The 57671-nt window shown below is 42.8% G+C and carries 44 protein-coding genes (1 of these 44 running past the window's edge); 7 read left to right on the top strand and 37 right to left on the bottom strand.

Translation table 11 applies throughout. The features are described 5' to 3' along the window. Window positions 1–207 precede the first annotated feature (207 nt). On the bottom strand, window positions 208–684 hold the full coding sequence (locus MHN02_RS15130) for a c-type cytochrome (RefSeq protein WP_239247139.1): 477 nt from the start codon (window positions 682–684) through the stop codon (window positions 208–210). A gap of 203 nt (window positions 685–887) precedes the next feature. Between MHN02_RS15130 and MHN02_RS15135 the strand changes: the two genes are divergently transcribed. Both MHN02_RS15135 and MHN02_RS15140 read left to right on the top strand, forming a co-directional pair. Continuing rightward, window positions 888–1310 carry a universal stress protein gene (locus MHN02_RS15135; protein WP_014949582.1) on the top strand — a complete coding sequence of 141 codons (423 nt, stop codon included), beginning with the start codon at window positions 888–890 and terminating at the stop codon, window positions 1308–1310. Window positions 1311–1435: 125 nt separating this feature from the next. Then, window positions 1436–1792 (top strand): diacylglycerol kinase, encoded by a 357-nt coding sequence (locus MHN02_RS15140; protein WP_014976618.1) that lies wholly within the window; start codon window positions 1436–1438, stop codon window positions 1790–1792. A 38-nt stretch (window positions 1793–1830) separates the two neighbouring features. Here MHN02_RS15140 and MHN02_RS15145 read toward each other — a convergent pair whose 3' ends face one another. The 3 genes from MHN02_RS15145 to MHN02_RS15155 all read right to left on the bottom strand — a co-directional run bounded on the left by MHN02_RS15145 (window position 1831) and on the right by MHN02_RS15155 (window position 6636). Further along, window positions 1831–2181, bottom strand: a complete 351-nt coding sequence (locus MHN02_RS15145) for a hypothetical protein (protein WP_014949580.1) — start codon at window positions 2179–2181, stop codon at window positions 1831–1833. Between the two features lie 204 nt (window positions 2182–2385). Continuing rightward, window positions 2386–3582 carry a tyrosine-type recombinase/integrase gene (locus MHN02_RS15150; RefSeq protein ID WP_239247142.1) on the bottom strand — a complete coding sequence of 399 codons (1197 nt, stop codon included), beginning with the start codon at window positions 3580–3582 and terminating at the stop codon, window positions 2386–2388. Between the two features lie 1749 nt (window positions 3583–5331). Continuing rightward, the gene (locus MHN02_RS15155) at window positions 5332–6636 is read right to left on the bottom strand and encodes a DUF2254 domain-containing protein (protein ID WP_239247145.1); all 1305 of its coding nucleotides are present in this window, start codon (window positions 6634–6636) and stop codon (window positions 5332–5334) included. Between the two features lie 160 nt (window positions 6637–6796). Between MHN02_RS15155 and MHN02_RS15160 the strand changes: the two genes are divergently transcribed. Both MHN02_RS15160 and MHN02_RS15165 read left to right on the top strand, forming a co-directional pair. Beyond that, window positions 6797–7486 carry a response regulator transcription factor gene (locus MHN02_RS15160; RefSeq protein ID WP_239247148.1) on the top strand — a complete coding sequence of 230 codons (690 nt, stop codon included), beginning with the start codon at window positions 6797–6799 and terminating at the stop codon, window positions 7484–7486. After that, window positions 7483–8856, top strand: coding sequence for a sensor histidine kinase (locus MHN02_RS15165; RefSeq protein WP_239247151.1), 1374 nt, complete (start codon window positions 7483–7485; stop codon window positions 8854–8856). The genes MHN02_RS15160 and MHN02_RS15165 overlap by 4 nt, the downstream gene beginning before the upstream one ends. A gap of 19 nt (window positions 8857–8875) precedes the next feature. Here MHN02_RS15165 and MHN02_RS15170 read toward each other — a convergent pair whose 3' ends face one another. From MHN02_RS15170 to MHN02_RS15225, 12 genes are all read right to left on the bottom strand, one after another. Further along, a complete protein-coding gene (locus MHN02_RS15170) occupies window positions 8876–9997 on the bottom strand; it encodes a heparan-alpha-glucosaminide N-acetyltransferase domain-containing protein (RefSeq protein ID WP_239247154.1) in 1122 nt (373 codons plus the stop codon). 44 nt (window positions 9998–10041) lie between these two features. After that, window positions 10042–11583 carry a PepSY-associated TM helix domain-containing protein gene (locus MHN02_RS15175; protein WP_239247156.1) on the bottom strand — a complete coding sequence of 514 codons (1542 nt, stop codon included), beginning with the start codon at window positions 11581–11583 and terminating at the stop codon, window positions 10042–10044. Window positions 11584–11829: 246 nt separating this feature from the next. Beyond that, window positions 11830–12165 (bottom strand): hypothetical protein, encoded by a 336-nt coding sequence (locus MHN02_RS15180; protein WP_239247159.1) that lies wholly within the window; start codon window positions 12163–12165, stop codon window positions 11830–11832. 38 nt (window positions 12166–12203) lie between these two features. Beyond that, window positions 12204–13049, bottom strand: coding sequence for a sugar phosphate isomerase/epimerase family protein (locus tag MHN02_RS15185; protein WP_239247162.1), 846 nt, complete (start codon window positions 13047–13049; stop codon window positions 12204–12206). After that, the gene (locus MHN02_RS15190; RefSeq protein ID WP_239247165.1) at window positions 13046–14299 is read right to left on the bottom strand and encodes a DUF6005 family protein; all 1254 of its coding nucleotides are present in this window, start codon (window positions 14297–14299) and stop codon (window positions 13046–13048) included. The genes MHN02_RS15185 and MHN02_RS15190 overlap by 4 nt, the downstream gene beginning before the upstream one ends. A gap of 74 nt (window positions 14300–14373) precedes the next feature. Continuing rightward, window positions 14374–15678, bottom strand: a complete 1305-nt coding sequence (locus MHN02_RS15195) for an AMP-binding protein (RefSeq protein ID WP_239247168.1) — start codon at window positions 15676–15678, stop codon at window positions 14374–14376. Then, entirely contained in the window at window positions 15671–17485 is a 1815-nt protein-coding gene (locus MHN02_RS15200; RefSeq protein WP_239247171.1) for an IucA/IucC family protein, read from the bottom strand. Before MHN02_RS15200 ends, MHN02_RS15195 begins: the two co-directional genes overlap by 8 nt. Further along, window positions 17475–19367 (bottom strand): IucA/IucC family protein, encoded by a 1893-nt coding sequence (locus MHN02_RS15205; protein ID WP_239247174.1) that lies wholly within the window; start codon window positions 19365–19367, stop codon window positions 17475–17477. Before MHN02_RS15205 ends, MHN02_RS15200 begins: the two co-directional genes overlap by 11 nt. Window positions 19368–19447: 80 nt before the next feature. Continuing rightward, window positions 19448–20824, bottom strand: a complete 1377-nt coding sequence (locus MHN02_RS15210) for an MATE family efflux transporter (protein ID WP_239247177.1) — start codon at window positions 20822–20824, stop codon at window positions 19448–19450. Between the two features lie 163 nt (window positions 20825–20987). Continuing rightward, entirely contained in the window at window positions 20988–21140 is a 153-nt protein-coding gene (locus MHN02_RS15215; protein WP_014949565.1) for a DUF2256 domain-containing protein, read from the bottom strand. Beyond that, window positions 21127–22665 carry a cryptochrome/photolyase family protein gene (locus MHN02_RS15220; RefSeq protein WP_239247180.1) on the bottom strand — a complete coding sequence of 513 codons (1539 nt, stop codon included), beginning with the start codon at window positions 22663–22665 and terminating at the stop codon, window positions 21127–21129. Before MHN02_RS15220 ends, MHN02_RS15215 begins: the two co-directional genes overlap by 14 nt. A 3-nt stretch (window positions 22666–22668) precedes the next feature. Further along, entirely contained in the window at window positions 22669–24093 is a 1425-nt protein-coding gene (locus MHN02_RS15225) for a deoxyribodipyrimidine photo-lyase (protein ID WP_039227696.1), read from the bottom strand. Window positions 24094–24204: 111 nt separating this feature from the next. Between MHN02_RS15225 and MHN02_RS15230 the strand changes: the two genes are divergently transcribed. Together MHN02_RS15230 and MHN02_RS15235 are read left to right on the top strand one after the other, a co-directional pair. After that, window positions 24205–25512 (top strand): DASH family cryptochrome, encoded by a 1308-nt coding sequence (locus tag MHN02_RS15230; RefSeq protein WP_239247183.1) that lies wholly within the window; start codon window positions 24205–24207, stop codon window positions 25510–25512. 39 nt (window positions 25513–25551) lie between these two features. Next, window positions 25552–27156 (top strand): FAD-binding domain-containing protein, encoded by a 1605-nt coding sequence (locus tag MHN02_RS15235; protein ID WP_239247186.1) that lies wholly within the window; start codon window positions 25552–25554, stop codon window positions 27154–27156. A 5-nt stretch (window positions 27157–27161) separates the two neighbouring features. Here MHN02_RS15235 and MHN02_RS15240 read toward each other — a convergent pair whose 3' ends face one another. Beyond that, window positions 27162–27449 (bottom strand): hypothetical protein, encoded by a 288-nt coding sequence (locus MHN02_RS15240; RefSeq protein WP_014976601.1) that lies wholly within the window; start codon window positions 27447–27449, stop codon window positions 27162–27164. 208 nt (window positions 27450–27657) lie between these two features. On the opposite strand from MHN02_RS15240, the gene fabA reads away from it, so the two are divergent. Further along, entirely contained in the window at window positions 27658–28176 is a 519-nt protein-coding gene (fabA, locus tag MHN02_RS15245; RefSeq protein ID WP_014949559.1) for a bifunctional 3-hydroxydecanoyl-ACP dehydratase/trans-2-decenoyl-ACP isomerase, read from the top strand. A gap of 101 nt (window positions 28177–28277) precedes the next feature. Here the strand turns inward: fabA and rmf are convergent, their stop codons facing one another. From rmf to MHN02_RS15345, 20 genes are all read right to left on the bottom strand, one after another. After that, the gene (gene rmf / locus MHN02_RS15250) at window positions 28278–28454 is read right to left on the bottom strand and encodes a ribosome modulation factor (RefSeq protein WP_014949558.1); all 177 of its coding nucleotides are present in this window, start codon (window positions 28452–28454) and stop codon (window positions 28278–28280) included. Between the two features lie 302 nt (window positions 28455–28756). After that, window positions 28757–30514 (bottom strand): DUF3466 family protein, encoded by a 1758-nt coding sequence (locus MHN02_RS15255; protein ID WP_014949557.1) that lies wholly within the window; start codon window positions 30512–30514, stop codon window positions 28757–28759. Window positions 30515–30526: 12 nt separating this feature from the next. Next, window positions 30527–32467: an ABC transporter ATP-binding protein gene (locus MHN02_RS15260; RefSeq protein ID WP_014949556.1), complete on the bottom strand. Its 1941-nt coding sequence runs from the start codon at window positions 32465–32467 to the stop codon at window positions 30527–30529. After that, window positions 32464–32697, bottom strand: coding sequence for a glutaredoxin family protein (locus tag MHN02_RS15265; RefSeq protein WP_061485908.1), 234 nt, complete (start codon window positions 32695–32697; stop codon window positions 32464–32466). Before MHN02_RS15265 ends, MHN02_RS15260 begins: the two co-directional genes overlap by 4 nt. After that, window positions 32694–34790, bottom strand: a complete 2097-nt coding sequence (gene rlmKL / locus MHN02_RS15270; protein WP_239247189.1) for a bifunctional 23S rRNA (guanine(2069)-N(7))-methyltransferase RlmK/23S rRNA (guanine(2445)-N(2))-methyltransferase RlmL — start codon at window positions 34788–34790, stop codon at window positions 32694–32696. The genes MHN02_RS15265 and rlmKL overlap by 4 nt, the downstream gene beginning before the upstream one ends. A gap of 67 nt (window positions 34791–34857) precedes the next feature. Next, a complete protein-coding gene (pyrD, locus tag MHN02_RS15275; protein ID WP_014949553.1) occupies window positions 34858–35865 on the bottom strand; it encodes a quinone-dependent dihydroorotate dehydrogenase in 1008 nt (335 codons plus the stop codon). 166 nt (window positions 35866–36031) lie between these two features. Continuing rightward, on the bottom strand, window positions 36032–40870 hold the full coding sequence (locus MHN02_RS15280; RefSeq protein WP_239247192.1) for an NAD-glutamate dehydrogenase: 4839 nt from the start codon (window positions 40868–40870) through the stop codon (window positions 36032–36034). Window positions 40871–41066: 196 nt separating this feature from the next. Continuing rightward, window positions 41067–43385, bottom strand: a complete 2319-nt coding sequence (locus tag MHN02_RS15285) for an MMPL family transporter (RefSeq protein WP_239247195.1) — start codon at window positions 43383–43385, stop codon at window positions 41067–41069. 15 nt (window positions 43386–43400) lie between these two features. After that, window positions 43401–44447 (bottom strand): YCF48-related protein, encoded by a 1047-nt coding sequence (locus tag MHN02_RS15290; RefSeq protein WP_014976597.1) that lies wholly within the window; start codon window positions 44445–44447, stop codon window positions 43401–43403. Window positions 44448–44526: 79 nt separating this feature from the next. After that, complete coding sequence (locus MHN02_RS15295) at window positions 44527–45894, bottom strand: DUF1329 domain-containing protein (RefSeq protein ID WP_014949549.1); 1368 nt, start codon at window positions 45892–45894, stop codon at window positions 44527–44529. Window positions 45895–45905: 11 nt separating this feature from the next. After that, complete coding sequence (locus MHN02_RS15300) at window positions 45906–47966, bottom strand: DUF1302 domain-containing protein (RefSeq protein WP_239247197.1); 2061 nt, start codon at window positions 47964–47966, stop codon at window positions 45906–45908. A 333-nt stretch (window positions 47967–48299) separates the two neighbouring features. Next, on the bottom strand, window positions 48300–48542 hold the full coding sequence (locus MHN02_RS21700) for a DUF2835 family protein (protein ID WP_014949547.1): 243 nt from the start codon (window positions 48540–48542) through the stop codon (window positions 48300–48302). After that, the gene (gene pepN, locus MHN02_RS15310; protein ID WP_239247199.1) at window positions 48529–51138 is read right to left on the bottom strand and encodes an aminopeptidase N; all 2610 of its coding nucleotides are present in this window, start codon (window positions 51136–51138) and stop codon (window positions 48529–48531) included. Before pepN ends, MHN02_RS21700 begins: the two co-directional genes overlap by 14 nt. A 47-nt stretch (window positions 51139–51185) precedes the next feature. After that, window positions 51186–52661, bottom strand: a complete 1476-nt coding sequence (gene nhaC, locus MHN02_RS15315; RefSeq protein ID WP_039227711.1) for a Na+/H+ antiporter NhaC — start codon at window positions 52659–52661, stop codon at window positions 51186–51188. 72 nt (window positions 52662–52733) lie between these two features. Next, window positions 52734–54068 (bottom strand): sodium-dependent transporter, encoded by a 1335-nt coding sequence (locus MHN02_RS15320; RefSeq protein WP_014949544.1) that lies wholly within the window; start codon window positions 54066–54068, stop codon window positions 52734–52736. 82 nt (window positions 54069–54150) lie between these two features. Then, on the bottom strand, window positions 54151–56193 hold the full coding sequence (gene prc, locus MHN02_RS15325; RefSeq protein WP_014949543.1) for a carboxy terminal-processing peptidase: 2043 nt from the start codon (window positions 56191–56193) through the stop codon (window positions 54151–54153). Between the two features lie 3 nt (window positions 56194–56196). Continuing rightward, entirely contained in the window at window positions 56197–56865 is a 669-nt protein-coding gene (gene proQ, locus MHN02_RS15330) for an RNA chaperone ProQ (RefSeq protein WP_014949542.1), read from the bottom strand. A gap of 16 nt (window positions 56866–56881) precedes the next feature. Then, the gene (locus tag MHN02_RS15335) at window positions 56882–57172 is read right to left on the bottom strand and encodes a hypothetical protein (protein ID WP_014949541.1); all 291 of its coding nucleotides are present in this window, start codon (window positions 57170–57172) and stop codon (window positions 56882–56884) included. A gap of 2 nt (window positions 57173–57174) precedes the next feature. Then, a complete protein-coding gene (locus MHN02_RS15340; RefSeq protein ID WP_014949540.1) occupies window positions 57175–57630 on the bottom strand; it encodes a GAF domain-containing protein in 456 nt (151 codons plus the stop codon). A gap of 12 nt (window positions 57631–57642) precedes the next feature. Continuing rightward, window positions 57643–57671: the 3' portion of an SIMPL domain-containing protein gene (locus MHN02_RS15345; protein WP_014979336.1), read on the bottom strand. The gene runs 703 nt beyond the window's last position; 29 of the gene's 732 nt are visible here — the last part of the coding sequence; its start codon lies off the right edge, out of view; the stop codon is at window positions 57643–57645.

Consider the following 57671-nt stretch of genomic DNA (forward strand, 5'->3'; position numbering starts at 1 on the left):
ATAAAGTTCTTTGACTTCAAACGACGTGAGTATTTGAATGCGTTTTGTTTGTTCAGCAGCGATGGCATATAGTCCTGATTATTTTTTCATAATCATAACCGACTCAATGTTTTAATTCCTAATGCCGATTTCGAGGGAATGGGCGCAAAACCCCAAATACCGATTGTGGAGTCACGCTTAACGATTTTTAATGCCTAAAACTGCGAGTTAATCTTTAGATTGCTCACTTGGAATACGCAGTTGATAGAGGCGGTAATCACTAGTCCTGTAGGGTGTTACTTTATATTTAGGCTGAAGATACGCCACTAAATCTATTAGTTCGGAAACGGTTAGCTCGTCGTTTACTACTCGCATTAATGACACACCGTCTTCGCTGGTGAAACTGGCAGGCTGTCGAGGAGTAAGTTTATGTGATGGGTTAATAATACTTGTCACCAACTCTGCATAAGTTTTAATTCTTCCACTGCTGCCTCCCAACGGAATAGGCTTCACGACTAGGTATTGCGCATTGTCGGACTCTTTTTCTCCTGCAATTCTGTGACAGTCTTGGCACTGATACTTTTTAAATACCAAATAGCCTTTTTCCATATTGCCTTCGGGCAAGCTAAAGCCGCGAGGTGACTGCGCGCCCTGGTCACAGGCGAAAAGGAGAAGCGTTGCTATAACAACTATTGCCGTTTTCATACTCATTTCCCTCTTTCTTTTACGGTAAAGATGCGTAACGTTCGCTAGAACTAATGTGTATACACTGATTATGAATGAGGCTGCAGACTAATCATTGACCTAGCTCAAAGAATAATTATTTGTATAGCACTACTATTTAATGGAATTAGTTAACGGTATGGTAGAAAAGCACTGCTACCTAACAAAAATTGAGGACAGCCACAATGCAAGGTTACGAGACAATTTTAGTACCTATAGATATTTATTCTGACTACGAATTAGTGGTGGAGAAAGCCATTGCAATAGCGGGCAATAGTCACAAAATTCACCTCCTGTATGTTGCTTATCCACAAACCAATGTAGAGCCTTACGGACTATTTTTAGAACGGGATTTTTCAGAGGAAGTAAGAGAGCAGGCATTAAGGCAATTAAAAGACGTTGCCGCAAAACATGATATACCTTACAGCCACATCAATGTAGAGATAGGTTCTCCTGCTGATGAGATTCACCATATGGCCGAAAAGATTAATGCAGATCTCATTGTTGTCGGCACCCATGGCCAGAGCGGTCTTCGTTTGTTACTTGGGTCAACGGCCAATGCAGTACTACATGGTGTTAAAACAGACGTGCTAGCTGTGAAAGTATAAATTAATGCGGCGATTAGCGTCGAAAATGCTTTAAATATTCATGATAAATACCTTCGCCGTCATGTAGATGTAACGAAGGTCAGTTACGTTTTGTAAGGCTGTAACTAATCTTAAAATTACTTATCATGATAACGAAACGGACAGGTATTTTACGCGTACTCTATGCCACTTACTATTCACTTAAGGGGCTTCGAGCAGCCTTTTTAAGTGAAGCTGCGGTCAGACAAGAAATTTTCGCAATATTGATAATGACACCTGTAGCGTTTTTCATCGACGTTACGCATGTAGAACGTATATTGCTGGTGATATCTTTACTGATTGTGCTTATCACTGAGCTACTCAACACCGCTATTGAGAAACTCTGTGATCATGTCAGCACAGACATCCATTTATTAATAGGGCGAGCTAAAGATATCGGCTCTGCAGCAGTGTTCATTAGCCTAATGATGGCTGGCTTTACGTGGATTAGCATTCTTTGGTAGTGCAATTTGCGATTTTTAGGCGGAAAGAAAGCCCTAATTTATAGGGCTTTGATTTTCTGGTCACAACATTCTGATACTAAGGTTCTAATTGTGCTATCTAAGTTTTTAATGTGCGAATAATGCAATGAAGTTTCACCACCGTTATTGATATCTTTTATCGTAAAAACAACATCATCGCCTCGTGAAGTTACGCAGATTCTCACGTAATCATCAGATTGAGCTAATGGCACGTGGAGATATAACGGCTCATTATTTGAGTTTAAATAATCTAGTGCTGCTTCTTGTGACTTGAAAGGGTCTTGCTTCTCGGGTTGGACATTCCATGACGACGAGGGAACCACCATTTCCGCGAGTAATTTTCCATGCTTTGTATCAATACCGCTACTCATATATCACTCCTTTTACTTGAATGTTTGCCAACTTAGAAAACCTATTCATTAATATAGGTTTAAGGCAAATTTACCTTTTGATACGCGAGTTATACAGTTTCAGATTGGTAAAAGAATGAAGAGAGTAGGTGAGTTAGACATTGTTACTGATGTCGTTGGTTACGCGTAACTGTGCATTGATTAAGTTACTGTATTTAATGAGCTTTATCTTTTTCGTTTTGCCGACAATTTTGCCATTCCACCACGCTTTACGTTAGCCTGTTTTGTATAATGCCCAGGCATTTCCGGTGATTGCCAACCTCCAGCCAGTTGAAGCTCGGGTAAAGATGCGCCATCTTCGGCTAGAGAAACTGCACCACCAACACGACCACTATGAGGGGTAATGTTTTCGCTAATACCTGCGCGTTGAGCAATACCTTGCCAAATCCTGTAGACACTCGAATAGTTAAGTACATTTGCCTTATGGCTGGGAATGTTCTCATCAAATGGCAAAAGTGCTGTTTTATGGTTTGTTAGTCGTCTAAACAAAACGCCTTTGTGCAGGCCGCGTAAATCTGAAGAAAGGCGGATTGCTTTAGTTTTTGGGTCAAGATTAGCTTCGTTAATATACTCTTGAACCATAGATATAGTGCTGGAAGAAACATAGCGATATTGACCCTGACCAGACTGGTCGCTTTTCGAAGAAACAACCAACAGGGTGTTATTACGCGCAGATATATCCTCGATGCAAACTCGAACTAATTCATCAGCGCGAAGCAATGCATCAAACATCAGGTTAATGATTGCAAGGTCGCGGAGTTCTAATAAAGAATCAGGAATAATTGCATTGTTTATTTGTTCAAGCATATCTATGGTAAGCGGAACCGCTTGTTTGTGAGACAAGCGAAACTTTCTATTCTCTATAAGCGATAAACGGATAAAGTCTCTTAGATACGCAGATCTAATAATGGGGTTTGGCAATTTAGCCACGCCCAAAAATTTACTAAGGGCAGATAACCGACGCTTAATGGTTCTATAGGCTAGGGGAGAACGACACAACGCTTCAACATATTGTTTAATGCAGATCTCATTGTGTTCGAAGTGGTTCTTAAAGCCACTTAATCCAGCTTGCTTACAAAAAATTGCGAACTCATTGTAGTCACTAATGTATGCCCGTTGTGTGTTGTATGGAAGCTTGGTAAAAATATCTTGATAATAGCTTTCAACGTTTTTATCAGAAGATGAACATTGACTTGTTGTTAGGTCGTCAGAACCTGACGTGTGCTGCTTATCACGAGAGTACTCGATACCAAAAGCTGGAACCGTCGCGCTACTTGAGTCTTGTGGCTGTGAGCTGCTATCACTGTTGCTGTTAACTAATTGAGTTGTGAGCAAGTATGAGCTATTAGTTTTTGAGGGCATTGAGCAACCTGGTCAAGACATTATTGTGACTATTATGCTAGATTTAACAGAGCTTGATAAGCTATTGATATATAACAATATTCACGCATGATAACTGTAATTATCATGCGTGAAGTTACGCACTAATCCATTCATCACTCCACAAACCGCTTTACTATTGTAATCTCAAGTACAGTGCTACTCTATCACATTACTGTATATATAAACAGTTTGGGTGTTTCAATGCCGTCAATTGTTGGCCTATCTCGTAATTATTCCAAACCATATCGCGAGATAAGGCTTGTGGCCTGCTGAGAGAGTACGTTTTTTGTGTAATTCAAATCGTGCGCTACGTGAAATCTGCAAGGTCATACCCCGAATGCGCGCTCAGATTTCACGTAGCGACGCCTAAAAAACAAGCTGAAAAGTGATGAAAAAACACCCTAAGAGCTTATTTATTAAAGAAGTACTTCACATGATTTACTTCCAACATGTTTGCTGGCTAATCGCACATTTTTCAAAACCAAACGAGTTAAAAATAAACGTTACAAAAGCGGAATAGGCGATAACCTAGAAGTTATTACCTTTGCTTTTTATACGCTTTTCATAGAGCGCCTATCTAATGTCGACTACAGTACGACGATAATAAGACGTGGATACGGTACGTTGCCGAATAAACGACGTCTACGCAGATATGAATTCAATAAACATCGCGTCGATAATTATTAATTCTACGTGCTATCCACGCCACCCAACTTTAAAACAACGAACGGTCTCCATACACGATGTTTAATTTAATAAGAAGTATAAATTGATGGTATTTAAAATTAAGAGCAATCAATAAATGAGTTTTAAGGGCCGTAATTATTACATGTAACGCTAAATGTTAGAAAAACCTTAACTATAGCTAGTCGTCTTATCTTAGAAATAATTAGGATCCTTTATTTAATTCATCAGCGTTAAGCCTTTGGTTATTTGAGCTAGTAATTAATATTACAAGCTGTGCATTCATTATTTAAAGTAAAGAAGACTAAAGCCTGATAAATGTTTTTAGGAACATGATTAAGTCTATTATTTATCTGTGCTAGTTGTCATTAAACCTTACGAATACCTAAATATTACGAGAAGGATAGCGTAAAGCACCTTGCAAAGCTCCATCTGGCTCATTCACCATCAATTTTGATATTCTATTTAACATAATATACATTATGCGTAATTAGGTGTATGGACGATTAGGGCGAAGATGTCACTCTATTCGGATGTTTTGTTGGCTGTGATTACTTACAGACTTTTATGCGTGGCAGCTATTTTTGTGCCTCGGCGTTACCGCACTTGCTTCAATTGTGTCAGTGGTTTTTATTGAAAGTTGCTATGAACTTTGGATTTAGACATGGAATTTATAAATCGTGCGCTACGTGAAATCTGTAGCGCTACACCTCGCAAAATGTATTTTTATTCACGTAGCGTCACGTTAGTTTTTTGATTAATTATGGGTATAACTAACAAACAGAAAGACGCAGTCTTTGTATTTTTCTACTAGACTTTAATTTATTAAATGTGGATTTTTAGCTATTTAAAATGTTGCTGTGTTTATCTGAGTTGTAGTTAATTAGATTTAATCTGAATAACTACAAAAAGAAACTCGATCGATCATTTACGTAGATTACATGGTTTGTGGTATACAGAGATTATATAGACTGGCTAACTGTTTACTTTAAGCATTTTTAGCAGCATTCTTAGCAGTGTTTCTGGCAGTAATAACTTACACGTTTAGTTATCATTATAAACGCGCTCAATTCGCTTAATATCGTCTTCGTAATCCAATGCCAACTTTGCACGTTCGTAACTTTGCTTCGCTAACTTAGACGCCGCCTCAACAAAATCTCTTTCTATGCTTGTATCTCCATCTTTAAAGCACGCTTTAATTGTTTTTAGTGACTTTTGTATTCGGATAGCAACTTCAATATTAGCAGCACCATCACGGGCAATGCTGGTGTAAGCATCGTCAAATAGATCATTCACATTTAACGCAGGCAATGAAATGCGGTCATATTTAAACTCCTCATGCTGAGCGCTATCGTTTTGTGAGTTTTCGGTTTCAGTTTCGGATTTGGGCTTGTGCCACAACAACATAAGGCGTGTAATGCTGCTAATGGTATTTATTGCAGTACCATGGTCATTAACCGATGGGGATAATGCACGAGATGCAATTTCGGCTAGTACGATAAAGCCAAAGCGAGGATCAGCCTCAAAGGACCTGGCTTCACCTATAGTAAATGCGTCAACAATTTCATCTGATACTACCTTTTTATTCGAATAAGCTATGGCACGCTCTGGTGAGACAAACTCACCGGGTAACATGGCAACATTGATAAAACCGTCGTTTTTATTAGCCCAGTGTTGCAGTTTGGCAATGTCTATAAGCTGAATATAGCCCACTTGTTTAGTATAAATGGCATGCGTCCCCTGCTCTTTTATTTGCTCTTGTGGTACTGCGCCTAAGCACGGCATATCTATTCTATTTTTAATTGCGCGTGTCGTGGCGTGCTCCACTTTTAATAACGTTGACCCCACTCGCCCTAATCGTGCAACGCTGTCTACCCACCGGATAAAAGTTAAAATAACTATCGAAAAAGCCAGACAGGTTAGACAAAATAAAATGAAAAGCCCGGCTTCATCGAAAAAAGCTTGAGTCATTGCAGTAAGCGCTACAGCACTATAGATAAATGCGCCTATGAAAACTGACAGTGCATTTTGTGATACATCATCGGATATTATAAGGCTTAGAGAACGCGGCGTTGACGACTGACTGGCCGAAGCATAAGCATTAACCATGGTACCTGCAGAAAACGTGGCGATCACCATCATGCTAGATGCCATTATTGAAAGCAGTGTTTCAACTGATTCGGGTTTTATTTCAGGAATATGCTCAGCCAATGAAGTCCCGTCTGCTACTTTCGCGACGAATACAGCAAAGATTGAGAGCAAACAAAAGCCAAGAGGTTTTACCCAAAGCTTTTCTTTAACACTGTATAAAAGGAATCGCAGTCTATCTACGGTAATCGGTGCTTCCACATTCTTCTCTTTTTATTAACTTTATTTCACTTAATACGGCAGTTAGGTGTTTTCTGATTTGTCCCAACTCAATTAGCAGGCTCCGCCTTAGCACAAAACCTCATTGATAATGATAATCAATATCATTAAAATTGGTTAAAACAGTTTTAGGGTTATCAATATGGACGCTACAAAAATTCTTATCATTGAAGATGATATTACTCTTAATAAACAAATCGCTGCCTTGCTAAAAGACCGAGGCTTCGAAGTACATCAATGCCACGACGGCAATCAAGGTCTGGTGACTGCACTTCGTGAAAGGTTCGACCTTATTCTTTTAGATGTATTGCTTCCTAACCTAAATGGTTTTTCGCTGTTAAGCCAACTTCGCAAACGGAAACAAACTCCTGTCATCATGGTTACTGCATGTGGTGCCGAACAAGAGCGTATAAAAGGCTATAGTAACGGTGCAGATGACTACATGCCAAAGCCGTTTAGTTTTGTGGAAATGATGCTTCGTATTGAAGCATTATTGCGTCGCTCTCTAAATGTAAAATCAAATGAAGTAACGAGAAACTCGATCGTCGTTGACGAAATAACACTTGACCGAAGAAACCTGAAGGCCAATTTTGCTGGTAAAGCACTAGATTTAACGTCGACTCAGTTTAAGCTTCTGTGGGTTCTGCTTGAAAATCAGAATGAGGTTTTAAGCAAACCATTACTTTATCAAACTGTTCTGGAAAGAAGTTTCAGCCGGTACGACCGAAGCTTAGATATGCACATGTCCCGAGTGCGAAAGAAACTTATCGAAGCTGGAATGTCCCCTACTCGTCTAGCAACCCAGCACGGCAAAGGCTACTTATTCTCATGAAAAAAGTGTTATTGAGAAAGCTATTGGTCACTATAGCTTTAGGGACGGTTATTCTTATTTGGGTTATTGATTGGTTGTCAGCACATACAGAAACAACAATGAGTCACCTATCAGTAGAGCATCAGCGTGAACTCGTTGAATATGGCAAAGAGGCTGATTTAATTTACCGAAAAGAAGGTGAATTGGGTTTATCGAACTGGCTTCATGAATTTCAAGATAAAGAAAAAACATGGGCAGCAGTAGTAAAGTCAAACATTCAACCTATTGCGGGAAGCGTCATTCCTCAAAAGTACATTGATGAATTTAGAATAGGCCGCAGCGTGGAATGGAAAATTCACCTCTACTTTGAATATAACCCTATCATGGAGGTTCCTTTCTTAGATGAGAAATCACATCTATTAATCCAATTACCCCAGCGAATGAGACCGGGTGTTTATCTCACCTTTGTGGATATTTTGCTCAAGGTCGCACTGCCTTTTGTCGTTCTGTGTGTAGTGAGTTTAGTGCTTTACAGGCACGTAATGGTGCCATTAAGAAAGTTAGAGCATGCCACGAAAGCTTTCAGTCAAGGGCAGTTTGATGTGCGCGTTAGTAAATCATTTAGCAATAGAAGCGATGAGCTCTTCAACTTATCCGTAACATTTGACGGCATGGCCACACGAATTGGAAAATTAATTTACAACCAGAGAGAACTTTTATCCGATCTGTCTCATGAATTAAGAACCCCGCTAACGCGTATGGATATGGCCATCGATACTATTGAAAATGGTATCAATGACAGTGATACGTTAACTCGGCTTCGCTACGAATCCAACAATATGCGGGCATTAGTCGAAGATACATTGACACTTGCTTGGCTTAACAATGAATCGCCTGTACTTAACACCGAGACTTTTGACCTTGCTGAATTGATTCAGGTTATTTGCGACGATGCAGCTTTCGAGTATTCCGAAACAAGACTAAATGTCGAATTACCTAACAACGCGGTAATTGATAAGAGTAGTCAACAAGCCCTCGGCCAAGCGATAGAGAACATTATCCGGAATGCGCTTAAATATACGCCAGAGAATAGCGGTGTTGTTGTAACGCTAAAGCAAAATGAAGATGTCTATATGCTTTCCGTCCTGGACTTTGGAGATGGTGTTCCAGAAAGCATGCTTAGCGATATTTTCAAGCCTTTTTTTAGAGTAGATAAGTCTCATGGCCTTCATGTTGTTGGGCAAAAACGGGGAGGGTTTGGTTTAGGACTGGCGCTAGCGCAGCGGCAAATAACCGCTGTTGGAGGAAAAATTAAAGCGTTTAATCACTTGATAGCTGACTCAGCAGGCGTTGGAGGTTTACAAATTGATATAACGCTACCGAAAAGGTAGCGTTATACAAACGTTATATTCAAGGCTTCAAAGGAACGGCAGAAACATGAGGCTTTGACGCTTTACTACTCTTAGACTTATATTCATGCCAAGGTAATACTAGATAGTGACAGGCCGTTAAAACAACTATCATGGCTACCAAAGTATATGTCATTGTAAGTTGTTGCAGCCCAACGAGCATTAGCCCCCATCCAATTAATATCCATTGTAAAACATATAGTGCGGTGACGTTTTTACCCCAGAAAGCGAATAGTGTAACCACATAGTTTTGCTTAAAGCGTTCAACGAGTATGTGAGTGGTGTAAATAAAAAGCATCACGATACCTGTCATTAAAAGAACAATGCCAGGACCGCTTCTTAGGTTTGTTACAATGTGATATTCAGGGTTAGTGAGCGTGAGCCCTGTACCGAGGATTACACAAACTACGCCTAATTTAAGGCACCAAATAAAGTTTAACGTGCCTTTATTTTGTTGCTTTAAGAAGCGACCAAATGCCATACCAGCAATTGGGTATGCCGCCCAAGGAAAAATAGGAAACATAACTCCCGCTTCTTCGTTTCCTACAAAAAGCTTCAAAAATTCATTGAGTATAGGTAATGACGTGTACTTATCCCAGACGCTGTGTGATAAAAACGCAATGGCAATAGCCGTGCCGATCCAAATAGAGATTTTATTGGTTGCATGTTTCAATCCTGTACAAAGGAGAAGCGCTATACCTGCGAATTGAAAGACATCACCAATTAAAAATTCACTCAGCGGAGTGTGTGGAGCAACATCTTGGTACGTGACGAGCCCAATTTTAATCGAAAGCCACATGGGAATGGTTCCGCGAACAAAATTTAGTGCGTAACCTAATACAAACAGAGATATTGCTCGTTTGATATCCGCTTTCAGTGTCGATGATGGAGATAGGCCAACAAAAATCCCCATGATAAAGACGAACATTGATGCTGCTGGCCAACCCAATGCGAATTTTACCGTGGCTCCAAATGCACTAAACCGCACTTCAGGTAAGCCATAAAAGTCTAATACATGGATCATAACCATGAGTAAAACAGCAACACCTTTTGCTACGTCAAAAGTTTTCTGCCTGTTAATACTTGGCGTGCCAAAGTGACTAGGTACATAAAATAGTTTCATAGTTTTCACTTGTTTTTATTTTGTCTTTTAAATGTTTGATGTTGCTATTCTTTGCTCTTTTCATCTTTCTCAGAAAACTTTATACCCAACCAAAATAACAGGCAGGCAAAAGCAAAAGAGACGAAGGAAATTGAAAAAGGCCCGGTGTAGCCATTATTTAGAAATTGGATTATTGCTTGGTTATGGCCAAGTGCCTCAATAAGGGATAAAAGCGCAAGAATGAGACCGCTTGCCAGTGCTGTTCGGCTTATCGCTAAATGTACATGCTTAGTGAAAAACGCGCCTATGATCGATATGGCATAGACCGCAAAGAAAGCAGTTTCAACAATAAACGACCTGTTATTTAAATCTGTACCAAGCACTCTCTCGAGTAAAAACGCAAACGCTGTCGCCGGCACGATGCCAGCACATCCACCTAATGTAAGTGCAAATATGCTGTGTTTAAAGCGACTAGAAATACTGCGATTATTTTGAAACTTAGTAAGCCACAACATATTGCCAACAACAATTAAGCCGCATACACCCAGTCCGAGTACGAAGAAAACAATTCTTATATCGACGCCTGCGAAGTGCCCAAAATGCAGTGCGTACAGAAAACGTGTCCCATCGGCGAAGGCATTTCTTTCAGCGGGATTTAAATCTGCTGAAAATTCATTTTCACGCACACGGTAAGTCATATCTATCCGTTGCGAAAAGTTCGATCTATGTTGCCCAATAATACGAATTAGCGCGTTTTCATCACCATAGTTTGTAAGCCTGAGGGAGGAAGCTTTTGCATTCTCTTTCTCTTCCCACGAAGTTATAAGGGTATTTAGGTCTGGCATTTCTCTTTCAATGCCAGTGTAAGATTCGGTTACTCTTGGAAACCCTGTATCGTTTAGCAGCGCAGTCCTGTCTCCATCGTAGATAAACAAGAGTGTCACAATCTGAGAAATCAAACCTAAATTAAACATTAGACCGGTAAGCGCGTACATGAATGTATAGGGTAAGCTCATGACCCCTACTACGTTATGCATGTCTGTAAGTTGATATCGAAGTGTAGTGTTGCCACCTCGATAGTAGAAAAAGTGCGTGATCAGCTTTTTGAACTGAACGACTAGCCCAGTGAAAATGACAACGGTAAAAAACAGGGTCACAATACCGACAATGTGGTCACCCAGTGGCAAATTCAGGTCAATATGGAGGCCATAGAGAAAATCAGCTAAGTGAAAACTGTCTATAGACGCTACCGTTTCTCCATTAACCGGATCAACATAAATTGAAGTCAGTGCATTTTTAGCCGACGGGGTTTCATTTACTGGAAGATGAAGCTCGTATAGAGGCATTGTTTCAGTTGGAAGGACTACAAACATTCTTTGTTGCGTATTCACATCATATTCTGAAAACACTGTGTCCAATATGTTGTTAAGTGGCAGCTGGTCCGAGACTGAACGATATTCTGTATGAGGTAGAACAGACCATGCTTTGATTTCCGGGTAAAACAAAGTAAGAGAGCCTGCCCAAAAAACGATGAATAGCGGAATGGAAATAAATAGCCCTATCCATCCGTGACCTTCCAAGGCTGAACGAATCACGCTGGCTTTCATGCAACTACTCCTAATTTAATTAGTACATTAAGCACAAGTGAAAAAGTCAAAACGGAAAGGCATTGAAGCGCTGGCTTTTTAGTCTTTTCGAAACAGAAAAAGTAACTCATTAACCCCGCCCAAATCAAAAATCCAAGTATGTAACCCACCAGCAATTTGACATCTACATCGAATGGTAAAAAGTGGTTAAGATTCAAAATGATGCTTGTGCTAAGTAGTAATCCAATTAGAAAGGACAGATAGGTTTTACGCCACATAAACCCCTCCTATGAGCGCTAATGCAACGTTAGCGCCTGTTCCATATGCAAGTAGCCTTAAAGGACGATTTTCGTGTGCCCCCGTAAACGTCACTAGCGCTAAATTAAAAATAATCATGGTAATCGTAGAAAAGATCATTGCCCAAGCGTTGTATTGCATTCCTAGAAGAAAGGCCGCCAGCACGATAGTGGCAACAAAAAGCGTGTTGCCTAAAGCCTTTGGCATTGATTGAGCGAACGTTCTTTGGTGATCAGACGAAAAATAAAGCGCTGTACATCCCCAGAAAATGGCTTGTAAAGCGAGAACATTTGAAATCGAAAACATATCGACAAGTCCTTTTGTATATATTTCTGCAGTTATACTTAAATGGCTTGAGCGGTTGTCGCGGCCTGGCTCATTTTCTGTAATTTATATCTGTCTTGACTGAGGATATTCTTGCAATTGTTCCCAAACCACTCGAGTGATGAGTCAATATTTCGCAGAGATGGTTTCGAGTACAGATATTCAATAAACCCTTGATAATCTACCGCACCGTCGAAAATGGGAACCATGCCTTCTCGCGAGCCTGCTGCGGCATACACATTGTCTGGAGCAAACACACTTAAGTGGTTACTGCTACTTATGTTTTTAAAGTGAAAATGATTTATATATGGAGCGAGTCGTTCACAAGAGGAAATAATGTCAGCGCCAGATTCCCATACATGCAACACATCGTAATTTAGTTGCAAATTGTCTTTGTTAACTTTTTCAAACAATTCGATGGTAGAACCCACCGAGTCAGCGTAAGTGTTAGGGTGTGTTTCGATAACTAAGTTAAGCCCATAGTCGCTAAGCCAATCACAAACAAGTTGTAACCGCTCGAAAAGCAGGTTTTTTCGGTCTTCTGGTATGGCTGCGCTGCCTTCGTTGCCAGCAAATGTGCGAATCTTGGTTGCCCCCCAGTGTTTAGCCAAACGACAAAGGCGATGAACCTTAAAATACAAAGCGTCGTTCCCTTCAAAAAGTGGCAAATAATCGCTTAGCATGGATGTTTTCAACGCGTAGCTTGAGAGCCACTCTTTCCCATACTCGGGTTGGTCTTCTAAATTCGTAGCATGTGCACCCCATAATTCGATCCCCTGAAAACCATTTGCCACAGACCATTTTGCAATTTCAGCGATTGAGATAAGTTGGTGCCTAAAAGTGATAGTGCATACTGAAAGATTCATACGGCGGCCTCCAAGTTTTCTACGCCCACGGTATTGTTAGCTTTTTTATCTTGAAGGTTGTGAAAAACTAGCCAGTCTTGGTACACAGTTTGAAGCTTACATTTAATTTTTCTCTCCGTGGTATCTTGCTCATTGAGTAATGCGAAAAGTTCATCAAACAACGGTAATGTGTCTTGATTCTCTTTAGCTAATTCAGAGAGCTTGATCGCTCGGTATTGTATTGCTTTGTATGTAGAAACCAGCTTTTCTATTTCATCACACCAGAGCTCGAATGTTACTTCTGGAAATCCAATATCTCTCCAGAAATAAGCAAAGCCATGTTCATAGGCGTATTTCCTAATTGCAAGAACGGGGATTTGCTTAAGGGCATTACCCAGCAATGCTCTATCAGCAGGTTTTTGTTGATGAGCTACAATGACTTTCCGGATTGCATCCGTTAACACGTTGTGTTCAGGGAAAAATGTAGCATCGAAATAACTGGAAATAGCTTGCAGAGAAGAATGCGTTATATGATTACTATCAAATACGTAGCCCCCCGCAACATATGGTGATGAAATAGCGTTGAGAACATCCTTACGCTTAACCTCTCCTTCCCACCTGAAGTCTGGGTCCATCATAAGCCACCGTTCCGTATCTTCCGTCTTCTTTAGCATTACATAGTGAGGGAAAGGATTCTGGTTAAACTTATTTTCTCGCTCAGGTAATAAGTACATATCTAGCATTACCATGATGTTTTGGGAAGGCGTTGCGTCATTGAGCAACCTTTCCAAATTGGCAATGTTCTGAGCTTTCGTCTGTTCATTGTTATACCAAGAGGAAACCTCTACGCCATAAATTTCCTTATACCATTGAATAAAAAAGTCGTGGCTAATAGACTCGTCGTGATAGGCAAGCATGTGGTCTTTATTGACGACTACCTCCGCGTCCCACACACCAAAATAAAAAGGACGATGATCGACTTTGGGCGATGCTTTTATACATTCACACAAACAGCTTACAAAACAGTGGACTTTAATGTCTTCGAAAGGCACTTCATCTACACTATCACTTACCTCAATGTTGTTGGTTTGCTGATAAGATAAAATGAAGTGAGCAAGGGTCTCGACAGTATTAACATCCTCCTGAGATATTGCACTTTCTGGTATTTCAATATCGTGATTCAACTCTAAATGGATAAGCAACTGCATAAGCAACACTGAATCAATATAGAGATCTTCGTTTAAACGAGCTCGTGGAGAAAATTTTTGCATGTGCTTGCATTCCATGTCATGTGCCAGCACGTGTTCAATTGTGTTTAATAAGGACTCTGAATTCATAACGTACTCTAGGCTGTAGCTGCTGTTGTTTCTGCTTCTAACTGGAAATTCTTTGCAATTTCGTTGCGATTTACTTTCCCATTGGGTAAGCGCTTGATCGCATCAACCTGTATGAAATCGAACGGCACCTGATATGTGGCTAGTTGCTTGTGGCACCAACTTCGCAATGCGCCCTTATCTTCATTCGAATAACGATGTGGCGCGCAAAATTGAAGATAAGCTCGATAGCCTGTACTTCTGTCCTGTACTTTAAATAAAACGGCATCGTCAATGTCAGGGTGACTAAGCACAACGTCTTCCACGTCTTTGGGGTACACATTAAGCCCCGATACAATAATGGTATCGTCTTGGCGCGCAACGAAGCAAAGTTGGTGCACACCATCTTTGTCTTCAAAATAACCGAGATCATTGGTATAAATTTCGGCCGATTGTCCATCAAGCGGTTGTTTAATTTTGATAACTATTTCACTGGGAGCGGTTTGGCTGCTGCCTGCTTTAACGCTAAGGTGAGGAAGGACTTCGCCTATTACATTTGTGCTTTCAAAGGTTTTACTTATTGCAACGCACCCGGCCTCAGAACATCCATACTGCTGATAAAAATGTTCCACTTTTGATTTGGCTCGCTCAAAGACAGGTCCTGACATGAGTGTGCCAGAGGTCATTACCGCGTGAAGTTTGCTTGTCTTGGGCCATAGCATACATACGGTATCTATCATTAACGGTGACGAATACAGCAATGGTTGCTCAAGTTTGAGCAATGCTTTTAGCAAATGTTTAGGATTTATACTGGTAAAAATTCTGGGGTGCTTGCCTCTGGCAAGGCCAACGAATATACCGCATATGAGCCCGTAAGAATGAGTAACAGGGCAAGCAATCACCGGAGTCATTGAATTGGGTGCACTGAAATGTGCAACATAAGCAGACACCTCTTGATCGATACTACGCCAAGACCGTTTTATGCTCTTTGGTGCACCAGTGGTTCCAGAACTCATTTGAATTAATCCTGGAGTATTATCAGGCTTTTCGTTTTTAGGGAATATAATTACATTGTTTAGAGTTTGGTAAATGAGGGCATAGCAACCGGCATTTTCCGCGTATTTTTTCGCTAGTTTTTCTGGCGTACTGGCATGAATTGGCATCACGGTAAGGCCCGCTTCCTTCGCGTAAAAACACAGTGAAAGCCAGTCGCTGACGCTTTCTATGCACACAGCCACACTACCCTTTTTTGAGCTCAGATAGGGTGCGTTTGAAAAGATTTTAAATTTCGAGCTGATGTCTTGGGCTGAGAGGACATTATCGTCAATACTAAGCATACGATTCTCCGCAGGTATCTTTGGCAAATTTTGCTAAAGGGTTTGTAATGGTATGGTGGAACTCTTCATGCGCATTGCTTGCGTAGAGTTTTTTCTTCAAAAGCGACTCAGTAATAACCTGTGTTTCAAATATATTGAGACGGTTAATTCGGCTATGTGGCGTCACACCACTATCGTTGTAGGAACGTAAGACACTAAATACCTTTGACCAAAAAGTGTTCTCATCACAATAGTTCTGCTCAGAGAAAAGAAACGACAGCTCGGTCAGGTTATAGACGAACACGGTATCGACAAATAGCTCTCGCAAGGCTTCGACGTCTTCCATCCAGTAATAAAGATTGGCAGGTGCGTTAACATACTCTGGATTAATCTTATCGAATTCTGGTACGTTACTTTTGTTCGAAAGAAAGTCAGGCACGAACTCTAAACTTTCGTGAAAGTCCCGCAGAATGACTTTCACAGGTAATCCATCTTTCAGTACAACGGACGTATTCTGAGCATGTGCCTCAATGGCTATACCGTGATGAATCAATAAATGCCAGACGGCAAGAACAACCGTGTTAAAAAGCGCTTCTAGCCATTTTTCTACTCCATGTTTCTCAATCCAATGCGCCACGAAAGGCTTTCCGTCAACTTCAGTACTTGCAAGTACGGGGAATGGTACAGTTTGATAATTCGGTTCGTTCAGTACACTGGCATCGCGAAAGATAACACTAAGGCTTGGGGATAAATCATCAGCCCAACTGCCATTTTCTCCACTATCCGCTGATTGCTTTAGCGCAATGCCCGCGTATTCACTTTGTATAGATAGCGCATCACGGCTTTGTAGCCATTCATCTTCGGCTATTAGGTTAGTCAACCAATTTGAAATATGTGGCGCAGTACAAACTGAATGAGGTTCAATAGTGCGCAAAGAGGACGTGTTGACGATATTGAGCGGCAGTTTGACGCTCGCTTTGTTAACGTTACTTGTATTGAGCAAGGTTCTTAATGAAATACTGGCTTGATAATCGTCTCCAGCTAAGCCCAGAGAATAAACGTCACCGTTTGATAACGGTTTTTCAAGAGAAGGCTTTAGCTTGTTATATTGCCACGGATGAACCGGTAAAAAACAGTAACGTAGGTTATCCCCGCCGTGTTTACGTAAGCTGTCAGACAGATTTTTATAGGTAGATTGGCCTAGCTCTCTTTTCCAAAAACTTTGCTCAACTTCACCGTTGAAATTTACGGACAAGTATTCACGCTTTACTGCAAGCCAATGAAGCTTAAACGTATTGCTTGCTTCAGGCCCATATTTTTCGTGGTCTTCAATGCTAAAGCCACTTCTTGATTTAAAGCATGGATGGTACGGGTGGCCCTCAATCAGAGCAGATTCTAAGCGAATATAGCTCAGTGCTCGTCTACTTGAGAGTTGTAGCAGGTTTTGTTGATTCCAGCGGCAAAGTAACAGTGTATGTTTTAACTCTTCGACTAGCTTATTTTGTCTTTCTTTGCTGCAAGGAAGCGTATGGATAATCTTCGCTGCGTCAGATAACGTAAGAGGGTCACCGTTTATCTTAATAGAATTGGCATCTAGACGAACCCGACTGAAAAGCGTCTGTTTACCATTAGCTGTTACAAAATTGTCGCCCACTTGAAATGTGAAAAGTCCATCTTCAAAACAGAAATCAATTAAGCCTTCGAAGATAAGCGCTTCAATTAATTGTCGGACAACGCGTTTCTCGTTTTTACACGATACTTTTCCCCTTGTTCCTGTAAGCACGCTGAGATGCTCTTCGGTAGTGTCTAAAGTGCAACTAGCAAGCATCAGCAATCACCTCTTCTAATTCACTCGCTTGTTTACAAACGAGCGATGGCGTGTCACTTCGAACCGCAACGCTTTTAAACGGGTTGGTTACCCAGACATAAACAGCTAGCTCGTCTTCGGCTTCTAACTCATCCACGTCTTCAACGCGAGTCAGAAGATTGGCCTTGAAAGGCAGTTTTTCTCGCCCCAATACCGATGTGACGAATGCTGTGCCCAACGAACCTAAAGTGGGAAGAATGGAATTTAGCCTAGTGTACACTTTTTGAAGTAGCGTACCTTCTTGAACAAGTTGATCGGCACCTAGGCGATTGATGACAGCGAATAATTGATTAAAGAATAAGTAGTATGTGAAGCGATTAATTATCATTTGTTCACCGTAGAACAGGTCATCGCACTGAGCGAGTCGCGGTTCCATAGTCTCAAGAATTTGCTGTCTTTCTTTTGACAAATAAAACCCTTGGTTATCACGATAAAAGTAAGCAGTTGGGTAACCTTCGCTTAAATCCAGAAGCGAATTTTGCTGGTGCGCCTCTAACGCTATACCACACTGGTCAAAAAGTCTGATTGCTGGCTCAATTGCACAGTCTAGGTAATTATCAAACCAAGTTAGCGCGACATCAGCACATTCCTCGCCTTCTTTCTGGGCTAACATATGGATTATTTTGGCAAGTCGCGAGTAAGTTCCTGGTACAAGTGGCTCTTGTACCAAGGCGGCTATAGATTGCGTTCCGCCAAGCCCTGTGATTTCATTTTTTGAGTTAAATGGATTTTTTCTGAGTATCAACTCAAACCCACTTTCTTTTGAGGCGCCAGCGTTCAATGAAATATAAGCCGGGTCGTCGATGAACTTGAATTTAGGATAAAGCCTTGAAAAGCCGCATCGTTGAAGCAGTCGACAAAGTGTTACTCCGGCCTCTAACTCATGGTGCATGTTCTTTCGCAACGAATTCGTTACTTTTACTGGTATCGATAGCTTAACCATGTAATTAAGCTCGGCGTTATACAACGTTCTGACGGAAGACGTAGGTGTAAATAGAGGCCCTAATTCGCCCAATTGAATCAACTCACCTTTGTTGAGCAGATCTTGAATGTGAGGCTTAGCGCACAACCAATCCGCTTGAAGCGGATGCAGAGCCAGCAGCTTTAAATTGTCTTTTCTAAGTTTTTCGATAAGTGTTTTTGTAGAATCTTTGCCATCGCTTAAAACAATATCTTCTAGTATCTCAAAGGCTGAAATGGACTCAGCACTATTAGAAAGAGTGATATCCTGCTTGGCAGCAAAATAATGCAGTCTAAATTGGCTTTTAAGCTCTGGGGTAAAAAGTTCATGCTGCCATCGGTGCATGCCCTGTCTTGACTTTGGCGTAGGGTGTAACCAATGACCAAAAAGTATAGCTTGTTCAGAATCAATAAACTTATTACTTGCGAGATCGGGATCGCCAGCACGGTTTTCTAAGTAAAGCGCCATAATCTGATGGCTCTCGATTGTTCTGGCGTAAAGCTCTAAACTCTGCTCGTCGACTGCATCATTTGGCTCATGGCTCTCTTTGCTACCACTGTATATTTCGTCAATAAGCAACAAAATAGCGTTCATTAGTGATACTTCTTCCCATTGAAAACTATTGGGGAGTTGCTTGAAAACTGCTGTGAATGCATGACGACCTACTGTAGAGCGGTAGGATGCTGATATTGAAAGTCGAGTATTAGTAGAGGTTAAATATAGCTCTACGGCATAGTTGTCGTTTGGTTGTAACTGTATTCCTGTCCGAATTACCCAGTCTTCTTTTGTGTGCCAAACACCGGAATCGATTTCTTTAATATAAGCATTAAAAAACGCTTGAAACGACGCGATATTAGCTTGTTTCTTAGCTACTGAAGTCATGTACAGACCCTTTTAAGATGAGCAAATTACCGGGTCAATCTAGTGAGAATGGTTCTCATTAGCAATAAATTTTACATTTGTTACATGTGGGTATTTTTTAGGTAGTAATGTTTATAAACAAAAACCACTGCGAGTAAAAAGGTCACCCATTCAGCCGCAGGCAGCGCAACAAGGAAGGAAATGTTGATGTCATTGCCTTCATTAGCCAGGTGTGATGGCGTGAAGTGAAATAGCAATACTAGGAAACTAACAGGGAATAAAATACTTCTACCTAACGCTATGACAGCGGAATGTAATGGTTTTTCAATTGCAGTCAAAAATACACTGAGCAGTACGTTACAGCCATTTACAAGAAACAGTGGCCAAACATACAAAATGATGGTGTGCGCGTATTTAGTAGCTTGCTGTTGGGAAGGCTCGATAAAAAGCGCCACAAAAACATGATTAAACCACAGTAAACAAACCGTCAATATTAGCCCTGCTATGAATGCTGTAGTTAGCGCTATAAGCAGGAAAGCATTGACACGTGACGTGTGGCTCGCTCCGCGGTTGTAGCTGACGAGCAGGTGAAGCGCATCTGCTATACCGAAACTAAGCATAATACTTAAAAAGATAAAGTAGTTAACTACACTATATGCCGCAACGCCAATGCTGCCAGAATTGATAACGAGCAGAGTGTTAATTACAAGAAAAAGAACACCCACAGAAATTTCATTAGTAAACTCAGATAATCCATTTTTTACGGCTCTGAATACACGACGCCATGGCTTATTAAATGTCGAAAAGGTTATTGCACGATTTTTGTCAGCAAAATAAAGAAGTAGTACAGAGAGCTGCACAATTTGAGCAGCAGCCGTTGCATAAGCTGCGCCTTTAATACCGTATCCCAAGTACGCCACTAATAAAGTGTCGAGTAAAATATTTGTCACTGCACCCAATGCTAATGCAATAGTTGCAAGCTTTGTGTAACCGTCTGCACGGACAAGATAGTAAAACACCATCGTAGAAAATTGAAAAATGAAGACCCATCGGATTACTGACAAATACTCTCTAGTCAACGGTACGACATCGGACGGAATGTGTAGAAGCCAGAATAGAAAAGGCTCTGCAACGAAGCTTAGCACTGCCAACATAATATTAAGCGTTACAGCAACAACGATTATTTGTGTAAATAGCGCACTGGCAGATTTTGTGTCGCCCTTCCCCATAAAAGTACCAATCGATACGCTTCCCCCAATGGCTAGCATTAACGAGAGAGCGACCAGAAAGGTGATGTAGGGTAATAGTAATGAAACTGCGGCTAACCCAGATGCACCGACATATTGTCCTATAAAGATACCATCGACTAGACTTGCAGTCGTTAAAGCAACAAGCCCTATGAGCGATAAGAAAGCTTGCTTAAAAAAAGTGCCGATCAATGGGTTGTGTAAGATTGCATCTTTTGTAGAAAGTGACATTACAACTTCTCTAAATTAATATAACGCAATCCTAAGTTTGTTATGTGGCGCAATCAATTAAGGTTACATTTGTCACACTTGTTAACGCATTGTTACTTTGTCGTCTTGGTAAGGGTTAATATTTTTCACGGTATGAATTCATTACCTGCGCTTTCGCTTTGTGTCAGCAAGGCTCTTGATGTTTTGACTTTTTTGATGAAGCGCAACGTTTTGAGCAATAACGTACATTTTCCCAGTTCTTTTCCCATTTTTTGCGCCAAGTAAATGGTCTTTGACAAACCGGACAAATTTTGGTGGGTAAATCAGACTTCTTCATTTTTCGTTAGCTTAGCCAGGAATGTTGAGGCATCTTGCTTCATAGTTTCGATATTTTCTTCTTTCATTCGCCCGTAGGTTTTATAGATCATGGCCATGCGGTGATTGTTGCTCAATTTTTCCTTGTGTTTGTCAATAAAGTGCCAGTATAAGTAGTTAAACGGGCACGCTTTTGGTCCGGTCTTTTTAGAAACTTGGTATCCGCAATTTTTGCAGTAATTGCTCATCTTGTTGATGTAGCTTCCGCTTGCGACGTAGGGCTTACTTGCTAGGTTACCTCCATCGCTATACAAAATCATGCCTGCAACATTAGGAAGTTCAACCCATTCATATGCGTCGGCATACACTAACAGATACCATGCCTGCACTTCCTCAGGGCTAAGTTCAGTTAAAAGACTAAAATTACCAATAACCATCAATCTTTGTATGTGGTGGGCATAAGCGTTCTGCTGCGTTTCTTTAATACACTGGCGCATGCAGTTCATATTCGTCTGGGCGTCCCAAAAGAACGAGGGCAATGCGCGGCTGTTATTGAAGTAGTTATCAGTTTTTAGATTTGGCATAAAGTGCCAGTAGAACCCTCTGACATACTCCCGCCAGCCCAGAATCTGGCGAATGAACCCTTCAGCAGAATTCAGTGGAACTTGCCCTGCATGGTAAGCTTGCTCGGCTGCATGAATGGCTTCTTTTGGCGTCAATAAACCGCAGTTCAGATAAAACGCGATATGTGAATGGTAAAGCCAAGGCTTGCCTTCCACCATGGCGTCTTGATACTGACCAAAGTTAGGTAATCTTTCTTCTATAAAAGTATTCAATACGCTGAGTGCGTCTTTTCGAGTTACCGCAAAGTGGAAGTTATTGATATCGCCAAAATGATCGCTAAACTCACTTTTTACGAGCTCGATAACTTTCGAAGTAATGTCATCAATCTCAAACGTAGAATGCTTCGGTACTCTCTGGGTTTCAGGCATTGCTTCGCGATTCTGGGCATCGTAATTCCACTTACCGCCAATGGGATTTTTTCCTTCCATGAGCACGTTGTGTTTGCGACGCATCTCACGGTAAAAAAACTCCATTCGAAGTTGTTTCTTGCCTTCAGCCCAGTCCGTAAATTCTTGTGGGGACGATAAAAAGCGATTGTCATCACATATACTAACGGGTATGCCAAGCACGTTTTCCCATTGCTCCATGCTTTTGAGTAAGCGGTACTCTCCGGGCATAGTCACCTTTACTTCGTCAAAATCATTTCCGTTAAGTTCATGCTTAACCTGAGCGAGCAAATCGCCCTGATTGTTTTTGTCGCTATAATGAACATAGTTAACGTTAAAATTGTCTTCTCGCAACGCTTTGGCAAAATGACGCATTGCGCTAAACAAAAACGCTATCTTCTTCTTATGGTGCTTAACGTAGGTGGCTTCTTCACGTACTTCCGCCATCAAAATTGTGTCTTTGCTTTTTACTGCATTGGCAATTGCTGGCAACGTCTCGGTAAGCTGACCGCCTAAAACTAAAATAAGTGCTGCCATACCCTACTCTTTTAATGTTTGGAATGCGTCTAGCGCGCGTTGACGCGATGCTTTTAAATCAACAATAGGTTTTGGGTATTCCTTACCAAGTTCTATACCTGCATCTTTCAATATCGCCGAAGGGGCTTCCCATGGCTTATGGATATACTTGTCTGACAGCTTTTTCAATTCAGGGCAATACTTACGCACATAGTTGCCCTTTTTATCAAATTTTTCGCCTTGTAGTATTGGGTTAAATATTCTGAAGTAAGGCGCAGCATCAGCGCCAGAACCCGCAACCCATTGCCAACTAGCACTGTTACTCGCAAGGTCGGCATCCAACAATGTATCCCAAAACCATCGCTCGCCTTCATGCCAACTGAGTAATAGATTTTTCACTAAAAACGAGCCCACAATCATGCGAACTCGATTATGCATGTAGCCCGTTTGCCACAGTTCGCGCATGCCAGCGTCTACGATAGGAATGCCTGTATTTCCCTTTTGCCACGCTTTGAGCGCTTTCGCATCTGTGCGCCAAGGAAACTTATCGAACTTTTCGTTGAAGTTCTTATTAGGCAAAGTAGGAAAATGGAACAGCAAATAATAGCTGAACTCGCGCCAACCTAGCTCACTCAAGTAGGTTTCAATGCTTTTGTCTTCACTATTTCCAAACTTGTCTTTTATCGCATACCAAACTTGATTTGGAGACACTTCACCAAAGTGTAAATGCGGCGACAAACGCGATGTCCCATTGGCTGACGGTATGTCTCTGCCGTCTTTGTATTTACGTGCTGAATTTTCAATAAAGTCAGCTAAATTATCAGCGGCGCCGTCTTCGCCTGGTGACCACTCTTTTTCAATGGTTGCATCCCAGTTGATGGAAGGGAGTAAATCTAGCGATGTTAATCCATCGCTGTCGTTGTCGACATCCGCATAAGTAATACGTGCGGGTGGTGCTTTGGGATAACGAGGCTCTTCAACCTGCAGGCAGCCCTTCTTGTAGTAGGGTGTAAATACGCGATACGGTGTACCGTCTTTCTTCAATACTTTCATTGGCTCCCATAGTAAGCTGCCGTTACAGCTATGGGCTTCATAATCATGCTCGATTAAGGTTTTCTTGATCGTTTTATCGCGGTTTATTTGCCATGGCTCATAGCACCGATTCCAAAAAATACCTTTAGCGTTAAATGACTTCATTAACTTTGGAATAAGTGTCTGTGGGTCACCCTTAAATATTTGTAAATGTCCGTTCAAGCGTTTATTGAGCGACGAGAGTGAATGATGCAGCCACCATTTACTTGCCCCCCCAGGCTCTCTGCCATTAGGTGCAGTGTCATCATATATGTAAATGGGTACTATTTTTCCCATATCACAGGCAGCGTTTAAGGCCGGATTGTCTTTTACACGAAGGTCTTGTCTGAACCACATTATACTAACGGGAACGGTCACTTTTTTTCCTCAGGCATTGCGCCAAATCTTAATATTATTCGTATTGCATGTACTACGATAAAACTCGGATTCAGGATCCGTAGAAATAGTAAAAAAGTACTCAAAATTAGTATGATAAATCACCACAAACAAACCAAACGTACGAACAACAATCAACGAGGTTTATATTGGTTTCGACATGACCTTAGACTTCACGATAATGCTGCTATTTCTGCGCTGTGTGAAGCAGTTCAGCAGGTTACTTTTCTTTATATTCTTGATGATAAAGCGTTTACACCTACGACATATGGTTTTGCGCCTATGGGGAAACATAGGCACACATTCCTGTTTCAAACACTTGTGGATTTAAAACGGCAATTAGCTAAGCTCGGACATGATTTGCTCATTGTCAAAGGCGACCCTGCTGAGTGTTTAGTTCAATTGATGAAGTCCGGACAATATTCTCACCTTGGGGTAAGCGAGCACTGTGGTTTTGATGAGAGAGCACAATTAAATACAGTAAAGCGCTTTTTCGATTCGGTAACAGTAATAGAAACTCCGACGTTTGGCTTATTTGATGCTCAAACCCTTCCTTTCAACATCGAAGAGATGCCCGACGTTTTTAGTCCGTTTCGCAGAAAAGTGGAAAAGCACTGTAAGCCATTATCTGTCCATCCACCCATGGAAAGCTTACCAAGCCCTTTTACACCGCAATTAGATGAGTCTTTTTTATTCGCCATTGATACTGATTTACCAAGCCCGTCTCAATCATCGTTTGTTGGAGGTGAAACAGCAGCGCTGACGCATTTAAATACTTATCTCTTCGATTGGAAAGCTGCAGCAACGTATAAAGACACAAGGAACGCTTTAGATACTTGGCAAGACAGTACCAAGCTTTCGGCCTGGTTAGCGAACGGGTCGCTGTCTGCACGGGAAGTCATTCGGCAAGTTCAACAGTTTGAAGCAACCGTTGAAAAAAACGATTCCACTTATTGGATATACTTTGAATTACTTTGGCGCGAATTTTTTCATTGGTTACAGTGTAAATACGGGGCCAATTGGTTTCGTTTTAGCGGTATCCAGGGTAAAAAGCCGTCGACACAGCATTGTCCGGAAACCTTTGCGTTATGGTGCGAAGGAAAAACCGGTTATCCGATAGTCGATGCTTGCATGCGACAACTCGCTGAAACTGGCTATATGTCAAACCGAGGCAGGCAACTGGTTGCGAGCTGTTTGGTTCACGAACTAAGGCAGGACTGGCGATACGGTGCAGCGTGGTTTGAGCATCAATTAATCGATTACGATGTGGGGAGTAATTGGGGCAATTGGCTTTACTTAGCTGGTGTTGGAAGCGACCCTCGCGGCCACAGACAGTTCAACCTTCAAAAGCAGACTGAGATTTATGATTCGGACGGCCAATTTCGTAAAAAGTGGTTGTAGTTAATTCGTCATATGGTTCCAGTACATTCTAAACAATCTGTGACTGTCATATGGTTTAAACGTCACCTTCGTCTTCGAGACCACGAGCCTCTCTACCGTGCAGTTGAAAAAAACGAAAACATTCTTCCGCTTTTTTGTTGGGAACCTTCCCTTATAGCCGACCCGCATATGGACATGCGTCATTGGCAATTTATCCAGCAAAGTATCGACGACATTAACGCCCAGTTGCCTTCAGACGCCCGTTTACTAACCTTACACTGTGAAGTTATTGATGCGCTCGAACTTATTGCCCAGCATTACGCTATTTCAGCGGTTAGGAGTTACCAAGAAATAGGATTGAGCGTTACGCATAACCGAGACATTTCAGTAACTAACTATTTGAAGAAAAAGAAAATAAACCATATTGAGTCCCAGTATGGCGCAGTGATGCGTGGTTTGCGTCACCGTGAGCAATGGCAGCAAAACTGGGATCGTCACTTTACAACGAAAACCTATGATATTGATATAAACGGCGTTAATTGGGTCGACTGGGCCCAGCACAACAACATCAATACTGCTTGCAAAAATTTAAATGAGCTTGGTCTGTTTGATTTTCATATTATTAGTCAAACCGGCACTCATTGTAGCCAGAAAGCGAATTATTATCGGCAGGATGTTTTAGACAAGTTAAAAAAATTAAACAAGATGCAGCCAGGCGGTGAAAGGCGTGCTTGGCAAGTATTAAAAGATTTTTTCGATGCTAGAGGACAATACTACCATCAACATATTTCTAAGCCGGAATATGCAAGACGGGCATGTTCTCGTTTAAGTCCCTACTTGGCATGGGGCAATCTATCAATTAAGCAAGTTTACCAAAGCGTTCAACATCAAAAGCAGACGAAAAAGTTACTGCCGAATTCTGATAGAAAACAATGGAGTCGCGCCCTAGCCGCTTTAACGTCTCGGTTACATTGGCACTGCCATTTTATTCAAAAATTTGAGAGCGAACACAGTATTGAATGGCGACCAATGAATAGTGGATACGAAAACTTTCCGTTTATAGATGGCCCAGAAGCCGAGCGTCGCTTTTACCTTTGGACAATGGGATTGACCGGCTATCCGTTGGTAGATGCCTGCATGCGAGCACTTAAGTATACCGGGTACTTAAACTTTCGAATGCGTGCCATGATAACCAGTTTTCTGTGTCATCACCTAAATGTACATTGGCTAAAGGCAGCGCATTATTTGGCAACACAGTTCTTAGATTTTGAGCCAGGTATTCATTACCCCCAAATACAGATGCAGGCTAGCGTAACCGGCATTCACACCGTGCGGTTATACAACCCTGCAACACAATCTTCAAAATTAGATCCTGAAGGTGTATTCATCAAGAAGTGGGTGCCGGAACTTGCTAAATTACCCAGTGAAGCTGTTCACGCCCCTCACCTATTGCCGCCCCTAGAAGCGCAAATGTTAGATTTTGACGTTGAACGCGACTACGTTGAACCGCTCGTTGATATAACAGAGAATAATCGCATCACGGCAAAGCGCTTATGGGACTATCGCGAGCGAGATGATGTGGTTAAAGAGGCGCATCGTATTGTTAAACGCCACACCATGCAAAATAGTCCAAGTCGTGCATGGCTGAAAACAAAAATTAAATAAACCGGCTAACGGTTATTTTTGCGAAGCCATTCATTCAGTAGTTTAATTTGCCCACATTTGTAAGCTGCGTACATAAGCCGCATGGCATTTGACATAGCTTCACTGTCAGTCCAGCCAGTCTTGTCGCGTATTTCGTCATAACACGCCTTTGCTTCAGGGCTAACATAGCCTCTTACAAGTTTCTTACCTGCGTCTTTTTGCCTTTCTCTGAACCTTCGTTGTTTATCAGCGTTGGCTTTAGCTCTATCTGCGGCACTCTTTTTAATGCTTTTTTTCGTTGTTTGTTCTGTCATAGTTTTCACACAATGTTACGTTACTGTAGAGCTTGTATTTAGAAGTCGTACAAAAACCACACGTATAGAACGATGTTTGTACAAGCCAATGTTGCTAAACCTATATTAGCATGCGTTTTTCTTCAGAAAAATGACTGTTCAGAGTTGTTTGGCGTACAACTGTTCGCTAAATTAGCAGCGTCACTTTAATAACAGCAACGAGTTGGGAATGTCAGAGAAGAAAAATAGTTTTAACAAAGAAGATTTATTGGCGTGTAGCCGTGGTGAAATGTTTGGCCCAGGTAACAGTCAACTTCCCGCACCTAACATGTTAATGATGGATCGCGTAGTTTCAATTACAGAAGATGGCGGTGAGCATGGGAAAGGCGAAATTATCGCTGAATTAGATATTACCCCCGATTTATGGTTTTTTGATTGTCACTTCCCAGGTGATCCGGTAATGCCGGGATGCCTAGGCCTAGACGCGATGTGGCAGTTAGTTGGTTTCTTCTTAGGTTGGAGCGGCGGCCCTGGTAAAGGCCGAGCTTTAGGTGTAGGTGAAGTTAAATTTACCGGTCAAATCCTTCCAACCGCTAAGAAGGTAACGTATAAGATCACGATGAAGCGCGTGATAAAGCGTAAACTCTTCATGGGTATGGCAGATGGTTCAGTAGAAGTTGATGGCCGTGAGATTTACGTAGCGAAAGATTTGAAAGTTGGCTTGTTCCAAGATACCTCAAACTTCTAAACTGCCTTTATAGAGCTATAAGGTCAACTAACGTTGACCAACAAAAAAGCCCCTTTTCAGGGGCTTTCCTTTTTGCATAATCAGTTCATAAAAGAGAAGTGTTATTTAACACTTAAACCTAAGTGTCTGTCTTCTACTGCCTCGCGCCATCCACCTAACCACTGTGAACGTGCATCGTTTTGCTGAAATGGACAATTTTCCTTTGAACGACCGCTAATGCCAGCTTGATAGCCTTTCGAATGGGCGCGTGTCAGTTTATCTCTTTTTTGTCTTTTCATTGATTAGCCTCTTTTGTTTGTTGAAAGTACAACAAATCATTTTCTCGAGCGCTCTACATCATTTCGGTTGATAGTGCCGGAAAAGTGATTGCGTACAATACTGTGATAGTGCAATTAACTAAATGGTTCAAGAAAAATAAAAAATAAAAGGGCTTGACAAAATTTAAATAAATGAAGTTTCTATGAAATTTATGTTACATTTTTTATGCATAAATATGTCTTTTTTTACGTTTTTTAGGCATAAAAAAAGCCACGCATAGGTGGCTCTTTTAATATTGATTACATATTGTCCAAATGGTCAGCTATTTCTTTAAACGTCTACGCATAAATACTGCAGCAAATAGACCAAAAAATGCGAGTAAACCTGTTGCAGCTCCTTTTCGCTCATAGGGCTGTTCGTCCTCAGGAATTTCACATTCATCTATGGAACCATTCGATAACGGAGACAGTTTAACCGCCACTACGGAGTCGATTTCTTCTGTTTCACCGTCTGAATTAATTATATCGTTACCCGTTACATACTTGTTCGTAGCTTTAATTCTCGCATTCGCAATGATCTCATTATCATCGTTGATATCTACTGCTTCAATTAGCTCATATGGGTTATCACAAGAAACTAAATCATTTAAGTTAGTAAACTCTTCAGTATCAATGTTGTACATAAATGCCGCTGTATCGCGAAGAGTATCACTCGTTGCATCCACGTCTGCCTTACCCACTACGATATTATTATTGTTAATGGCATTCGCAGTCACACCAGCACTCACGAAGAAGCCATCAGGGTAATGCTGTTCTTGGGTATCAAGGTTGTATACAAACAAACGAGAGCGTGCGATATCGCTTTGTGAACGAAGCACTGCACCCGTCACCCAATTTTCATCATTAATTGCGATAGCCTGGCTAATGATATTTTCTTCGCGTGGAAGAAGTTCAATGGTTTCACCGTCTCTGAAAACCGTTGCAACTCGTTCACTTTCAGTCCTGCCTGATGTATTTGGGCGCGTTATCGTAATGCGATCTCCAGTAAGGCCTTCACCGACTGCGATACCTTGGTTATTTATGTCATAGGCATACGTGAAATAGTGGCGTGTATCGTCTTCATCAGGTTCAAATAATAACGGGTAGGTATCGGTGCTGATTACATCGCCGTTGACATCGATCTGCCAAATGGTAGCGTTAACCTCAGACAGCAATACGAAGCTCGGTAAGTAATTTGTAGATGAATTAATGAAGTAACTAGAAATACGTGGAACAGCAAAATCGCCATTATAAATAGTAAACAGGCAGCGACCTTCAGATGTGTCACCACGAGACTCATCGTCTGTACACGTTTCAACAGCATCGGCAACATCATCGCGGAAACTAACAGTACTGAAACCTGCAACCTGTAAGTTTGCGTTTATTGCTCGAGCTGAAGAGAACCCTCCTACAGTGTCATCAACAGCTGGAAGTACTTTAGTCTCTCCAGATGCTTGAACAAAGGCTTGTTGTGCTGACTCTGGATACGTGTAGTTTAATGTATCGCCATCTTCGTTTTCATATGGGTCTAGAACGACCAGTCCCGAAGAATCACCGACAATAAAGTTACCGTTCAAGCTGTCACGACCAGTCGATTCAACAGATCGCGTATAGTCATCAAATTTGTCTGTAACTTCATCAAGACCTGGTACTAATGATATATCTTGAGTGTCGGTTGCATAGGTTCTATACGACGCTAGCTTCTGTCCTGTTGTAAGATTTGGGTTCGATAGAAGATAGTTTACTACCGTGGTGTAGTCTATGTCTGTAAAAACACCCTGGCGTGCGTCATCTTCGTTTTCTAGACTCTCACCGAACTGGTCAAAAAAAGTCGTGTCTTCTTCAAGCTGCTCTGCGTCGATTGGTGGATTGAACTCCAGTTGAACGACAGACAACATTTTGCCTGAATTATCAATCGAACGAGCAAAATTGTTTCTAGCGGTATCCTGTAAAGGAAGAGGCGTCACTGAATAGGTCGCGGCGAATGCCGAAACACTTCCTGTTGCCAACAGAACGGCGGCGGCAAGCTGAGTTCGTTTCATTTAAAATCCTATTTACTGCTGATTATCTTCCAGCATACTTTCTAGTTCATCCCAGCGCGCATATTTCTGGGAAAGTAATTCTTCTTTATCTGCCAACTCGGCTAATGCCTTGGCAGTAATGTCACTGTCTTGTTTGAAAAAGTCCGGGTCGTTCACTTTTTCTTGCATAGCCTCAAGCTCTTCCTCAAGTGTTTCTAGTTCTTTCGGTAAGGACTCAAGTTCACGCTGGTCTTTGTATGATAGCTTTTTCGTCTTACGGGGAGAAGACTTAGCACTAGGACTGTCTGAAGCTGAATTAGTTTCATTCTTTACCTTGGCTTTTTCTTCCTTTTCGATTTGCTGACGTTTTTCCTGTTGCTCTTTATACCAGTTTTCTACGTCAGTGAAACCCCCAATAAATTCGCGAAGCATTCCATTACCCTCGAATACCACGCTACTATTTGCTACGTTATCAACAAATTCCCTATCGTGACTGACTAAAAGCACGGTGCCGGTATATTCGTTGAGTAAGGTTTCGAGCATTTCCAAGGTTTCAACGTCTAAGTCATTGGTAGGCTCATCCAGCACCAAAACGTTGCTCGGTTTAAGCATCAGCTTGGCCAACATAAGACGGTTTTTTTCTCCACCTGATAGCGACTTAACCGGTGCATTAACGCGTTCAGGCGTAAACAAGTAATCTTGTAAATAGCTGATCACATGGCGTGGGTGGCCATTTACCATCAGATCGCGTTTACCGTCGCCTACCGCGTCTATCACAGACTTTTCTAAATCCAGCCCGTGGCGGTGCTGGTCAAAGTAAGCAACTTCAAGGTTAGTGCCTTGTTTGCAGTTGCCGCTATCGGGCTGGAGTTCGCCGAGTAGAAGCTTGATAAGCGTACTTTTACCGCTACCATTAGGACCAATGAGAGCAAGCTTGTCACCACGCAAAACATTCAGGTTTAACCCTTTAACAATAGGCTTGCCTTCAATGCTATAGCTTAAGTCTTTTACTTCAAACACCATCTTTCCAGAGCGCGCGCCCTGGTGTTGATTGACTACCGCATTGCCCTGAACCGCTCTTCTCGCTTTACGCTCCTCGCGTAGTTTTTTCAGCGCTCTTACTCGGCCTTCGTTGCGGGTACGGCGGGCTTTGATGCCCTGACGAATCCATACCTCTTCTTGCGCTAGTTTTTTATCAAACTCAGCGTTTTGTGAAGCTTCAACCTCTAAATCGTGCTGTTTCTTTTCTAAATAAGTTTCGTAGTTACCCGGATAGCTCGTAACCGAGCCGCGGTCTAGATCAATAATTCGCGTAGCCATGGCACGTATAAATGCACGGTCGTGGCTCACAAACACAATTGCGCCTTGGTAATTACTCAAGCTGGATTCAAGCCAGCGGATCATTTCAATATCAAGGTGGTTAGTTGGTTCGTCTAACAGGAGCAAATCCGGCTGTCGAACAAGCGCACGAGCTAGCGCTGCTTTTCTACGCCATCCCCCAGAAAGAGTAGATAGCGATATCTCAGGGTCTAGCTTTAGCATGGTTAGCGTCTGTTCAATTTGCTGTTCAAACTGCCACGCGTCTCTGGCTTCTAACTGTTCTTGTAGTCGCTGTAATTTATTTAAATTTGATTCGCTTGGATCTTCACCAACGATACGGGTTTGATGAAAGTAGGCTTTCAGTGTTTCACCTACGTCAGATAAGCCTTCGGCAACATAGTCAAAAAGCGTCACATCGGTAGTTTGGGGCGGGTCCTGCTCTAGGCGCGCAATGACCGTATTATTTTCAATTATACGCTGCCCATCGTCGGCAATAATATCGCCAGCAATAACTTTCATCAGTGTTGATTTACCGCTACCGTTGCGACCTACTAAGCAGACGCGCTCTTTAGGCTGTACAACCAGTTCGACACCGTCTAACAGCGGCGGATTCCCATAAATAACAGTGATGTTTTTTAACTGCAAAATGCTCACTGAAGAAACTCCTCTAAATCGGCGGTATTAAAAGGCCAGCCGATTTCTTTTTCGTTATCTACCCGTTTCAAAACGGGGATCCTTGCACCGTACAAATGATAAAGCTCAGTGCTAGTGCGAATGTTAACCTTCTCTATATTAAGCGATGAAAACATAGACGTTTGCTGAAGCTCAACATCGGCTAAGTCGCACAGGCTACATTGGGGCCCGGTGTAAAAATAAATTTTCATGAAGCTAGTACCCAGCACTGATGAATGTTGCCTTTACGTGCAAAATCTTCTGGAATTGTGTCTTTGGTAATATTGTCTACTGACAAGCCCAGTTCACTGATGGCTGATTCGTCTAGCTTAAAGCCACGCTTGTTGTTAGAGAAGATGATGATCCCCTGCTCTTTTAAGCACGCTTTAGCATCGGTAAGCATTTTTACGTGGTCGCGCTGCACATCCCACGTATTTTGCATACGCTTTGAATTCGAAAATGACGGTGGGTCGATAAAAATTAAGTCGTATTTGCCTTTATGCGTGCCTAACCAAGTGGTGCAGTCAGCTTGAATAAAAGCATGAGGCGCAGTGAGTTTGTTCAGCGCTACGTTCTTCTTTGCCCACTCTAAATACGTATTAGACATATCCACTGTCGTTACAGACTTTGCGCCACCTTTAGCGGCGAATACCGACACACTACCCGTATATGAAAACAAGTTAAGAACGTCTTTACCTTGGGACAACGCCTGCACTTTTTGGCGGGTATTACGGTGATCTAAGAAAAGGCCTGTGTCCAAGTAGTCAGTAAGGTTAACCAGGAAACGAGCGCCATTTTCAAACACTTCCATCATGTCGCCAGTCTGATTAATTTTCTCGTACTGTTTTGTACCTTTTTGTTGGCTACGCACTTTAAGCGCTATCTGTCTTGGTGAAACACCTGTTACTGCTGGCAAATGAAGCAAGACTTCCTGCAGACGCTTGCGTGCTTTATCTTCAGAAACCGTTTTTGGCGGCGCGTATTCTTGAACGACCAGCCAGTCACCATATCTATCTACGGCAACGTTATAATCTGGCAGGTCAGCATCGTATATGCGGTAACAGTTAGTGTTAGCGTTCTTGATCCAGCCTTTCATGCGTTTGAGGTTTTTCTTCAAACGATTAGCAAACTCGTGGTTGCTAGCGTCCTCGCTAAACTGTACCGTGTTTTCTTCATCTAACACATAATTCGCTAAACGACATTCCAGCTTACCGTTATTCATGGCATAGTCTTTGGTAGCGCGAAGCTTTAAAACCCGAAGCAAATCACGATTGCTGCTAAGAAGCGACACATGCCATCCCTTCCAGGCTTCTTTAAAACGCTTACCCCAATCACTAAATAGCGGTATTAACGATGTTAGCTCGCCCAAACGTTCTCCGTAAGGAGGGTTTGAAACGACGTAGCCTGGTGTGGCAACGGGCGGAGAAGATTTTGTTGCGTCTTGCTGTGAGAACGAAATATCGTTAAATACGCCAGCAAAATCAGCGTTTGCTTTTGCAATTGCTACCATTTTACGGCTGAAATCACCCGCGTAAATACCACTGCAGCTAGGCTTTTGCGCGGAAATAGCTTGTTCTACCAAATCATCCCAAAGCTTCTCTTCGTGGCCGAGCCACTTAGTAAAGCCCCAATACATACGCTTTATACCTGGCGCAATATTGCGAGCGATGTAGGCTGCCTCAATCGCGATGGTGCCCGAGCCACACATCAAATCGACCAATGGCGCATCGGTACTCTCTGTCCATCCACTACGCATTAGCATTGCGCTTGCGATATGCTCTTTAAGCGGCGCGTCACCGGTTTCTTGTCGGTATGCGCGTTGGTGCAGACTTGCCCCCGCTAAATCTATGCCTAAAATTACATTATCGCGATGTAGTCTTGCATACACAGAAATATCAGGGCTCTTTCGTTCTACTGATGGGCGCGGTAAGCCTTGCTCTACAAATGAATCTACTATGGCGTCCTTAACACGAACCGCACCAAATTGAGTGTTTTTTATGGCAAAGTTTGTGCCGATAAACTGTACAGATAAGGTATGACGTGAATCCATCTGCATTTGCCAGTCAATACCCATAGCCGTATTATACAGTGCATCTGCATCGCCTGCTTTGCCTGATGCCAACACCCAAACTACGCGGTTAGCTAAGCGTGACCATAAGCAAAGTTTATACGCATCCTCTTTTGAGCCTTCAAACTGAATAGTGCCAGGCCCTTGCTTAACTTGCGCATCAGGGCAAAGGCGTAGCACTTCTTGTTTTAATAGTTCGTCAAGACCGCGACTGGTCGTAACCAGAATAGTATTCATTCATGTACCTGTTTTTGATGTACGTGCTTAAGAAAAAGCACGTACACGAGAGATTGGTTTGGGTATATTATAACGCGTTTACGATGCGTTTAACGAGCGATGGGCCTTGATAAATAAAAGCCGAGTAGACCTGCACCAGTGATGCGCCAGCGTCCAAGCGTGCTTGCGCCGCTTCGGGTGAGTCAATACCACCAACGCCAATAATAGGAATAGCGCGGTCAAGTGCTTTGTTTAGCTTGCGTGTTACTTCTAAGCTCATATCTGTCATAACTGAGCCACTTAAACCGCCCATTTCCTCAGCGTGCTGTAATCCGGCAACAGCATCACGTGAAAGTGTCGTATTAGTAGCAATTACGCCATCCATTTTGCTATTAATTAGCGAAGCAGCAATACTGTCAATTTCCACATCGCTCAAATCTGGCGCTATTTTAATGAACAGCGGCACATATTTACCGTGGGTTTGCGTTAGCGTTTCCTGTGCAGCTTTTAGGCCAACTAACAGCTTATCGAGCGCTTCACCGTATTGGAGGTTTCTTAGGCCAGGTGTGTTCGGTGACGAAATGTTAATAGTGACGTAGCTTGCGTAAGGATAAACTTTGTTTAAACAAATCAGGTAATCGTCGAGCGCATTCGCTTCTTCGGTATCTTTATTTTTACCAATATTAATACCAATAGGCCCTTTAAACTGAGCCTTTTTCACTTGTTCTACAAGATGATCAACACCTTTATTATTAAATCCCATGCGATTAATAATGGCGTGCTTTTCCGGAATTCTGAATAAACGAGGTTTTGGGTTTCCTGGCTGCGGACGAGGCGTTACCGTGCCTATCTCAACAAAACCAAATCCCATGCTCGCAAATGCGTCAATACAATCGCCGTTCTTATCAAGCCCGGCGGCAAGTCCTACCGGATTATCGAAGGTCATGCCTGCAACGGTAACGGGCTTTTTTATCGTCGGTGTGCTGTACATCCATTTCAGCGGTGTATGTTGGGTCTTGTTTAACCAGTTAATGGTGAAATCGTGACTTTTTTCAGGTTCACACTGAAGCAAGAATTTTTGCACTAGAGATTGCATGGTTATTATTACCGCTCGCTAATTAAGGGCCTGTTGATCATCAAGGTATATTGCGCTTGTATAAGGTTTGCTTTTACAAACGATGCTGCAAAAATGTACAGCAATGTTCAATCGGCCAATAAAAAGCCCTGATAAACAGGGCTTAATTCATTAAGGTGCGTGTATTCTAATGGTTAGACTTCACGCTTAAAAGCATCAATTCACGTAAAGCGACAGAAAATTTCGCAAATTCGTGCGTTGTACTGGTCTTAAACTCAGACATCATGTGATACCAGCGCTTAAGTAGGACCTGATTGCTTTCAATCCACTCATCAAGAATTTGATCTGCACTACTTACGTCTTCGCGAGAAGCTAAAAGATTTGCTGCAATGGAACGCTGCTGCCAATCTAACTCTTCACGATACGAGGCGCGAGCTAACGCTTGCCAGTGGTTGCTTACTGCCTGGTTGTTTATCTGATCTAAGAACCAGTGAAGTTCTAAACGAGAACCTAGCTGATAGTAAAGCTTAGCGACTACATCGGTATCATGCTTATCTGCTTCAACGATTTGCGCAAGGTCAAAGCTAGAGAACATGTTAGAGAAGCTTGCAACCTGATAAGCGATGTCTTCTGGTACACCCTTATCAATGTATTTCTGCGTAGCGTTTTCAAGCTGAGTAAATTCGCTTTTAACCAAGTAGTTTTGCAGGTTCTTCGATAAAATATCGAAGGTACCACGGTAGCTCGCGATGGCTTCTTCAATGGATTGCGTCTTATTACCGTGGCGAATATACCAGCGCGAAGCGCGACGCATAATTCTGCGTGCTTCATCTAACATTTTAAGCTGTAGCTGAGCTGGAATAACGTTATCCAGTTGTTCGATGCGCTCCCACAGCGTCTTCATGTTAAAGATACCGTGAACAATTGCATATGCGTCAGCAATTTCGCTCACACTTGCGCCAGTTTCTTCCTGCATTCTAAACACGAAGTTAAGGCCCATGTCGTTAACCATGTTGTTGGTTAACTTAGTCGCAATAATTTCGCTTCTAAGCGGATGCTGTTGCATGTGTGTTGCGAATTTTTCGCGGAGCACTTTAGGGAAAGCTTCTACTAACAACTTACCGTGGTAAGGATTGTCAGTAATTTCCGGAATATTAAGCGCATCTTTAAGTACCATTTTGCCGTACGCAATCAATACGCTTAACTCTGGGCGAGTTAAACCTTGATCCGTGGCTACGCGATCTGAAATCTCATCGTCACTTGGAATAAATTCCAATTCACGGTTTAGCTGACCTTCACGCTCAAGACCGTGGATAAAGCGAAGCTGTTCTTTAAGTTGCTTAACGCCAGCTAACTCAGTAATAGAGATAGACTGAGTTTGACGGTAGCAGTCTTTCAGTACAATTCGACTTACATCGTCGGTCATATCGTAGAGCAACTTATTACGCTGTTTAAGCGTAAGTTCACCGTCGTTAACTAGGCTGTTAAGCAAGATTTTGATGTTTACTTCGTTATCCGAGCAATCAACCCCACCTACGTTATCGATGAAGTCAGTGTTAACTCGGCCACCGTTAGACGCATATTCAATACGACCTAACTGCGTTAGACCTAAGTTACCGCCCTCGCCCACAATTTTAGCTTGTACGTCACGACCATTGACGCGTAAGTCATCATTAGCACGGTCACCTACGTCTGAGTGAGATTCTTTCTTGCTCTTAATATACGTACCGATTCCACCGTTCCACAGTAGGTCGACTGGCATTTTCAATATATTGTGAATTAGCTCATTAGGCGTCATCGTTAGCTGACGCGTACCTAACCACTTTTTCATTTCAGGTGTAAGCTTGATAGATTTAGACGCGCGGCTAAATACGCCTCCGCCTTTTGAAATCAGCTTACTGTCATAGTCTTCCCAGCTTAGGCTTGGATTCTCAAACAGGCGTTGACGCTCTTTATAACTTGCTGCTGCATCTGGGCTTGGATCGAAGAAAATATGTAAATGGTTAAACGCAGCGATTAGTCGCGTATGCTCTGATAGCAACATACCGTTACCGAATACGTCACCTGCCATGTCACCCACACCAACAGCGGTAAAGTCAGTGGTCTGACAGTCGATACCAATTTCTCTGAAATGACGTTTAACCGACTCCCATCCGCCGCGTGCAGTAATACCCATTTTTTTATGGTCGTATCCAATACTACCGCCAGATGCAAATGCATCGCCCAGCCAAAACCCAAACTCTTCCGCAATACCGTTTGCGATATCAGAGAACGTGGCAGTGCCTTTATCTGCAGCAACAACCAAATAAGGGTCGTCATCATCAAGGCGAACAACATCCTTAGGAGGAACAATTTCACCATTTACAATGTTGTCAGTAATATCTAACAAGCTGGTGATGAAAGTGCGATAGCATGCTTGGCCTTCAGCCTGAATAGCTGCGCGACCTTCGCCTACAGGTAGGTTCTTACAAACGAAACCACCTTTTGCACCAACCGGCACGATCACCGTGTTTTTAACTTGTTGCGCTTTTACTAGGCCGAGTACTTCTGTTCTGAAGTCTTCTTGTCTATCAGACCAACGAAGACCGCCGCGGGCAACTTTGCCGCCACGCAGGTGCACACCTTCAACGCGAGGACTGTAAACAAAAATTTCAAACTTAGGCAGTGGTAATGGCATGTCAGGAATGAGTTCAGGCATCATCTTAAATGATACATATGATTTTTCATTGCCGGCATCGTCTACCTGATAGAAGTTTGTACGTAACGTTGCAGACATCATATCCAGATAACGACGAATAATTCGGTCGTCATCCAAGTTACTAACGTTGTCTAACTGTTCCTTAATAGTCTCAAGAATACCTTCCTCTTTTTTCTCATTGCGCTTTTTCTTAGGATTAAAACGCTGGTCGAAAAAGTCTACGAGTAAACGAGCAATGTCTGGATAGTTAGCTAGTGTGTTTGCGATGTAGTCACGGCTGAAAGAACTGCCGGTCTGGCGCATGTATTTAGCATAAGCACGGAGTACCGTAACTTTACGGCCAGTCATATTCGCGCCAAGGATAAGACGGTTAAACGCGTCGTCTTCTAGTGTCTTGTACCACACTTTGGCAAAGGCATCTTGGAAGAGAACCTGGGCGTTTTCCATGTCAAAGTGCTGACCACTTTTATGTAACATGGTGAAGTCCATGACCCAGTTACGTTCACCTTCTGAACACGTAACTTTATAAGGGCTTTCATCGATTACGCGTAACCCAAAATTCTCAAGCATCGGTAACACGTCAGACAAATGAATAGGCTCGGCGCGGTGGAAAAGCTTAAGCTTAACTACTTGGCTGTCAGCGTCTTCTTCTTGTGGACGATAGAACAACATATCCAATGTGTGGTTGTCGTCTAACATCTCTAGTTTGCCAATATCTACAAGCGCTGCTGACGGTAGGTTATGCTCCATATAGCTGCGAGAGAAAGCATTGTTGTATTTGCGTTCCAACGCTTTACCCGAAGCCTCACCGTGTGCCGCTGAAATAGCTGACGCGAGTCTGTCATTCCAGGTTTTGGTCAACTCAATAATGTTTTGCTCTATTTCCTTCACATCGAATTCCGCGTTGTTGTCGTTGACTCTAGCAATGTAATGCGTACGGGCATATACAGACTCTGAGAAGAACGTAGTAAATTCCACTTCTTCAGTTGCGCCCAATGACGCTTTAAGTAGCGCTTGGGTTTCTTTGCGTAACTGGGTGTTATAGCGCTCTCTTGGCACAAACACCATGCACGAGAAAAAGCGGCCAAAAATGTCTTTTCGAATGAATAAACGTGAAATTCCACGCTCTTGCATTTGAAAAATACCCATCACAATTTGCGCTAGCTCTTCCGCTGGCGTTTGTAGCAACTCATCTCGTGGGTAGGTTTCTATAATATTTGCAAACGCTTTGTATGCGTGAGTTCCAGGCTCGAAACCAGATAGCTCACAAATACGTTTGATTTTTTCACGTAAAATCGGAAGCTGAGTTACGCTGTTGTTATAGAAAGAGGCAGAATACAGACCTAAAAAGCGGTGCTCACCAACAACCTGACCTTCTTTGTTAAACACCTTCACGCCTACATAGTCCATATATGCAGGACGGTGTACTCGCGCGCGTGAATTTGTTTTGGTCAGAATCAATGGGTTTTTGCTAAGCGCTTCGGCACGGGCCGACGCAGGTAAGCGAGACAACAAACGCTCTCGGTCGTTTACTGAGTTTTTAAGCAAACCCAAACTGGTGTCGTTTTGAGGGATCCATCTATGGTCCCCTTCAATGGCTTTAACGTCATAATAACGGTAACCCATCATTGTGAAGTTGTGATCGCCTAACCATTCTAAGTAAGCTTTAGTTTGCTTTTTGGCTTCTGCAGATACAGGCCAGTTAAATTTAGCATTGTTTTTAATTACGTCTTGCAAGGTATTTGTCATACCTTGCCAGTCTTGAACTGCCAAAGAAACTTCATCAACGACAGAGTGCAGTTCTTGTGTTAGAGCATCGATATCTTTTTTCGATGTTTGTCTATCGATTTCGATAAAGATGACCGTTTCTTTTTTCGCTCCTTCAAGCGATTGACCTGGCTCAGCAAACGCTTCAACTTTGTTCGCTTTGTCGCGCTTAATGCCAATTGGGCTGTGAAGGAATAAATGTGCGGTGATGTTCAAACGATTTAGCAACATGCGCACCGAGTCAACCAAGAATGGCATATCCGACACAATAATCTCAACAATTGTGTGGCTTGAGTGCCAGCCGTGTTTGGCAATTTCCGGGTTAAATACGCGTATGTATGGCGACGTATGCTCAAACTTCGCCAAGCCATTCCATAAACTAAGTGTTGCACCATAAAGGTCGCTGTCGTTGCGATTTTCTAGGTCATCGCTTGAAATATTTTTATACAACAGACGTCCGAATTGCTGCACAAGAGACTTCTGCTTGGTATCTACTTTTTTGTCGATAAGTGCAAATACATTGTCTAGCAGTACTGAGTGTCGCTGTGAGGTGACTGTCATTTGTTAACCTTTTTTGAATGTCGTAATACCAATCCAGCTTGGTATAAGTGCCGAGTACCTAACTATTTTCTCTAATAAATGACGCTAATGAAAGCCCATTTTTAACCTTATATTAACAGCATAGATAAGTATGCAGAAAACACCCAAAAAAAAGGGCCTAAAGGCCCTTTTTAATGCTTAGCTATGCAAAAATATTTTATGCATCAGGGTCATTCTTGTTCCACCATAGGAATCTTGCTAGTGCAGGCAGTACAATTATTGCTCCAAGCATGTTCACGACGAACATAAATGTAAGCAAAATGCCCATATCCATTTGGAACTTAAGCGAAGAGAACACCCATGTGCTCACGCCTATTGCCAGCGTAATACCGGTAAATAGCACAGCACTTCCACGTTCTTTTAAGGCAGCGAAATATGCTTCTTGAACGGTAGCGCCTTTCTTCAGCATTAAGCTCTTGGTAGAGAGTATATAAATACCATAGTCCACACCTATACCCACGCCAAGTGCGATAACTGGTAATGTAGAAACGGTGAGGCCAATTTGAAGGTATGTCATTAGGGCTTGCGCCAGTACAGACACCACATACAGCGGAATAACAACAACTAACGTAGCACGCACCGAGCGGAAGCTAATTAGACACAATGCAATAACGGCGCCAAATACATAAAGCATCATAGGGTCTTGCGCTGCACTAACTGCTTCATTAGTTGCGGCCATCACGCCAACAGGCCCAGAAGCAAGACTGAACTTCATATCATCGGTTTGATATTCATCGCGATACGCTTTTACCGCTTCAACGACACGAGAGATCGTTTCTGCTTTGTGGTCTTCCATAAACAGAATAATTGGCATGACCGAGCAGTCGCCGTTAAGTAAACCAGACGACGTTGGAACGCGAGAAATTGCCTGCACCAATGTTTGCTGGTTACGAGGGAGTACCTGCCACTTAACGTTGCCTTCGTTGTAACCTGCGTTAACAATTTTGGCAACAGATGCCAACGAAACCGCCGATTGAACGCCTTGAACATTTTCCATTTTCCACTGGAAATCGTCCATGGCCTTCATCACGCTGTGTGACGTACAAGCTTCTGGTGTGGTTTCAACCAAAATAGAAATGTAATCTACCGTTACTTCGTACTTATCGGTAATCAGGAAAGTGTCCTGATTGTAGCGTGACGTTTCATGAAGCGCAGGTGCACCCGCATGTAAGTCCCCTATCTTCATATTCTGAGCTTGGAAATGACCAAACACGAATAGGATAGCAGTAACGATAAGAATTATTGCCGCAGGCTTTTTACGTGAACAAGCTGCAATGACTTCCCAGAATTTCGAATTAGCGTTTTCTTTACCCGCGAATTTTTCGACATATTTCTGGTCAAGTTTTAAGAAGCTCATCAGCACAGGCAGCAGCAACAAGTTGGTAAGAATGATTACCGCTACACCCATACTTGCCGTAATCGCCAACTCGCGAATAATGCCGATATCGATTACCAATAACGTCATAAAGCCAACCGTATCAGATAACAATGCAATTCCGCCTGGAACCAGCAAGTTTCTGAATGCCGCCATAGATGCCCGTTTAGCACCAATACCGGTTACGGCTTGTTTTTCTACCGCGTTAATCATTTGTACGCCGTGGCTCACACCAATGGCAAATACCAAAAATGGCACCAGTATTGACATAGGGTCCATACCAAAGCCAATTGAAGTAAGCAGTCCTAGCTGCCAGATAACGGCAATGATTGAGCATACTAATGGCAATAACGTAAGCATGATGCTGCGCGAGAAGAAATACACCATTACGGCAGTAATCGCGATAGCAATGGCGAAAAAGATCAACACGTCTTTTGCACCGTCGGCCACATCGCCAATCATTTTCGCAAAGCCAATTATATGAATAGACGTATTTTCGTTTTCATATTGACCGCGAAGCTGCTCTTCAAGCTCTGCTGCTAATGCCAATGTATTGAGAGGTTCGCCAGTTTGCGGGTCAATATCGAGCAATTGCGCTGTTACCATTGCGCAGCTGTAATCACTGGATACTTGTCTTCCGACGATGTTTGCCTTTTCTACGTTGGCAGCCACCAACTCTAATGCTTCTGGGCTTGCAGAATTAAAGTCTGCAGGAATGACCGGTCCGCCTGCAAAGCCGCCTTCCACAATTTCAGTAAAGCGGGTTGAAGGAGAGAAAAGCGAAATAACTAACGAACGGTTCACCCCATTAATAAAGAAGAGTTGGTCGTGAACATTCTTTAATGTATCGAAGAAGTTTTGATTGTAGATGTTATCGTTTTTATCACACACAGAAACTAATATATTGTTAGCGCCACCAAAATCTTGGCGGTGCTCAATGTACGTTTTCATGTATTCGTGATTTAGCGGTATGTTCTTTTCAAAACCTGCGTCTAAGCGCATTTGTGAAGCTTGGTAACCAAGGAAAACTGTGGCTATAGCAAACAAGGCTACGACAATTTTACGGTTTCCGAATACTAATTTTTCAAGAAAATGGGTCATTGTTTTTATACTGCCCTATTTTAAATTCAACGTTTTAATGCCATTCGCAGTAACGGCAATATTCTTACCTTTAAACTGTGTTGCATTAAGAAGCGCGGCTTTGTCTTTAATTTGTGAAACGACAATGCCTTCATCAGCTTCGCAATCTGAAAGGTTTGCATAGGGGTCTCGCATACTGGTGGGTAAAGGTCGCTGTGCGCTTACCATCATCCCGTTGTTACCCAAAGCATAAACCTTCGATTCAGAACCAATTAGAATTGAATTTAGTGTGCTGGTTGAGCAAGTTTGTACGTATTCCCACTCACCTTCGTTTCTGTTAACAAATATATTTCCGCGAAGGCCAACCGCTAGAACGGTATTTTCATCAAGCGGCTTAATATCGAAAAACGATCCTGTATAGTCGACGTAATACCGTTCCCACGATTCTCCCATATTGGTACTTTTGGCTAGCAACCCGGCTTCGCCTGCTAGGTAAAGCGTATCACCATCAAGGGTAATTCTGTTTAAGTGGGGTAAAATAGATTCAAGTTCTTGCTGATAGAAGTCTTCATCTTCTTTTCGAATATCTTCAAGGTATTCTTGATCCATTGGGTCAAGCAGACTGGCATGACGTTCTGCCGTCCACGTTTTTCCACCGTCTAAGGTTCGATAGAACAAGCCATAGGCACCTGTAGCAATCCCCTGCTTTTCATTGAAGAATAATACGTCTAGAAATGGGCGCTGAAGGTCAGGTTGGAAATTTTGAATTTCCCACGTTTCGCCTTTATCTGAAGAATGAAGAATGACAGCGTCGTGGCCCACTGCCCAAATGTTATCGCCTACAACAGTTGTCGCTGTAAGCGTTGATTGTGTTGGTACGGCTTTTTGAGTAAATGCCTCACCATCCTCTGAAACTAACACGTGACCGCGTTCACCGACAATAACGACAAATGTATCAGCGTCTATGTCCAAAAGAACCGATTGCTCAACCAGTGGTGCCATGAATGCTTCTTCGGCGATTGCAGTTGTAGAGTAATTAACTGCGAAAGTGGCGGCAATGCACGCTGCAATGGTTTTTTTCATAATTAACCATTCCCCCTATTTATAATTGTCTGCATACAAAAACGGCTGGCAATTGCCAACCGTTTGTTGTTTAAGGCGATTAGCGCATACCTTCTCGTCGTAACGCCTGAGGTGTGAATTCCACATCTCGTGGGCGTACGGTGAAGTCGTACATCTCTTCTTCGTTATCGAGGCCAATGGCCAGGTAACGACGAGAGTTCAAGTCATGGTACACATCCAGCGTAGACCACTGGGTAGGTACTTCATAATAGTTCACACCATACGCTACACCAACACGATAAAGTTCGCCACGATTATCATACATATCAGCAACTTGAATTTGCCAGCTATCTTCATCAATGAAGAATACACGCTTTTGATAAATATGACGGAAACCGTCTTTTAATGTGGCTTCTACTTCCCAAACGCGGTGTTTTTCCCAACGTGTTAGGTCTGGATTAACGTGGTTTGGCTTTAAGATGTCATCGTACTTCGCATTATCTGAATGAAGTGCATAGTTGTTGTATGCAACGAACATTTCTTTCTTACCCACTAACTTCCAGTTGTAACGGTTTGGTGAGCCGTTAAACATATCAAAGTCATCGGTAGTACGAAGGCCATCAGCTGCAGTTCCAGGTGTATCATAAGCAATGTTTGGTGCTAGACGTACACGGCGCTGACCCGTGTTGTAGGTCCATGCTTTACGCGGCTCTTTTACTTGGTCAACTGTTTCATGTACAAGCAGTGCTGTACCCGCCAAACGAGCAGGCTTTGTTACTTTTTGTTTAAACATGAAAAGGACGTTTTCGTCAGTAAGCTTTTCTGGTGTAGCACCTTCTTCTGCGTACTTAATTAATAACTGCTCGTCAAAACCGATTACGTTGTAATCACCACCAGTTGTTACTGCAGCTTGACCACCATTACGCTGAACCGCTTCACCGCGATAGCGAAGTATATGGTTCCAAATAGCTTCAAGACCATTTTGTGGAATTGGGAACGGAATACCGAGAACAGCCCCTTTAATTCCGTTACCGCCGTCTAGTAGCTCAGCGCTAGTTGCATTTACCTTAGTTGCGTCGTAGATAGCCTGGGGATTAGACGCAGAACGACGCGTTGGGTAAACCGGCATACGGAAGGTTTCAGGGTAAGCTTCGAAAAGCTTTTTCTGACCTTCAGATAGAAAGTCCGCATATTCTTTGTAGTTTTGTGCCGTGATTTCAAATAGCACTTTATCTTCAGGGTACGGGTCTGGATGGTGATCACCCACTGTGTAGCCCGCTGGTGCTGAAGTAATACCGCCAGTCCACGCTGGGATACTGCCGTCTGCATTACCTGCTTTCATAGCGCCCAGTGGCGTCAATTCGTTACCTAGTTTATTGGCATCTGCGTCAGACACCTTTGCCATCGCGCTTGCACCTGACAGAGCAAGTGATAAAGCCGCAGCGATAATTCCTACTTTTCTAATCATAAATACCACTCTTAGATTGCATATTTGATGTTAAATGAAACGAAGTCTCTGTCTGATAGCGCATTAGTAGTACCAATACCGCCCCAGAAAGCGCTGTACGACGCTGTTGCTGACCACTTGCTTAGGTAGTCGAACGTCAATGAAATTGCAGCAGACTTAACATCTTCTGTGAAAAGGAATAGAGGGTCTGGTGTTGTACCCTCTACATCGTGAGAGAATGTTGCACGAGCACGTAAGTTAATTCCGGCCATGACGTCGTTGTAATCAGCGACAGCAAGTAAGCGGTAACCCCACGCATCGTCAGTAGCAAACGGGTTAGTCTCTGGTCCGTCTGATAGCGCTTGGTGTAAACCTTCACGACTATTGCCATTGATAGGCTCTAGTGACGGCGTACGTGCTGTACCAGGCGCATTTAAGCGAATTACGTTCGGATCTGGCATATCTACAACGTTCACATAGCCTACTTCGCCTAATAGTACGAAGTTGTCAGAGCCAAATTTAGGGCCAAACACGTGTGAGGCAGTAAACTGCATTTGCCATGTATCAGAGAATAGATAACCTTCCGCTGTTTCGCCTGGGCCTACTGCTCTTCCGATATTGTTTAGCTGTGAAATACCTTCTAAATCTGGACGTAGCCCAGCATTCGCTAGCTGCTCTGGCATACCCATGTAAAGCAATTCAACATCATCGATTTGAAGCGGCTCATCTACACGGTAAGCAAATTCACCCGCAAGAGCCGTAGTACCGATGTTAGTGTTAAAGCTCATACCATAAAGTTTGATATCTTCTGGGTAGAAGAACTCTGACTGTGTAAATGCACCCAGTTCAGTGATGTTGTCGCGAGTAACGGTATTAGACGCTAGGAACGCGAGATCCGCGCTAATTCCTTCAGCAGTAAAATCGGATGTCTTACCTGAAATAAGCGGGCGTTGGCTGTGGTAATTGATGTGATAGAAACTAAACTCTGTTTCATTCAAATTCTCAGCAAACCACGTCAAGCGTAAACCGTATTGACCCTGATCGTCCGCGTCATTGTGCGCTTCGTCAGAAAAACCGCGGATAGCCACTTTGGTTGGATAAGCAAGGTAGGCTTGCGAAATGTCAGCTGGATTAGCGCCAGAGCGAAGCAAATCGCCATATCCGTTTAACGCAGTGAGAAGGTGATCTAAGTCGATGTCTGGGTTACCACTGAAACCAAGCTGGATATTTTGGCGTTGACCGCCCTCACCTGCAAAGTCGTTGCCCGCGAAGTAGCTGCCAGAAACTGGAAGCCAGCTGCGCTGCCATTCGTACTGGTAATAACCAGAAATACTCACTGTGTCAGTCAAACCTAAAGACGCGTACACCATCCCTACTGGAAGGAATACTTCTTTAAGTTCTGCACCTGGAGCACGAGCTCGTGTTACATCAACAGGGTTCGTTGTGTTAATACCGTGCTGGATGAATGTACTTTCACCCCAACTGATCACCTGACGGCCTACACGAAGCGTAAGTGGTTTGTCGCCAATCCACCAATCGCCATAGAAGAATGCGTCGTAAAGACGTACATCGGTACACAGTAGGTCTTCTGCTTCAGGGTCTTGACACAAGTCGTATTGGTTACCCGTTATTGGGTTAGAGTATGGACGGTCGCCGTCCATTTGCTCAAAGTCGTAGAACCAGAAACCACGGGCGAAGAAACCATAGTCGCCAAAATTGATATCTAACTCATGGGTACCTGAAATTTGCGTTGCAAACGCGTCACCTGGATCGTGTGCAAGGTTACCAAGGTCACCATTGGTGGAATAACCACCATCTGCTAAACCCCACACGTCGCCACTTGGGTATAAAGGGTTGAAAGCTGCGTGATAACCGCTCCAGTCGAATTGAGGATGGTTACTGTTACCTATAAGGTCGTAATCTCTTGCCTCTGTTCGAATACTTGTAGCTAATGTAAATGTTGAATCTAAAGATATACTTACATCACCCACTTGCCAATTCGCAGCGTGTGCTGGTACTGCAGCAGCACCTAGCAGTGAGAGAACTCCCGCTGCTACCGGTGATATCTTAAAAGCGCTAGGCCCGTTTTTCATATTTTTATACTCCCAAGTCGATGTGACTTAATACGTGACATCATGACCAACCATAACGATTAACAAAATCATTACATCATTTTGCCATAACCGCAAGAACTAATCCTACCAGTTAACAAAATTTACAACATTAGTCGTATCAAATAGTTATTGCTTTATTGTGAGTATAAAAGGCATTTATAAACTTGCAGGAAAAATGTACAGAAATATTGCGAAACTGTTGCGTTAAGTATTTTGGAACGCTCAATGACAAAAGAAAACGCATAAGTATTACGTATGGGAGTGGTGAAAGCTCGTATACAAGAGAGTAACTCGTCGCGCACAAAAAAGGCTCTATGCGAGCCTTTCAAAGGATTTTATTTTTTTGTTGGCATCAATAATCATCCTAAAACGACCTTTAATACCATCAGACGTAACAAATTGCCTGAGCCGGTTGGTCGGTACTTGGACGCTTAGACCTGATTCACTGACCATGACCACATCTGGCATAGATGGAATATAAAGCACCTCACATTGTTTGTAAGGTGCATTTATTGAAAAGTAAAAAACTGAGTCAGTTTGGCTAATGCTTGTCATAAGCAAGGCTTTTACTTACTTTCTCAAACAAATCTTTACTTAAACCTTTGTGATTAAGCAAACGGCCAAGCTGTTGCTTCATATGAACCTGATGCTCGCTTGCAAAGCCCTGCCATTGCGTCAGTGGCGTTACAATACGGGCGGCAACCTGTGGGTTGACCGCATCGAGCTTAAGTAAGTAGTCGGTTACAAATTTATATCCACTGCCATCGAGTGCATGAAACCTTTCGCTGTTATAGAAAGCGAAGCTACCAATAACAGAACGAACACGGTTCGGGTTACTCATTGCGAACTGAGGGTGCTCACATAACATTGTGATAGTCGCAAAGATATCGTCTCGATTTTGTGTAGCGTGGAGTGCGAACCATTTGTCCAAAACAAGCGGGTCATGATTCCACGATTCCTCAAACTGAGCCATCAAACTGTCGAAAGTGGTGGCGCTACAGTGTTGTGCGCTTCTCAACGCGCCTAGCGTATCTGTCATATTATCAGCGGTTTCAAACTGAGAAACCACAATATGCTCGTGTTGGGGTAACCGCGCTAAGTGTGCAAGCACGACATTTTTGCAGCGACGTTGATTCACCGCTTCTTGCGTGTAGCAATACGCGCTTTTCTCGATATTTTCGAAGACTTGTTTTAGCTCTTTTTCGAGTGCGCGAGCAAACTGGTCGCAGAACGCTTTTCTCGCTTTCGAAAGTGCGGAAACGTTTATGTTACTTCGGCTTTGGCACAGTGTCTCAAACGAAGGTATGACTAAACATTCACTCAGCAATTCAAGGTTGTTCTGCTCTTGGGCAATCGCTTGCTTGATACCGTTCCAGATTTCATTACTGATACCAGACCCCGGCGATTCCTCTAATTGCTTCACACAGCGGTCATACAATGTTTGCATTGCATCCCAACGATTAAATGGATCCTTCGCATGCTTAAATATAGTAAGTAAAGACTCTGTCCCCAATGGGTTTTCTACTTTCGCTGGCGCTGAGAAGTTACCCAATACTACAGGTGTTAAATTAGTAGTTTTGGCTTCTACAGTAAAACGCATAGCATCATCTTTTAAAATGACCATGCCGTTTTGTATTAACGACTCGTTGTCTGTATAGCTTTTCCCCTCATCATCAATAATCTCGATATTTACAGGAATATATAGAGGAAGCTTTTCTTTCTGATCGGAGGTTGCAGGTGTGTGCTGTGACAATGTAAAGCTATGCTTAACAATGCCATCATCATCGACCTCAGTGCTGTGTGCGACAGAAATCACTGGCGTACCAGATTGACTATACCAGCGGGTAAACTGGGTTAAATCTAAATCAGTAGCAGACTGCATTGCTGAAATGAAGTCATCACAGGTGACAGCCTGACCGTCGTGTCTTCTAAAATACTCGTCCATACCACGTCTGAAGCCGTCAGGCCCCAATAATGTGTGGAACATGCGAATAACTTCAGCGCCTTTGTCATAAACCGTCACCGTGTAGAAGTTGTTCATTTCAATGACTTCTTCTGGACGAATTGGATGACTCATTGCACTCGCATCTTCTGCAAACTGGTGTTCTCGCATAACACGAACGTGCTTTATACGATTACTTAACGCCGAAGTCATATCAGCGCTGAACTGTTGGTCTCTAAATACAGTAAGCCCCTCTTTAAGGCTTAGCTGGAACCAATCGCGACAAGTAACCCGGTTGCCGGTCCAGTTGTGGAAATACTCGTGCGCGATAACCGACTCAACATTGAAAAAGTCATCGTCGGTGGCACTTTTTTGATCGGCTAATACAAACTTACTGTTAAATACATTTAAGCCCTTGTTTTCCATCGCTCCCATATTGAAGAAATCGACGGCAACAATCATGTAGATATCTAAGTCGTACTCTAACCCAAACACATCTTCGTCCCACTTCATCGCCCGTTTGAGAGATTCTAATGCGAAAATGCCTTGAGACTTTTTGCCTTTATCAACATAAAGTTCTAACGCAACCTCTTTACCGCTAGTGGTAGTGTAGCTATCGGTAAGTAAATCGAAGTCACCGGCAACTAGAGCAAAAAGGTAGCAAGGTTTTGGATGTGGATCGTGCCATTTAACAAAATGCGTATTTTCGTCAACTTCGCCCTTGTCCACTGGGTTGCCATTGGCCAAAAGCATCGGTACTGACTTGTCGGCAACTACCGTTACTGTGTAGACCGACAAAACATCCGGGCGGTCCATGAAGTACGTAATGCGACGAAACCCTTCCGCTTCACACTGCGTACAATAGGCACCACCTGATAAATACAAGCCTTCCAGCGCTTTGTTGTGCTCAGGGGCAATGGTATTGGTAATTTCTAAGACTAACTCATCAAGTTCAGTAACCACGCTTAAAGCGCTATCTGTTACCGTGTATTCATTATCAGATAGGTGCGTACCGTTAATAGAAATAGAATCTAGCGATAAATTATCGCCATCAAGTACTAATGGACTATCGTGCGCGCCATTACGAGTGACGGACAACGTGCTGATAACTTTGGTTTGCGTTGGGTGTAGCGTTATATGTAGGTCAACTGTCGCTATTGAAAAAGCGGGCGGCTGGTAATCCGCCCGGCGTTTAGCTTGAACTGACATAGATCCTCCTGGAAGAAAGCCTACGTGGGTTTAATTGGAACTCTGTGTTAAACCGTATCTTTGCTGTTTACTTCAACATGCGGTGGCGTAATACGTAAAATCTTAATACCTAAATACGCATAAATAACAGCAAGGATCGGGTTGATTACGTTGAAGAATGCATAGAATACGTAATCAAATGGATTGACTAATAAAACACTGTGCATGTAAGCACCACAGGTGTTCCAAGGAATAAGTGGAGACGTAAGTGTGCCGCCGTCTTCAAGGCTTCGAGAAAGATTCAATTGGTCTAAACCACGCTTTTTGAATTCTTCTTTGTACATACGGCCTGGCATCACGATTGAAATATACTGATCTGCAGTAACAAGGTTGGTACCAAAACAAGTAAGAATGGTTCTGCTCACCATATCCCCTGCAGACTTTGCACCAATTAATATGGCAGAAACTGCACGCTTTAATAGGCCAACACGCTCTAATACGGCACCAAACGACATTGCACAGATGATCAACCAAATGGTATTTAACATAGAAGACATGCCACCACGAGAAAGCAAGCTATTTAAGTTCTCGTCAGGTGTTGAGAAGCTTACGCCATCGAATAGCGCAGTCCAAACTACCTTCAACGCACCTACATTCACCGAGTCGTCAGCACTTGCCATAGAAGTAACCACATCCCACTGGAATACAACTGCCCAGACGCCACCTAACAAAGCGCCGATAAAAACAGCTGGAAACGCAGGCATCTTTTTAATCGCTAAAGTGAGCAAAACGACAAGGGGAATTAACAAATGCCAACCTAAGTCAAAAGACTCGTTTAACAAAAGTTGCATTTGCTCAATGCGTTCTGCTTTGGCCTCACCCACTTCACTAAAGCCCAGTACCGTAAATAGAATAAGCGCAATAACAAAGCTCGGAATCGTCGTCCAAAGCATGTAACGGATGTGCTCAAATAAATCCGTGCCCGCAACGGCAGGCGCTAAGTTTGTTGTTTCAGATAAGGGAGAAATTTTATCGCCAAAGTACGAACCTGATACTACTGCGCCGGCGGTTATGGCTGCCGACATTTCCATGCCTGCAGAAACGCCCATTAGCGCAACACCCACAGTCGCCGCGGTAGTCCAAGAACTACCTATACTCATTGCAACAACCGCACAAATCAGACAAGCGGCAGCATAGAAAAACGAGGGGTTAAGCAACTCTAAACCGAAATAGATAAGCGTAGGCACGGTTCCAGCTAGCATCCATGTCCCAATAAGAGAACCTACCGCTAACAGAATTAAGCAGGCACCTAAAGACATTGAGATACCGTCTACAATGCCTTTTTCGATAGTTTTCCAGCTGTAGCCATTTTTCATTCCAATGATAGCAGCTAAGCCCATCGCTAAAAGAAGTGCAATTTGGTTTGGACCGTAAGAAGAGTTATCGGCAAACAAATAAACTGCGCTTCCCATCATTATGACTAACGCAAGAATAGGAAGCATTGCATCGAGAAGTGACGGCGTTTTTATTTCTTTATTCGTCATTGTCGTTTTTTAAAACCTTATTATTGTATTTGTAACGCGTTAAGCGTGCTGTCCGCTTTTTACCAGAATGCTTTAGAAAACTGAGCGGTAGAACATAAGCGCAATGATAACGGGACACACAAAGCGTACGTACCAAGGCCAAATTTTCCAGAAAATGCTGTGTTCAGCAAACTGATCACCTTGTTTAAGTTCATCGAGTATTGCATCTCTGCGCCACACCCAACCTGCGAAAATACACAAGGCGAGTCCTAGTAACGGTTGGCTATACTCGGTAGTTAATGCGATAACAAAGCCGAACAAGGTTTCAAAATTTAAGATGATGATGCAGCTCAATACAAAGATGACCGATGCCATTAATAACACGGCCTTTTTACGTTGAAGACCTTTACTTTCTACCATAAACGCAACGGGAACTTCCAACATTGAAATTGAAGACGTGACGGCAGCAATCGCCATTAGCGCGAAAAAGGTAAAAGCAACGAAAAGACCTACGCTACCAATGGTATCAAAAAGTGCTGGTAGTACTTTGAAAATCAGCGTGTCACCTTGGATTAACGCGCCTTCTGGTGTGAAGATTTCAACGCCGTTGTTTAATGCAACGTACATGGCCGGGATAATAAGCATACCCGCAATAACCGCAACACCGATATCGACAAGCGCTACCGACGCACCAATGCTAGGTAGATTTTCATTTTTACTTAGGTATGAACCATAAACCAGCATGGTACCCACACCTAAAGACATTGAGAAAAAGGCTTGTCCCATGGCGTTAATTAATAAGTCTGGGTCTAGAACGCGAGAGAAGTCAGGTACTAAATATGCTGACCAACCTTCTACGGCACCAGGCTGTAGGCTCACATAAACAATCAATGCAAGAATGAGAATAACCAATGTAGGCATCAAACGCACTGACCACTTCTCAATGCCGGACTTTACACCACCGACAACGATAAATGCAGTTAAACCCATGAATAAGAAGCAGAAAATAATGTTACGCGTAACTGATGAAGTGAGTAGCCAGTCGCTAGCGCTCGTAAATCCCACCATGCTAACGGCAGCATCGGCGAAATAAACCAGCATCCATCCGCCTACAATAGCGTAGAATGCAAGGATAAGTGACACGGTAACACAGCCCCAAATGCCCGTTAGCCTTCCGACGAAATTGCCCGATATTTTACCTAAAGCGTCAACCATATTTGAACGTGAACTACGTCCGATTATAAGTTCTGCCATAAGTACGGGATAAGCGAGTACAAAGGCCAGCAGTAAGTATACGAGAACAAATGCTGCGCCACCGTTACTTGCTACCTTTGTAGGAAAGCCCCAAATATTACCTAGTCCTACTGCCGAGCCTGCCGCTGCTAGCACGAACCCTATTCGAGAGGAAAATTCGCCTCTGATAGCCATGTTATTTCCCTTTATTATTGTTTTAATAATTTATAGACACAAAAAAAGGGCTGGCCCTAGACCAGCCCTTTTTTCTAATCACTTAATTTCTTGTGATAGCGTAACGGCCTGTTTCGATCATATCGAAAGTAATATTGGCTGCCTCGTCCAAGAATGGATCTAATTCTTCCATATCTTCAGGTAGGTCGTCCAATGTTGTGACAGTTTCCATTCCCAATCGCTGTAAACGTTCGTTAGCACGAGCAAGCGACTTCTCTTCCGCCTCTTTCTTCTCGCCTTCACGTACAGATTTAACTAATGAGATGAAGTTCTTGTCTTTATTTTCCTTATATTCCTTTATGTCGTCTTGGATATAAGAAAACTCAGGATCTTGTAAAATACGTTTGTTGTGCTTCGCTGTTAAAACATCAAGCGCAGCAGTACCGTCTGCAAACGTCGTATAGTTAGCGCGATTGATACTGTCCCATGGCAACGCATTTTCCGCTTGGCTTTCTCCCCATTCAGCTGGTTCAACCGCCGATGGATAAAGAATGTCAGGAATAACGCCTTTATGCTGTGTGCTGCCGCCGTCAATGCGATAGAACTTGGCGATAGTAAACTGAACACTACCTAATGGGTTATCATAAAGGTCATAAATTTTACCTAAACCGCGATGCTGCTGCACTGTCCCTTTCCCGAAGGTTTGTTCACCTACGATGAGAGCGCGGTTGTAGTCTTGCATCGCTGCCGCAAAAATCTCTGAAGCAGACGCGCTATATCTGTCAACTAATACGGTTAACGGGCCATCATAAGCCACTTCGCCATCTGTATCACGGTTAACGCTAACTTTGCTTTGACCGTATCGAATTTGAACCACCGGGCCTTTTTCGATAAATAGGCCAGTAAGTAACGTTGCTTCGGTTAGAGAGCCACCGCCATTACCACGCAAGTCTACGATAACGCCTTTAACGTTTTGCGCTTTCAAGCTTTCTATTTCTTTAGCAACATCCATACTAAGGTTGTTGTAAAAACTTGGAATGGTGATTACACCTAGAGGTTCACCCGCGTGAGGGCCAGTCTCTGGCACATATACCTCCGATTTGGCTGCGCGATCTTCTAACTTAATTTTATCGCGAGTAAGGCTAACTACCGACGTGGTTTTCGCGTCCGTGGCTCCTTTTTCAACCTGTAGACGAACAGTACTTCCTTTCGGGCCTTTAATTAACTCAACCACTTCGTCCAATCGCCAACCAATCACATCAACAAACTCTTCGTCGTCTTGTGCTACGCCAACAATTTTATCTTCTGGTTTTATTGCGCCAGACTCATCTGCAGGACCGCCAGGTACAACGCTTTTGATTACCGTGTAATCATCTTCGCTTTGCAAAACCGCACCAATACCTTCGAACGACAAGTTCATGTCCATTTGAAAACGTTCAGCGTTACGCGGAGATAAGTAACTGGTGTGAGCTTCAATTGTACGTGCGAATGCATTCATTGCAGTTTGAAAAACGTCTTCGCTCTTTGCTTGCTTAGTGCGCTTAATCGCTCGTGTATAGCGTTTGGTAAGAAGCTCTTTCGCCTCTTCCCACGTTTTGTCTGCAAGTATTAGATTTAACGCGTCGTATTTAACGCGTTGACGCCAAATTTCATCCAGCTCAGCTTTATTGGCTGGCCATTCAGCATCTTCTCTGTCGTAAAAGAACTTATCGCCTTCTTTTTCAAAGTCGAACGGGCCTTTCTCTAACAGTGCAAGTGCAAATTCATAACGCTCAATGCGTCGTTTTGCGCTTACGTTATACATATCATAGGCAACAGAGAGGTTGCCTTTACTCAGCGCATCATCAAACAATGTGCGGTATTTCTCAAAACCCACAACATCAGACAGCAATAACACTTGTTTATTGTGATCTAATGAATCGATGAAGCGCTGGTAAACTCTAGCTGAGAGTGCATCATCCAACGAAATTTCCTTGTAGTGCGCCCTGGTAAAGAGTGCGCTTACTCGCTTAGCTGCAACACTGTGTTGAGATTCCTGTTGTAAAATGGGAAGCTCGTCTACCTCTGGTGTTGACGTAACTGCGCCTGCTCCTACCCCAACGGTAAGAAAAGCACTGGCGATGGAAATTCGAAGGATGTCTCTCATATTTTACGACCTCTTGGAGCGTGCCAAACGTAAAGCGTCTGCGTTTACTTTAACTACCATGCCTGAGTCTAATTGAACGTGAATGCCATCTTTAGCTACTTCGGTAATTACTGCAGGCATAGGTGCTTTACCTAATTTAACGGTAACTTGCGTACCTTGCTGTAAATCGCTATCTGTCAATTTCGCAGGTGGTGTATTGTTTGGTCTGTTATTTTTCGGTTTAGTTCCGCGCTTAGTATCAGCATGGTCCGAATTTGCAGATTTTTCACCTTTTGGACGATTAAATTGACGTTTATCTTTACGCTTAGGCTGCTGAGCTAGCTTAGCTTTGCGCTTTTCAGCTGCTTTTGCTTTGCTTTCTTCTAACTGCTGCTGCGCATGATCAGCGTGTTCTTTTTCAATTGCATCGCCTTCAACGCCGTCTAAATCTACACGGTTTGCACCTTCTTTGATGCTATGAAGATAGCGCCAGCTGTTGGTGTAATGTCGTAGTGTAGAACGAAGTAAGGTTTTGCTAACGCGTTCCTCTTCTTCTAAACGTGTGGCAAGATCTTGAAAAATACCGATCTTAAGTGGGCGGGCCTCGCCTTCAATGCTAAAACATTTCGGAAAGGTCTCTGCAAGGAAAGCTATCACTTCCTTACTGTTGGTAAACTTCTCTGGTGATTCCATTAACTTTCTAAATTATTCAGGAGATTTCATCGTTACTTGCATCATCCCAAGTTGCCAGCGTGTGGTCAACCCAATCAAGCAATTCGTCGTCATCTATTTCTAATAAATGCTTATCTTGTTGCCAAGATTCCCATGCGTAGTGCAAAATTTGCTCTAAACGCTGTGTTTCAATATCTTCTTCTGCATTGTCGTACACCGCATGTAAGATAAAATTTAAACGTTCAGATGCCTCATCTGGGTCATCATGAAAGTCTTCCATATCCTCATACGTGGATAAAACAACGTGAATATCAACACTGGATTTCATAATTATTTCTGCGAATCCATAAGAATTTGAGCAATTTCAACGAGCCCTTTTTCGTCTTCTTCGGTAAAGCGTTCAAAAACAGGGCTGTCGATATCAAGTACGCCAACCAGCACATCGTTTAGCACTAGTGGAACAACAATCTCAGAGTTTGACGCAGCATCACAGGCAATGTGTCCTTCGAACTGATGAACGTCTGCTATACGCTGAACAGTTCTGGTACTTGCACTCGTTCCGCAAACGCCTTTTCCAAGTGGAATGCGAATACATGCTGGTTGCCCCTGAAATGGACCGAGTACCAACTGCTCTTCTTTATAAAGGTAAAAACCTGCCCAATTCACCTCTTCGAGGCTATTGAAAAGCAGCGCACTTATATTTGCCATGTTAGCGATAAGATCGTGCTCGCCAGAAACCAAGCTCTTTGCTTGGTTTATTAACTGACCGTACTGTTGTTCTTTCAAACGAATTTCCTGCTATTGAACAATGTTAAAAGACACATTAA

This window comes from Alteromonas sp. CNT1-28 (assembly GCF_022348345.1).
In the GTDB taxonomy this organism is placed as follows: domain Bacteria; phylum Pseudomonadota; class Gammaproteobacteria; order Enterobacterales; family Alteromonadaceae; genus Alteromonas; species Alteromonas macleodii.

What these genes read in the sequence shown, in the direction of transcription:
- MHN02_RS15300 (WP_239247197.1), bottom strand. Translation starts at nt 47,966, where the DNA reads ATGAAAAACGGGCCTAGCGCTTTTAAGATATCACCGGTAGCAGCGGGA.
- MHN02_RS15230 (WP_239247183.1), top strand. Translation starts at nt 24,205, where the DNA reads ATGATAAATCACCACAAACAAACCAAACGTACGAACAACAATCAACGA.
- rlmKL (WP_239247189.1), bottom strand. Translation starts at nt 34,790, where the DNA reads ATGAATACTATTCTGGTTACGACCAGTCGCGGTCTTGACGAACTATTA.
- MHN02_RS15240 (WP_014976601.1), bottom strand. Translation starts at nt 27,449, where the DNA reads ATGACAGAACAAACAACGAAAAAAAGCATTAAAAAGAGTGCCGCAGAT.
- MHN02_RS15220 (WP_239247180.1), bottom strand. Translation starts at nt 22,665, where the DNA reads ATGGCAGCACTTATTTTAGTTTTAGGCGGTCAGCTTACCGAGACGTTG.
- pyrD (WP_014949553.1), bottom strand. Translation starts at nt 35,865, where the DNA reads ATGCAATCTCTAGTGCAAAAATTCTTGCTTCAGTGTGAACCTGAAAAA.
- nhaC (WP_039227711.1), bottom strand. Translation starts at nt 52,661, where the DNA reads ATGACGAATAAAGAAATAAAAACGCCGTCACTTCTCGATGCAATGCTT.
- MHN02_RS15255 (WP_014949557.1), bottom strand. Translation starts at nt 30,514, where the DNA reads ATGAAACGAACTCAGCTTGCCGCCGCCGTTCTGTTGGCAACAGGAAGT.
- MHN02_RS15210 (WP_239247177.1), bottom strand. Translation starts at nt 20,824, where the DNA reads ATGTCACTTTCTACAAAAGATGCAATCTTACACAACCCATTGATCGGC.
- MHN02_RS15145 (WP_014949580.1), bottom strand. Translation starts at nt 2,181, where the DNA reads ATGAGTAGCGGTATTGATACAAAGCATGGAAAATTACTCGCGGAAATG.
- MHN02_RS15150 (WP_239247142.1), bottom strand. Translation starts at nt 3,582, where the DNA reads ATGCCCTCAAAAACTAATAGCTCATACTTGCTCACAACTCAATTAGTT.
- MHN02_RS15140 (WP_014976618.1), top strand. Translation starts at nt 1,436, where the DNA reads ATGATAACGAAACGGACAGGTATTTTACGCGTACTCTATGCCACTTAC.
- MHN02_RS15200 (WP_239247171.1), bottom strand. Translation starts at nt 17,485, where the DNA reads ATGCTTGCTAGTTGCACTTTAGACACTACCGAAGAGCATCTCAGCGTG.
- MHN02_RS15320 (WP_014949544.1), bottom strand. Translation starts at nt 54,068, where the DNA reads ATGGCTATCAGAGGCGAATTTTCCTCTCGAATAGGGTTCGTGCTAGCA.
- prc (WP_014949543.1), bottom strand. Translation starts at nt 56,193, where the DNA reads ATGAGAGACATCCTTCGAATTTCCATCGCCAGTGCTTTTCTTACCGTT.
- MHN02_RS15215 (WP_014949565.1), bottom strand. Translation starts at nt 21,140, where the DNA reads ATGAAGAAGTCTGATTTACCCACCAAAATTTGTCCGGTTTGTCAAAGA.
- MHN02_RS15185 (WP_239247162.1), bottom strand. Translation starts at nt 13,049, where the DNA reads ATGAATCTTTCAGTATGCACTATCACTTTTAGGCACCAACTTATCTCA.
- MHN02_RS15165 (WP_239247151.1), top strand. Translation starts at nt 7,483, where the DNA reads ATGAAAAAAGTGTTATTGAGAAAGCTATTGGTCACTATAGCTTTAGGG.
- MHN02_RS15175 (WP_239247156.1), bottom strand. Translation starts at nt 11,583, where the DNA reads ATGAAAGCCAGCGTGATTCGTTCAGCCTTGGAAGGTCACGGATGGATA.
- MHN02_RS15285 (WP_239247195.1), bottom strand. Translation starts at nt 43,385, where the DNA reads ATGACCCATTTTCTTGAAAAATTAGTATTCGGAAACCGTAAAATTGTC.
- MHN02_RS15205 (WP_239247174.1), bottom strand. Translation starts at nt 19,367, where the DNA reads ATGACTTCAGTAGCTAAGAAACAAGCTAATATCGCGTCGTTTCAAGCG.
- fabA (WP_014949559.1), top strand. Translation starts at nt 27,658, where the DNA reads ATGTCAGAGAAGAAAAATAGTTTTAACAAAGAAGATTTATTGGCGTGT.
- rmf (WP_014949558.1), bottom strand. Translation starts at nt 28,454, where the DNA reads ATGAAAAGACAAAAAAGAGATAAACTGACACGCGCCCATTCGAAAGGC.
- MHN02_RS15335 (WP_014949541.1), bottom strand. Translation starts at nt 57,172, where the DNA reads ATGAAATCCAGTGTTGATATTCACGTTGTTTTATCCACGTATGAGGAT.
- MHN02_RS15130 (WP_239247139.1), bottom strand. Translation starts at nt 684, where the DNA reads ATGAAAACGGCAATAGTTGTTATAGCAACGCTTCTCCTTTTCGCCTGT.
- MHN02_RS15295 (WP_014949549.1), bottom strand. Translation starts at nt 45,894, where the DNA reads ATGATTAGAAAAGTAGGAATTATCGCTGCGGCTTTATCACTTGCTCTG.
- MHN02_RS15280 (WP_239247192.1), bottom strand. Translation starts at nt 40,870, where the DNA reads ATGACAGTCACCTCACAGCGACACTCAGTACTGCTAGACAATGTATTT.
- pepN (WP_239247199.1), bottom strand. Translation starts at nt 51,138, where the DNA reads ATGTCAGTTCAAGCTAAACGCCGGGCGGATTACCAGCCGCCCGCTTTT.
- MHN02_RS21700 (WP_014949547.1), bottom strand. Translation starts at nt 48,542, where the DNA reads ATGACAAGCATTAGCCAAACTGACTCAGTTTTTTACTTTTCAATAAAT.
- MHN02_RS15160 (WP_239247148.1), top strand. Translation starts at nt 6,797, where the DNA reads ATGGACGCTACAAAAATTCTTATCATTGAAGATGATATTACTCTTAAT.
- MHN02_RS15135 (WP_014949582.1), top strand. Translation starts at nt 888, where the DNA reads ATGCAAGGTTACGAGACAATTTTAGTACCTATAGATATTTATTCTGAC.
- MHN02_RS15170 (WP_239247154.1), bottom strand. Translation starts at nt 9,997, where the DNA reads ATGAAACTATTTTATGTACCTAGTCACTTTGGCACGCCAAGTATTAAC.
- MHN02_RS15265 (WP_061485908.1), bottom strand. Translation starts at nt 32,697, where the DNA reads ATGAAAATTTATTTTTACACCGGGCCCCAATGTAGCCTGTGCGACTTA.
- MHN02_RS15290 (WP_014976597.1), bottom strand. Translation starts at nt 44,447, where the DNA reads ATGAAAAAAACCATTGCAGCGTGCATTGCCGCCACTTTCGCAGTTAAT.
- proQ (WP_014949542.1), bottom strand. Translation starts at nt 56,865, where the DNA reads ATGGAATCACCAGAGAAGTTTACCAACAGTAAGGAAGTGATAGCTTTC.
- MHN02_RS15190 (WP_239247165.1), bottom strand. Translation starts at nt 14,299, where the DNA reads ATGCAAAAATTTTCTCCACGAGCTCGTTTAAACGAAGATCTCTATATT.
- MHN02_RS15195 (WP_239247168.1), bottom strand. Translation starts at nt 15,678, where the DNA reads ATGCTTAGTATTGACGATAATGTCCTCTCAGCCCAAGACATCAGCTCG.
- MHN02_RS15180 (WP_239247159.1), bottom strand. Translation starts at nt 12,165, where the DNA reads ATGTTTTCGATTTCAAATGTTCTCGCTTTACAAGCCATTTTCTGGGGA.